The organism is Truepera radiovictrix DSM 17093, assembly GCF_000092425.1.
Classification (GTDB): Bacteria; Deinococcota; Deinococci; order Deinococcales; family Trueperaceae; genus Truepera; species Truepera radiovictrix.
Window position 1 is genome coordinate 539764 of record NC_014221.1, and the last position, 55415, is coordinate 595178.

The 55415-nt window shown below is 68.6% G+C and carries 57 protein-coding genes (2 of these 57 only partly in view); 31 read left to right on the forward strand and 26 right to left on the reverse strand.

Annotated elements, in window-relative coordinates; genetic code table 11:
- Nucleotides 1-911, reverse strand: the beginning of a protein-coding gene (gene carB / locus TRAD_RS02455; protein ID WP_013177002.1) for a carbamoyl-phosphate synthase large subunit. 2173 nt of this gene lie to the left of the window's left edge; only the first 911 of its 3084 coding nucleotides appear in the window; the start codon lies at nucleotides 909-911; its stop codon lies beyond the left edge, outside the window.
- A gap of 124 nt (nucleotides 912-1035) precedes the next feature.
- Between carB and TRAD_RS02460 the strand changes: the two genes are divergently transcribed.
- Nucleotides 1036-1575 carry a Uma2 family endonuclease gene (locus TRAD_RS02460; protein ID WP_013177003.1) on the forward strand — a complete coding sequence of 180 codons (540 nt, stop codon included), beginning with the start codon at nucleotides 1036-1038 and terminating at the stop codon, nucleotides 1573-1575.
- Here the strand turns inward: TRAD_RS02460 and TRAD_RS02465 are convergent.
- The 5 genes from TRAD_RS02465 to TRAD_RS02480 form a co-directional block, all read right to left on the reverse strand.
- Nucleotides 1558-1809 carry an RNA-binding S4 domain-containing protein gene (locus tag TRAD_RS02465; protein ID WP_013177004.1) on the reverse strand — a complete coding sequence of 84 codons (252 nt, stop codon included), beginning with the start codon at nucleotides 1807-1809 and terminating at the stop codon, nucleotides 1558-1560. The two genes, TRAD_RS02460 and TRAD_RS02465, sit on opposite strands and share 18 nt — an antisense overlap.
- Nucleotides 1806-2663, reverse strand: coding sequence for a prephenate dehydratase (gene pheA, locus TRAD_RS02470; protein WP_013177005.1), 858 nt, complete (start codon nucleotides 2661-2663; stop codon nucleotides 1806-1808). The genes TRAD_RS02465 and pheA overlap by 4 nt, the downstream gene beginning before the upstream one ends.
- 27 nt (nucleotides 2664-2690) lie before the next feature.
- A complete protein-coding gene (locus tag TRAD_RS02475; protein ID WP_013177006.1) occupies nucleotides 2691-3329 on the reverse strand; it encodes an NAD(P)-dependent oxidoreductase in 639 nt (212 codons plus the stop codon).
- Nucleotides 3326-3472, reverse strand: coding sequence for a hypothetical protein (locus tag TRAD_RS16200; protein ID WP_185095189.1), 147 nt, complete (start codon nucleotides 3470-3472; stop codon nucleotides 3326-3328). The genes TRAD_RS02475 and TRAD_RS16200 overlap by 4 nt, the downstream gene beginning before the upstream one ends.
- Before the next feature lie 108 nt (nucleotides 3473-3580).
- Nucleotides 3581-3964: a Fur family transcriptional regulator gene (locus TRAD_RS02480; protein WP_013177007.1), complete on the reverse strand. Its 384-nt coding sequence runs from the start codon at nucleotides 3962-3964 to the stop codon at nucleotides 3581-3583.
- 183 nt (nucleotides 3965-4147) lie between these two features.
- Here TRAD_RS02480 and rpmG point away from each other — a divergent pair, with 183 nt between their 5' ends.
- On the forward strand, nucleotides 4148-4315 hold the full coding sequence (gene rpmG, locus TRAD_RS02485; protein ID WP_013177008.1) for a 50S ribosomal protein L33: 168 nt from the start codon (nucleotides 4148-4150) through the stop codon (nucleotides 4313-4315).
- Nucleotides 4316-4320: 5 nt separating this feature from the next.
- Here rpmG and TRAD_RS14985 read toward each other — a convergent pair whose 3' ends face one another.
- A complete protein-coding gene (locus TRAD_RS14985; protein ID WP_013177009.1) occupies nucleotides 4321-4659 on the reverse strand; it encodes a hypothetical protein in 339 nt (112 codons plus the stop codon).
- Between the two features lie 12 nt (nucleotides 4660-4671).
- Between TRAD_RS14985 and TRAD_RS02490 the strand changes: the two genes are divergently transcribed.
- The 3 genes from TRAD_RS02490 to rpsN are packed head-to-tail and all read left to right on the forward strand — an operon-like array spanning nucleotide 4672 to nucleotide 7329.
- Nucleotides 4672-5736 carry a YncE family protein gene (locus tag TRAD_RS02490; protein WP_013177010.1) on the forward strand — a complete coding sequence of 355 codons (1065 nt, stop codon included), beginning with the start codon at nucleotides 4672-4674 and terminating at the stop codon, nucleotides 5734-5736.
- Between the two features lie 19 nt (nucleotides 5737-5755).
- Nucleotides 5756-7048: an FAD/NAD(P)-binding protein gene (locus TRAD_RS02495; protein WP_013177011.1), complete on the forward strand. Its 1293-nt coding sequence runs from the start codon at nucleotides 5756-5758 to the stop codon at nucleotides 7046-7048.
- 11 nt (nucleotides 7049-7059) lie between these two features.
- Complete coding sequence (gene rpsN / locus TRAD_RS02500; RefSeq protein WP_013177012.1) at nucleotides 7060-7329, forward strand: 30S ribosomal protein S14; 270 nt, start codon at nucleotides 7060-7062, stop codon at nucleotides 7327-7329.
- Between the two features lie 44 nt (nucleotides 7330-7373).
- On the opposite strand, the gene TRAD_RS02505 is transcribed toward rpsN, so the two are convergent.
- Nucleotides 7374-7712 carry a hypothetical protein gene (locus TRAD_RS02505; protein ID WP_013177013.1) on the reverse strand — a complete coding sequence of 113 codons (339 nt, stop codon included), beginning with the start codon at nucleotides 7710-7712 and terminating at the stop codon, nucleotides 7374-7376.
- Between the two features lie 271 nt (nucleotides 7713-7983).
- Between TRAD_RS02505 and TRAD_RS02510 the strand changes: the two genes are divergently transcribed.
- Both TRAD_RS02510 and TRAD_RS02515 read left to right on the forward strand, forming a co-directional pair.
- Nucleotides 7984-9252, forward strand: a complete 1269-nt coding sequence (locus tag TRAD_RS02510; RefSeq protein WP_013177014.1) for a Kelch repeat-containing protein — start codon at nucleotides 7984-7986, stop codon at nucleotides 9250-9252.
- Between the two features lie 65 nt (nucleotides 9253-9317).
- Nucleotides 9318-10322 (forward strand): PQQ-dependent sugar dehydrogenase, encoded by a 1005-nt coding sequence (locus TRAD_RS02515; protein ID WP_013177015.1) that lies wholly within the window; start codon nucleotides 9318-9320, stop codon nucleotides 10320-10322.
- On the opposite strand, the gene TRAD_RS16770 is transcribed toward TRAD_RS02515, so the two are convergent.
- The 4 genes from TRAD_RS16770 to TRAD_RS02535 are packed head-to-tail and all read right to left on the reverse strand — an operon-like array spanning nucleotide 10273 to nucleotide 12707.
- Complete coding sequence (locus tag TRAD_RS16770; RefSeq protein ID WP_425358643.1) at nucleotides 10273-10692, reverse strand: glutaredoxin family protein; 420 nt, start codon at nucleotides 10690-10692, stop codon at nucleotides 10273-10275. The two genes, TRAD_RS02515 and TRAD_RS16770, sit on opposite strands and share 50 nt — an antisense overlap.
- The gene (locus TRAD_RS02525) at nucleotides 10596-11516 is read right to left on the reverse strand and encodes a 1-phosphofructokinase family hexose kinase (RefSeq protein ID WP_013177017.1); all 921 of its coding nucleotides are present in this window, start codon (nucleotides 11514-11516) and stop codon (nucleotides 10596-10598) included. The genes TRAD_RS16770 and TRAD_RS02525 overlap by 97 nt, the downstream gene beginning before the upstream one ends.
- A 4-nt stretch (nucleotides 11517-11520) precedes the next feature.
- A complete protein-coding gene (locus TRAD_RS02530; protein WP_148221168.1) occupies nucleotides 11521-11802 on the reverse strand; it encodes a hypothetical protein in 282 nt (93 codons plus the stop codon).
- Between the two features lie 2 nt (nucleotides 11803-11804).
- Nucleotides 11805-12707, reverse strand: coding sequence for an isoaspartyl peptidase/L-asparaginase family protein (locus TRAD_RS02535; protein ID WP_041947106.1), 903 nt, complete (start codon nucleotides 12705-12707; stop codon nucleotides 11805-11807).
- 145 nt (nucleotides 12708-12852) lie between these two features.
- Between TRAD_RS02535 and TRAD_RS02540 the strand changes: the two genes are divergently transcribed.
- Nucleotides 12853-13413, forward strand: coding sequence for a septum site-determining protein MinC (locus TRAD_RS02540; protein ID WP_013177020.1), 561 nt, complete (start codon nucleotides 12853-12855; stop codon nucleotides 13411-13413).
- Between the two features lie 259 nt (nucleotides 13414-13672).
- Here TRAD_RS02540 and TRAD_RS02545 read toward each other — a convergent pair whose 3' ends face one another.
- On the reverse strand, nucleotides 13673-14446 hold the full coding sequence (locus tag TRAD_RS02545) for a class I SAM-dependent methyltransferase (RefSeq protein WP_013177021.1): 774 nt from the start codon (nucleotides 14444-14446) through the stop codon (nucleotides 13673-13675).
- A 554-nt stretch (nucleotides 14447-15000) separates the two neighbouring features.
- Here TRAD_RS02545 and TRAD_RS02550 point away from each other — a divergent pair.
- Together TRAD_RS02550 and TRAD_RS02555 are read left to right on the forward strand one after the other, a co-directional pair.
- Nucleotides 15001-16872 (forward strand): ABC transporter ATP-binding protein, encoded by a 1872-nt coding sequence (locus TRAD_RS02550; RefSeq protein WP_013177022.1) that lies wholly within the window; start codon nucleotides 15001-15003, stop codon nucleotides 16870-16872.
- Complete coding sequence (locus tag TRAD_RS02555; protein WP_013177023.1) at nucleotides 16869-18692, forward strand: ABC transporter ATP-binding protein; 1824 nt, start codon at nucleotides 16869-16871, stop codon at nucleotides 18690-18692. Before TRAD_RS02550 ends, TRAD_RS02555 begins: the two co-directional genes overlap by 4 nt.
- A 77-nt stretch (nucleotides 18693-18769) precedes the next feature.
- Here the strand turns inward: TRAD_RS02555 and pabB are convergent, their stop codons facing one another.
- Nucleotides 18770-20536: an aminodeoxychorismate synthase component I gene (pabB, locus tag TRAD_RS02560; RefSeq protein WP_013177024.1), complete on the reverse strand. Its 1767-nt coding sequence runs from the start codon at nucleotides 20534-20536 to the stop codon at nucleotides 18770-18772.
- Between the two features lie 16 nt (nucleotides 20537-20552).
- On the opposite strand from pabB, the gene TRAD_RS02565 reads away from it, so the two are divergent.
- From TRAD_RS02565 to TRAD_RS16470, 3 genes are all read left to right on the forward strand, one after another.
- Nucleotides 20553-21626: a threonine aldolase family protein gene (locus tag TRAD_RS02565; RefSeq protein ID WP_013177025.1), complete on the forward strand. Its 1074-nt coding sequence runs from the start codon at nucleotides 20553-20555 to the stop codon at nucleotides 21624-21626.
- Entirely contained in the window at nucleotides 21623-22453 is an 831-nt protein-coding gene (locus tag TRAD_RS02570) for a shikimate dehydrogenase (protein ID WP_013177026.1), read from the forward strand. The genes TRAD_RS02565 and TRAD_RS02570 overlap by 4 nt, the downstream gene beginning before the upstream one ends.
- A gap of 740 nt (nucleotides 22454-23193) precedes the next feature.
- A complete protein-coding gene (locus TRAD_RS16470) occupies nucleotides 23194-24174 on the forward strand; it encodes a hypothetical protein (RefSeq protein ID WP_013177027.1) in 981 nt (326 codons plus the stop codon).
- 353 nt (nucleotides 24175-24527) lie between these two features.
- On the opposite strand, the gene TRAD_RS02580 is transcribed toward TRAD_RS16470, so the two are convergent.
- Nucleotides 24528-25397 (reverse strand): metallophosphoesterase, encoded by an 870-nt coding sequence (locus TRAD_RS02580; protein WP_013177028.1) that lies wholly within the window; start codon nucleotides 25395-25397, stop codon nucleotides 24528-24530.
- A 1058-nt stretch (nucleotides 25398-26455) separates the two neighbouring features.
- Nucleotides 26456-26626, reverse strand: coding sequence for a hypothetical protein (locus TRAD_RS16205; protein ID WP_185095190.1), 171 nt, complete (start codon nucleotides 26624-26626; stop codon nucleotides 26456-26458).
- 35 nt (nucleotides 26627-26661) lie between these two features.
- On the opposite strand from TRAD_RS16205, the gene TRAD_RS16210 reads away from it, so the two are divergent.
- Together TRAD_RS16210 and TRAD_RS02590 are read left to right on the forward strand one after the other, a co-directional pair.
- Nucleotides 26662-27693, forward strand: a complete 1032-nt coding sequence (locus TRAD_RS16210) for an InlB B-repeat-containing protein (protein WP_221401641.1) — start codon at nucleotides 26662-26664, stop codon at nucleotides 27691-27693.
- A gap of 151 nt (nucleotides 27694-27844) precedes the next feature.
- On the forward strand, nucleotides 27845-29377 hold the full coding sequence (locus tag TRAD_RS02590) for an acyl-CoA mutase large subunit family protein (protein ID WP_013177030.1): 1533 nt from the start codon (nucleotides 27845-27847) through the stop codon (nucleotides 29375-29377).
- On the opposite strand, the gene TRAD_RS02595 is transcribed toward TRAD_RS02590, so the two are convergent.
- Nucleotides 29374-30411, reverse strand: coding sequence for a hypothetical protein (locus tag TRAD_RS02595; RefSeq protein WP_013177031.1), 1038 nt, complete (start codon nucleotides 30409-30411; stop codon nucleotides 29374-29376). The genes TRAD_RS02590 and TRAD_RS02595 overlap by 4 nt on opposite strands.
- A complete protein-coding gene (locus TRAD_RS02600) occupies nucleotides 30408-31109 on the reverse strand; it encodes a hypothetical protein (RefSeq protein ID WP_013177032.1) in 702 nt (233 codons plus the stop codon). The genes TRAD_RS02595 and TRAD_RS02600 overlap by 4 nt, the downstream gene beginning before the upstream one ends.
- Nucleotides 31110-31412: 303 nt before the next feature.
- Between TRAD_RS02600 and TRAD_RS02605 the strand changes: the two genes are divergently transcribed.
- From TRAD_RS02605 to TRAD_RS02655, 10 genes are all read left to right on the forward strand, one after another.
- The gene (locus tag TRAD_RS02605) at nucleotides 31413-32459 is read left to right on the forward strand and encodes an AfsR/SARP family transcriptional regulator (RefSeq protein WP_041947108.1); all 1047 of its coding nucleotides are present in this window, start codon (nucleotides 31413-31415) and stop codon (nucleotides 32457-32459) included.
- Between the two features lie 274 nt (nucleotides 32460-32733).
- The gene (locus TRAD_RS02610) at nucleotides 32734-32940 is read left to right on the forward strand and encodes a hypothetical protein (protein WP_013177034.1); all 207 of its coding nucleotides are present in this window, start codon (nucleotides 32734-32736) and stop codon (nucleotides 32938-32940) included.
- Nucleotides 32941-33272: 332 nt separating this feature from the next.
- A complete protein-coding gene (locus tag TRAD_RS02615; protein ID WP_013177035.1) occupies nucleotides 33273-34136 on the forward strand; it encodes a glycosyltransferase family 2 protein in 864 nt (287 codons plus the stop codon).
- A gap of 62 nt (nucleotides 34137-34198) precedes the next feature.
- Entirely contained in the window at nucleotides 34199-36547 is a 2349-nt protein-coding gene (locus TRAD_RS16215; RefSeq protein WP_013177036.1) for a glycosyltransferase, read from the forward strand.
- Nucleotides 36544-37380 (forward strand): polysaccharide deacetylase family protein, encoded by an 837-nt coding sequence (locus TRAD_RS02630; protein WP_013177037.1) that lies wholly within the window; start codon nucleotides 36544-36546, stop codon nucleotides 37378-37380. The genes TRAD_RS16215 and TRAD_RS02630 overlap by 4 nt, the downstream gene beginning before the upstream one ends.
- Nucleotides 37373-38482, forward strand: coding sequence for a GNAT family N-acetyltransferase (locus TRAD_RS02635; protein WP_013177038.1), 1110 nt, complete (start codon nucleotides 37373-37375; stop codon nucleotides 38480-38482). The genes TRAD_RS02630 and TRAD_RS02635 overlap by 8 nt, the downstream gene beginning before the upstream one ends.
- Before the next feature lie 122 nt (nucleotides 38483-38604).
- On the forward strand, nucleotides 38605-39909 hold the full coding sequence (locus TRAD_RS02640) for a lipopolysaccharide biosynthesis protein (protein WP_013177039.1): 1305 nt from the start codon (nucleotides 38605-38607) through the stop codon (nucleotides 39907-39909).
- Between the two features lie 130 nt (nucleotides 39910-40039).
- A complete protein-coding gene (locus tag TRAD_RS02645) occupies nucleotides 40040-41893 on the forward strand; it encodes a hypothetical protein (RefSeq protein ID WP_013177040.1) in 1854 nt (617 codons plus the stop codon).
- Nucleotides 41890-43398 (forward strand): ISAs1 family transposase, encoded by a 1509-nt coding sequence (locus TRAD_RS02650; protein WP_013177041.1) that lies wholly within the window; start codon nucleotides 41890-41892, stop codon nucleotides 43396-43398. Before TRAD_RS02645 ends, TRAD_RS02650 begins: the two co-directional genes overlap by 4 nt.
- Nucleotides 43399-43493: 95 nt before the next feature.
- Nucleotides 43494-43697 carry a hypothetical protein gene (locus TRAD_RS02655; RefSeq protein WP_041947110.1) on the forward strand — a complete coding sequence of 68 codons (204 nt, stop codon included), beginning with the start codon at nucleotides 43494-43496 and terminating at the stop codon, nucleotides 43695-43697.
- Nucleotides 43698-43708: 11 nt separating this feature from the next.
- Here TRAD_RS02655 and TRAD_RS02660 read toward each other — a convergent pair whose 3' ends face one another.
- From TRAD_RS02660 to TRAD_RS16220, 3 genes are all read right to left on the reverse strand, one after another.
- Complete coding sequence (locus TRAD_RS02660) at nucleotides 43709-45088, reverse strand: polysaccharide lyase domain-containing protein (protein ID WP_013177043.1); 1380 nt, start codon at nucleotides 45086-45088, stop codon at nucleotides 43709-43711.
- Nucleotides 45089-45172: 84 nt separating this feature from the next.
- Entirely contained in the window at nucleotides 45173-45895 is a 723-nt protein-coding gene (locus tag TRAD_RS02665; RefSeq protein ID WP_013177044.1) for a CDP-alcohol phosphatidyltransferase family protein, read from the reverse strand.
- Between the two features lie 56 nt (nucleotides 45896-45951).
- Nucleotides 45952-46128, reverse strand: a complete 177-nt coding sequence (locus TRAD_RS16220) for a hypothetical protein (protein WP_013177045.1) — start codon at nucleotides 46126-46128, stop codon at nucleotides 45952-45954.
- A 65-nt stretch (nucleotides 46129-46193) separates the two neighbouring features.
- Here TRAD_RS16220 and TRAD_RS02670 point away from each other — a divergent pair, with 65 nt between their 5' ends.
- Nucleotides 46194-47063 (forward strand): metallophosphoesterase family protein, encoded by an 870-nt coding sequence (locus TRAD_RS02670; RefSeq protein WP_013177046.1) that lies wholly within the window; start codon nucleotides 46194-46196, stop codon nucleotides 47061-47063.
- Between the two features lie 450 nt (nucleotides 47064-47513).
- Here the strand turns inward: TRAD_RS02670 and TRAD_RS02675 are convergent, their stop codons facing one another.
- From TRAD_RS02675 to TRAD_RS02685, 3 genes are all read right to left on the reverse strand, one after another.
- Nucleotides 47514-47981, reverse strand: a complete 468-nt coding sequence (locus TRAD_RS02675; protein WP_013177047.1) for a disulfide oxidoreductase — start codon at nucleotides 47979-47981, stop codon at nucleotides 47514-47516.
- 109 nt (nucleotides 47982-48090) lie between these two features.
- On the reverse strand, nucleotides 48091-48762 hold the full coding sequence (locus tag TRAD_RS02680) for a DsbA family protein (protein ID WP_013177048.1): 672 nt from the start codon (nucleotides 48760-48762) through the stop codon (nucleotides 48091-48093).
- A gap of 74 nt (nucleotides 48763-48836) precedes the next feature.
- Nucleotides 48837-49061 carry a CopZ family metallochaperone gene (locus tag TRAD_RS02685; protein ID WP_013177049.1) on the reverse strand — a complete coding sequence of 75 codons (225 nt, stop codon included), beginning with the start codon at nucleotides 49059-49061 and terminating at the stop codon, nucleotides 48837-48839.
- Between the two features lie 266 nt (nucleotides 49062-49327).
- Between TRAD_RS02685 and TRAD_RS02690 the strand changes: the two genes are divergently transcribed.
- Both TRAD_RS02690 and TRAD_RS02695 read left to right on the forward strand, forming a co-directional pair.
- On the forward strand, nucleotides 49328-49717 hold the full coding sequence (locus TRAD_RS02690) for a four-helix bundle copper-binding protein (RefSeq protein ID WP_013177050.1): 390 nt from the start codon (nucleotides 49328-49330) through the stop codon (nucleotides 49715-49717).
- 67 nt (nucleotides 49718-49784) lie between these two features.
- Complete coding sequence (locus TRAD_RS02695; protein ID WP_013177051.1) at nucleotides 49785-50144, forward strand: DUF1622 domain-containing protein; 360 nt, start codon at nucleotides 49785-49787, stop codon at nucleotides 50142-50144.
- A gap of 38 nt (nucleotides 50145-50182) precedes the next feature.
- On the opposite strand, the gene TRAD_RS14990 is transcribed toward TRAD_RS02695, so the two are convergent.
- Nucleotides 50183-50743, reverse strand: a complete 561-nt coding sequence (locus TRAD_RS14990) for a thioredoxin-like domain-containing protein (protein WP_013177052.1) — start codon at nucleotides 50741-50743, stop codon at nucleotides 50183-50185.
- A gap of 281 nt (nucleotides 50744-51024) precedes the next feature.
- Here TRAD_RS14990 and TRAD_RS02705 point away from each other — a divergent pair, with 281 nt between their 5' ends.
- Complete coding sequence (locus TRAD_RS02705; protein ID WP_013177053.1) at nucleotides 51025-52014, forward strand: YhdH/YhfP family quinone oxidoreductase; 990 nt, start codon at nucleotides 51025-51027, stop codon at nucleotides 52012-52014.
- Nucleotides 52015-52021: 7 nt separating this feature from the next.
- On the opposite strand, the gene TRAD_RS02710 is transcribed toward TRAD_RS02705, so the two are convergent.
- Nucleotides 52022-52579 (reverse strand): MOSC domain-containing protein, encoded by a 558-nt coding sequence (locus tag TRAD_RS02710; protein ID WP_013177054.1) that lies wholly within the window; start codon nucleotides 52577-52579, stop codon nucleotides 52022-52024.
- 117 nt (nucleotides 52580-52696) lie between these two features.
- Between TRAD_RS02710 and TRAD_RS02715 the strand changes: the two genes are divergently transcribed.
- Nucleotides 52697-53206, forward strand: a complete 510-nt coding sequence (locus TRAD_RS02715; RefSeq protein WP_013177055.1) for an O-acetyl-ADP-ribose deacetylase — start codon at nucleotides 52697-52699, stop codon at nucleotides 53204-53206.
- A gap of 135 nt (nucleotides 53207-53341) precedes the next feature.
- Nucleotides 53342-55415: the 5' portion of a S8 family serine peptidase gene (locus TRAD_RS02720; RefSeq protein WP_013177056.1), read on the forward strand. Its footprint extends 293 nt past the window's final position; only the first 2074 of its 2367 coding nucleotides appear in the window; the start codon lies at nucleotides 53342-53344; its stop codon lies off the right edge, out of view.

The window sequence follows — 55415 nt, forward strand, 5'->3', positions numbered from 1 at the left end:
ACCCGCGGGTTCATCTCGATCACCATCACCTCGCCGTTACGCGGGTTGACCGCGAACTGGATGTTCGACCCGCCGGTGTCGACCCCGATCTCGCGGATGATGGCGATGGCGTCGTCGCGCAGCCGCTGGTACTCCTTGTCGGACAGGGTCTGCGCGGGCGCCACCGTGATCGAGTCGCCGGTGTGCACCCCCATGGGGTCGACGTTCTCGATCGAGCAGATGATGACCACGGTGTCGTTGTGGTCGCGCATGACCTCGAGCTCGTACTCTTTCCAACCGAGCACCGACTGCTCGACCAGCACCGTGTGTACCGGCGAGTCGTGCAGCCCCCGGCGGACGATCTGCCGGAACTCGGCCTCGTCGTAGGCGACGCCCCCCCCGGTCCCGCCGAGGGTAAATGACGGCCGGATGATGGCCGGGTAGCCGATGGTGGCGACGAAGTCCAGGGCCTCCTCGAGGCTGCCGACCATCTTGCCCGCGGGCGTCTTGATGCCGATCTTGCGCATCGCCGCCTGAAAGAGCTCGCGGTCTTCTCCCTTGTTGATGGCCTCGTAGTTGGCGCCGATGAGTTCGACCCCGTAGCGCTCCAAGACCCCCGTCTCGTAGAGCGCCTTGGCGAGGTTTAAAGCCGTCTGCCCGCCCAGGGTCGGCAAGAGCGCGTCGGGCCGCTCCTGGGCGATGACCCGCTCGGCGACCTCCGGGGTCAGGGGTTCGATGTACGTCCGGTCGGCGACCTCGGGGTCGGTCATGATGGTCGCGGGGTTGGCGTTGATGAGCACGACCTCGAACCCGGCGGCGCGCAGCGCTTTACACGCCTGCGTACCCGAATAGTCGAACTCGGCGGCCTGGCCGATGACGATGGGGCCAGAACCGAGGATGAGGATCTTGTGAATATCGTCGCGCTTGGGCATACCAACTGAAGACCATAACACGCGGCTTTAGGGCATAAAGATGCGCGCGCAAGCATATCCAAAGCGTCCGTCGACCCTGCGCGCACCGACGCCAAGCCCGTGAGCGCGGCTGCTAAACTAGCCTATGATCACCAAGCGCAAGCTCACGGTCGCCGACTTTCTGGCGATGGGGGAGGCGGGGCTCTTCGCGCCCGATGAGCGCGTGGAGCTGCTGGAGGGAGAGATCTACACGATGTCGCCGCCGAGTAGCAAGCACGCCGCCTGGGTCGACCGGATGATGAAGGCGCTCGAGCGTGCCTGCGGCGACCGCGCAATCGTGCGCGTTCAGAGTCCGGTGGCTCTCTCCGAGGAGGACGCCCCCGAACCCGACGTGACCGTCCTCGTTCCCCGCGCGGACTTTTACGAAGCGGAGCTGCCCAGGGCTACCGATGTGTACCTCGTCGTCGAGGTAAGCGTGTCCACGCTCCTGCACGACCGCAAGGTCAAGCTACCCATCTACGCCCGCACGGGGGTGCCGGAATACTGGCTCGTCAACCTTGAAAAGGGGCGGCTCGAGGTCTACCGGGAGCCGCAGGGCGACCACTACCGGGTACGGTTGCTTTTGGGCCTTCACGAACCGCTGACGCTCGCCGCGCTCCCGACACCCTCACCGGTCGCCCTCTAGCTCCCCCGCGAGCCCGAGCACGAACGTCTCGTCGCCGACCGTGACGGTGTCCCCCTCGCGGAGCTTGCGTTTGCGGCGCGTCTCGACCTCGCCGTTGACCCGCACCCTCCCCGACTGGATCATCAGCTTGGCCTGCCCGCCCGTCTGGGCGAGCCCCGAGAGCTTGAGCGCGTCGTTTAGGGTGATGGTGGGCTCAGGGTCGTCGAAGCGGTCGGTGTCGGGGGGGCGGTTCATGAGGCGACCTCGCTCACGCTCGGGGCGGCGGGATAAGAACCCAAAAACTTGACGAAGGCCGCGCGGCGCATGAGGCCGGTCACGGCGGCCTGCACGTTGGCGTCGTCGAGGTGCCCCTCGATGTCGATATAAAAGAGGTAGCTCCAGGGTTTGTCGCGGCGGGGGCGCGACTCGAGCTTGGTCATGTTGATGCCGTGCCGCGGAAAGAGCTCCAAGCAGCGCACGAGGTCGCCGGGGCGGTGGCGGGTGGCGATGACCAAACTCGTCTTGTGCTCCCCTTCGCCCCGCGGCACCTCGTCGGCGCCCAGGATGAAAAAGCGCGTGTAGTTAAAGTCGGTGTCCTCGATGTTGGCGGCTAGGATCTCGAGGCCGTAGATCTCGGCCGCCCGCTTGGAGGCGATCGCCGCGTGCCCGTGCGCCCCCCCGTTCTCCTGCCGTTCGGCGAGGAGTTTGGCGGCCCCCGCCGTGTCGAAGTCGGTCACCGCCTCGAAGCCGTGGCGGGTCAGGAAGCCGCGGCACTGCTCTAGAGCCTGCGGGTGCGAGTAGACCCGCCGAACGTCCGCGAGCTTGGTGCCGGGGACCACGAGCAGGTTGTGTTCGACCCGCACCACCTGCTCCCCGACGACGTGCAGCACCGAGTCGGTCAAGAGGTCGTAGGTCTGGTTGATCGAACCCGCCAGGGAGTTCTCCACGGGTAAGCAGGCGTAGTCGCACGCACCCGAAACCGCCGCCGCGAAACCCTCTTGGAACGTGCTGTAGCCAACAGCCTCGGCGTGGGGGCAAAACTGGAGCGCTGCTTGCTCGCTGAACGCGCCGGCGACCCCTTGAAAGGCGATACGAGGGGGGGTGTGCATCGTAGGCAGTGTAGCACCCTAGCCGCCTCAGCTCGTCACCACGGGCATCTGCTGCACGAAGCGCGAGCTTGCCACCTCCTGAAGCATAAAGTCGGCCACGTCCGCCCGCGAGACCTGCACCCCAGAATCCTTGCCGACAAAGCCCACGCGGTAGCTTCCGGTGTGCGGACCGTTTGTGAGGCGCGGTGCGCGCACGACCGTCCACGCAAGCCCGCTCGCTTTAAGCCGCGCGGCGTGCTGCTCGCCGTCCTCCAACACCGCCCCCGAGAGGCGCTTTAAGAGAAAGGTGAAGACGCGGTCGATGAGTTTGGGCCTGTCTCGCGGGTCGGGGACGCCCGCGCCGGTAAGCGTCACGATCCGCCGGACGCCGTGCGCATGCATCGCGGCGAGGATGTTCTCGGTCGCGCGGGTGACGAGGTCGGGCGGCGAACCCTTCGTCTGACCGAGCACGCTGAGCACCGCGTCCACCCCCTTCACCGTGCGCGCGACGGCCTCCGGGTCGAGCGCGTCGCCCTGAATAAGCTCGAGCCGCTCGTGCCCGCTTAGACTTAGCGGCAGTTTGCCGGGGTCGCGTACGAGCGCCCTGACCTCGTGGCCCGCCGCGAGCGCCTGCTCTAAAAGGGGACGCCCCGTCTTCCCCGTACCACCAAACACCGCGAGCTTCACGCGTACACCTCCAGATGACGCCCCAAGCTGTTGGGGCCGCTAGGTATGGCTTGGCTGATCGTAAACCTGAGCACGGCCTCGGGCGTGGCGTTTTGCTCCACGTCCGGCGCTCTAGCGAGGGTCGGCGCTCGTAGCGCACCCATGTTGACCGGGAGTGTTGGCAGCCTAAGGCGATGTGGGGCTGACCCTGCACGCTCACCCCGCGCCGGTGTGCTGCGTCAAGGGGCGTCTCTCGCCGGGACAAGCCGTGATCAGTTGCTCTGGCACTGCGGGCAGACGCCGTAGAGCGTGAGCTCGTGGTGCTTGACGGTGAAACCGCCCGGCAGGGTGAGCCCCTCTAACACCACGACCGGGCAGGTGGTGGTGAGTTCAAACACGCCGCCGCAGCTCTGGCAGCGGAAGTGGTGGTGGTGCCCGCGCCCGGCGATCTCGAAGCGGGCGCTCTCGCCGGGGAGGTGGACGGGGACGACCTCCCCCTCGGCTTCCATAGTGCTCAGGTTGCGGTAGACGGTCGCTAGGCCGAGGCTCGCGTGCGTCTCGCGGGCGGCGTGGAGGACCTCCTGGGGCGTTAAGGGACCGGGGGCACGCTCGAGCGCGCGCAAGATGGCGCGGCGCTGCGCAGTCTGGCGTTTCATCAGCCCAGTGTAGCAAACCAAGAGGTGAGAGCGCGTTCTTCTCCACGTCTCGTGTCCCGACTGTTGAAGGTAAACGCAGGTTCGGTCAGCGGGACGTTTCTAAAGGCGTCTATACCTTGACGCCCTTGCGAAAAGCCGCTACGATGGCTCTTGCTGATAATCAATTATCAGTAAGGGAGGATCATGGCGAAAGACGGACCGCGCATCAAGATCCTGCTCCGCTCGACGGCGGGGACGGGGTCGGTGTACGCAACGACGAAAAACCGCCGCACGACGACGCACAAGCTCGAGCTCAAAAAGTACGACCCGAGACTCCGCAGGCACGTGCTCTTTCGCGAGGAGAAAGTATGAACCGTCTAGGCTACCTGACGCTGGCCGCGCTGCTGACCCTCGGCGGCGCCTTGGCCCAAGAGGGGGAGGCAACGCACGCCGAGCAGGCGCACGGTGACCACGCGCACGATGGGCACGGCGATCACGAAGGTCACGACCACGATCATGACCACGCGCATGACCATCACGAGCACGGCGGTCACCCCCAGGGTGCTCACGACCACGCCGAGCACGACCATGAGCATGGCGAGCACGACCACCATGACCACGAGCACCACGACCATCACGACCATGACCACGCCGAGCACGCCCACCACGGCGACCACGACGAGGTTGCGGGGACGCGGCTCTTGGTCGCCGACCACGAAGACGCCACCGTGGCGGTGCTCGACCTGCTGAGCGAAGAGGTGCTCGCGAGCTTTAGCGTGCCGGGACCGGGGGGGAACGTGTACCGCTCGCCGAGCGGGCAGTACGGCCTCGTCGTGCACCGCGACGAAAACCGCGTCACGGTGGTGCACTCGGGGTTGCGCCTAGAGGACCACGGCGACCACGCCGACCTCGTGCAGGGCGCGCCGTACATCCTCCAGACCCTCAACGTCGGGCGCCAACCCACCCACGTGTGGACGGGCGAGCACGAGATCGCCATCTTTAACGACGCCGACGGGACCGTGGCGGTGCTCGACGAACGCCTTTTCGGGCTCTCGCTCGAGTACCTCGGTCTCGAGTCCGCGGGGCCCGACCACGGGGCGGCGGTCGTGCTCGGCGACCACGTGCTCGTCGGCTACTTGGAGTTGGGGCGCGTCGACGCGTTTACCCGGGGCGGCGAGCTTGAAACGAGCTTCGAGGGGTGCCCGCGGCTGCACGGTGAGGCCTCGGCGGGCGACGTGGCGGCTTTCGGCTGCGCCGACGGCGTGCTGCTCGTCACCTACGAGGAGGGCGCGCTGAGCGCGGTGAAGCTGGACAATCCCGCCGGGACGCCCGAAGACGCGCGGGTCGGTACGGTCGTCGCCCACGAGGCTAGCCCCGTGATGGTCGGCAACTTGGGTGACGGCGTGGTGCTCATCGACGCGGCGGCGCAGACGCTCGAGCCCGTCTCTCTGCCGAGCGCGCCGCTGCGCTTTGCCTTCGACCACACGGGCGAGCACCTCTTGGTGCTGACGCGCGACGGCGAGCTGCACCGCCTCGAGGCGCAATCAGGGGAGCTCCAGGGCAGCGTGTCGGTCATGGAAGCGTTCGACCCGGGCCCGGGCGGCGGGCACGGTGCGGCGCGCCCTGGGCTGGCGGTCGGCGAACACGCCGTCTACGTCAGCGTGCCGAGCGCGGGCGAGGTCGCCGAGGTGCGCTTTGAGGGCGACGCGCTCAGCGTGACGCGCCGCCTAGAGGTCGGGGGGACCCCGAGCGGCGTGGCGCTGCTCGCGTTAGAGGGCGGTGTGATCCACTAGTGACGCCTCTACGGCTCCCGTGCGTCCGCTAAGCGACGTTCCGCTCACCGTCGTCGGCGGGCGAGGCCCGCACGGCCTCGCCCTGCACCTCCTCTTGCAAGACCGCGGGGTGAGCGGCTACCGGCTGCTCGACAAGGCTGCCGACTGGCTCCCGCTCTACGGCCCGGGTGGCCCCATGCAGGCGGTCGGGCACCTGCGCAGCCCCGCCGAGCTCGACTTTGCGCTGGGCGTCCCCGAGCGGGGGATGGGCGCTTTCGAGGACGACGACGGCAGCTTCCCGCTTCGGGGCGTCTACCGCCTCGAGGACGCGGCCGCGAGCGCCTTCAACCTGAGCACCACGCCAGCACACCGCGCCCCGCGCCTCGCGTTCTGGCGCTACGCGAACTGCGTCGCGCGGCGTAGCGGCGCCGACGCCCACGTGCTGCAGGCCAGCGCCGCGCGCCTCGAGCCCGTGTGGGAAGGCGCCGAGGGGCACTGGCGCGTACACCTAGAGGACGGCCGCAGCTTCGCGACGGCGGCCGTGGTGCTCGCGACGGGGCTTGGGCCGCACCTGCGCGTCCCGCGGCCGTGGCGCCCCTGGTGGGCGCGCCTGCCGGAGGCGACGCGGGCGCACGTGCTCGGTTTCCGCTACGAGGGGCTCGCGGGTAAGCGCGTCGTGGTGGCCGGTTCGTCCAACCTCTCGAGCTGGGAGGCCGCCATCCGCGCCGCCGAAGCGGGCGCCAAGGTGACGCTGCTCTCGCGCGCGCTCAACCCCATCGAGTGGCAGCTGCCCTTCGCGCCGCACTGGTTCCAGGCGGACTTTATGGCGCGCTTTATGGCGCTGTCTCCCGAAAAGCGCCTCCGCACGCTGCGCAAAACGCACGTGCCCAACACCTCGCTGCCGGGGCTAGCGGCGCGGGCGCGCGCGCTCGGGGTGCGCGTCACGTTCTACGCCCGCGTGCAGGCCGCCGCGCCGCTCTGGGGTGGGGTGCAGCTGCAGTACCGCACGCCGGAGGGCGACCACGCCGAGTACGCCGACCTCCTGCTCGCGGCGACGGGCGCCGCGCCGCGGCTGCGGGAGCTGCCGCTTATCGCCGAGACCGCGCGCGAGCACCGCGCCCCCGTGGTGGTGGGCGGCCCCGCCAAACACCGCCCGATCCTGGACGACACCGGGCGCTGGAAGAACCTGCCGCCGCTGTACCCGATGGGGGCGCACGCGCTGACGCGCGGCGGGCTCGGCGTCAACACCCTCGCGAGCGCCACGGCCTACTTGCCGCTGACGCTGCCGCACATCGCGCGCGCCGCGGGGTTAGCGCTGCCGAAAAGCGCCTGAAAGGAGCCAGCGTGGCCCGAAAGAGCCTCATCGCCAAAAACCGACAACGCCAACGCTTAGCAGCGAAGTACGCCGACAAGCGCCGCGCGCTTAGAGCCGCCGGCGACTACCGGGGGCTTGGGCGCCTGCCCCGCGACGCTTCAAAGGTGCGCGTAAAAAACCGCTGCGCGCTCACGGGGCGCAGCCGCGGCTACCTGCGCGCTTTCGGGGTGTCGCGCATCGCGCTGCGCGAGCTGGCGCACGCGGGCCTCTTGCCGGGGGTCAAAAAGGCGAGCTGGTAGCGCTCGCGGTAAGAGAGAGGCGCTCGAGGTTCTCGAGCGCTTTTTTACGCCACGACCTCGACCGGACCGTGGTCGTCGCAGTGATCCCCGTGCGGGTGGTGCAGGCGGCCGTTCACCAGGTAGTCGACGTGGTCGCCGTGCGGCACCGCTTCGTGGCCACAGCCGGGGCCGTGGACGTGCGCGGCGTCGTGACCGTCCACGGTGGGGTTGTGCTCGGCGGGGTTGGTGCTCGAGACCTCTAGCGCGTGCTCCTCGACGGCGCCATCGTCGCGCTGATGGTGCAGATGCCCGTCGTGCAGGTAGTCGGTGTGACCGTCGTGCCGAACCGCGGTGTGGCCGCAGCCGGGGCCGTGGGTGTGCGGGTGGTCGTCGTGCGTGGCCATGAAACGCCTCCTTAGTCGCCAGCTGCCTGGCGGGCACGTGCGTCGCGTAGCCGTGCGGAGCGGTACAGGGTTTAGTATACAGGTTTTCGCGTTCGGCCTTTGGGCGTTGCGACCAGGTTGGCGTAGCGGGGTGTGGGACGCACGTGCGGCTGCGCGCCGTGAGCGCGTCAGGAGGCGTGACGGGGGGCGCGCGTGTCGGCGCCCTACCTCGAGCCGCGCAGCCTTTAAGCTAAGGGTAGGTCCCTGGCAGAAGAGGCTCTAGAGGAGGACCATGAACCGTTTCGCGACCCGCCCCCACCGCTCGTGGCGCGCCCTGCTGTGGGCGCCCTTGGGGTTGCTCTCGGCCTGCTACGCGCCGGGCGGCCCCACGCCGGACAACCGTCCCCCTACCGTCTCGGCCGGGGGCGACCGAACCGTCACGCTGCCCGCCGACGGGGTGCTCCTGGCGGGCCGCGCCGCGGACCCCGACGGCGACCCCCTCACGGCGCTCTGGGCGCAGCTCGCGGGTCCCGCCGAGGTGACGTTTGCCGACGCGAGCGCTCTAGAGACCAGCGCGCGCTTTCCGGAAGCGGGGGCGTACACGCTCGAGCTCTCCGTCACCGACGGCCAAGCCAGCGCCCGTGATCAGGCCGTCATCACCGTAGAACCGGGCGCTGGTGGCGCTGGCGCGTGGAGGGCGCTTCCCGAAAGCGCGGCGCCGCGCCAGGAGGTCTCGTACGTGCAGCTCGGCGGGCGCTTCTACCTCGCCGGCGGCAGCACGCTGCACGAGGTCTACGACCCCGTGGCGCGGACCTGGACGGAGGTCGCGCCGCTCCCCAGAAACCTCGACCACATCCAAGGGGTCGCGGTCGGCGGGAAGATCCTCTACATCGGCGGCAATGTGGGCGGCGACCTGCGCGTAGAGACCGACACCGTCTACATCTACGACCCCGAAACCGACACCTTTACCGAGGGTTCGCCGATGCCGCGCGGGCGCGGTGCGGGGGGCGTGGCGGTCCACGACGGCCTCATCTACTACGCCGGGGGCTTAAACGGCTTCGTGGCGCGGACCTGGTTCGACGTCTACGACCCCGTAGCGGACACCTGGACCGCGCTGCCCGACATGCCCAACCCCCGCGACCACTTCCACGCGGTGGTGTTGGACGGGGTGTTCTACGCCATCGGCGGGCGCGAGGCGCGCATCAACGCCACGACCCCCGCCGTGGACGCCTTCGACATCGCCAGCGGCACCTGGACGACCCTGGACACCGAGCTGCCGACCGAGCGCGGCGGTTTCGCCGCGGCGGTGCTGGGGGATGAGATCTTGGTCATCGGCGGCGAGGGGGGCGGCAACACCTACGAGGAGGTCGAGGCGTACAACCCGCGCACGAACACCTGGCGGCGCCTCGCCCCCATGCCGACGCCCCGCCACGGCGTCCAGGCGGCGGTCTGTAACGGCGGGGTCTACCTCGCGGCGGGCGGGGTGGTGCAGGGCATCGGGCCCTCGAGCGCCCACGAGGTGTTTTTCGTGGGCGAGCCCCGGCCCTGCGAGGCGCCCTGACGTCGCAACCGGCTTGGCGTAAGCGCGCGCTTTTTCGGGGAGGGGAGACCGCCCTAGACTGCGCTATGCGCTCCTCGCTCCCTGGTCTAGGCGCCCTCGTCCTCAGCGCGCTGCTCACGCTCGGGTGGGCGCAGCCCTTGGCGCTCCCAGACGGCTACGCGGCCGACCCCCTCGTAACGGGCCTGCGCGGCCCCACCCAGATGACCTTCGGCCCGGACGGGCGGCTGTGGGTGGCGCAGCTCGCGGGCGGCGAGAACAGCGGCGCGGGGCAGGTCGTGGCGGTGGACCTCCGGACGGGGGAGCGGGAGGTGCTGCTGAAGGAGCTCTTCAAACCGACGGGGTTGGCCGTCACCGAGGCCGACCTGTGGGTGATGGCGGGGGACCGCCTGCTGCGCGCGCCGCTAGCAGGGGGGGCGGTGGGCGAACTCGAGGTCGTCCTGCGCGACCTGCCCAGCAACGGGCGCTCTCAAGGCACGCTGACGCTGACCCCGGCGGGCGAGCTGCTCTTCGAGACGAGCGGCGCGCTCACGGCGACCGGCGTGCGGGAGGGCTCCGGCGCGCTGTGGCGCTTGGACCCAGCGAACCCTGCGGCGCCGCGCCCGCTGGCGACGGGGCTCAAGGGCGCCTACGCCCACGCTTTCGACGCCTCGGGCACGCTCTACAGCACCGAAGTCGGCGACGACTGGGTGGACGGCCGCCCACCGCCGGACGAACTTAACATCATCCGCGAAGGCGCCGACTACGGCTGGCCGTCCTGTTACGGCGACCGGCAACCCGCCCACAACTTTGGGGGCACGCGGGCGCGCTGCGCGGCGACCGAAGCGCCCCTCGCCCTGTTCGCCCGCGGCGCGACGCCGACGAGCGTGGTGGGGTCACCGTTTGAGGAGGGGGCGCTCTTGGTCGCGCTGTGGGCGGCCTCGAGGGTTGTGCGCGTGGACGCCCGCACGGGTGCGGTGACGCCCTTTATCACCGGCATCAGGCTGCCCCAGCACCTGCTGGCGCACGAGGGGGCGCTGCTCGTCAGCTCCTTTGCCGACGGGACGGTGTACCGCGTCGAGGCCAGGGAGTAAACCCGTGCCGCTCCCGGTAAGCCGACAGCCAACGCGACAGGACCGCCACCGAAACGCCCTGCATGACCTCTAGCGTGTCGCCGTCCTCGAGGATGACCCCCCGCGCCGGCGACCCGAGGCGCGCCTCTAACAGGTTGCGCCGCTCCGGTTCCCGGGCGACGTCGACGAACGTAAACGGCACGCCCCTCGAGCTCAAGAAGCGTTTCGCCACTTCGCAAGGGCCGCACCCCGCCAGGCCGTAGAGCCGCACCGGCGGGGCGCTCTCGGGGGCGTTCACAGCGCCGTCACCACCACCTGCGGCAGCAGCGCCTCGACGGTGGGCTTGTGGCACAAGTCGGTGCCGGGGGTCGTGGCGGTCGCCGCGCCGCACGCGACGCCGAGCCGCAGCGCCGCCTCCCACCCCTCGCCCTCGGCGAGCGCTACCAAGGCCCCACCCAGGAGCGAGTCGCCCGCGCCGACCGCCGAGTCGGCTTTGACCTTCGGCGGCACCCCCTGCCACGCCCCCCCCTCGGTCACGAGCACCGCCCCCTGGGCGCCCAAGCTCGCGAGCACCGCTTTGGCCCCCTGCGCCAGGGCGCGCTCGGCCGCCGCGACGGCGCTCCCGATGTCCGTGACCCGCAGCCCCGTGAGCCGCTCCAACTCGTACTGGTTCGGTTTGATAAGCTCGACCCCGGCCGCGACGACCTGCGCGAGCTCCTTGTCGATGTCGGCGGCCACCTTTACCCCCTGCCGTTTGGCTTCGGCGATGACGTCGGTGTAAAAGTCCTCCGGCATACCCCGCTGCAGGCTGCCCGAGAGCACCAGAAAGTCGGGTGCGCGCAGCTCGAAGATGCTCGAGCGCAGCATCGCCGTCTCCTCGGGGGACGCTTCGGGGCCGGGTCCGGAGACGCGCAGCTGCTGCGCGTGGTCGTCTTGGATAATGGCGTTCGTGCGGGTCGTGCCCGACTGCTGCGTGAACCAGGTGCGCACATGCTCCTCTTTGAGGAGCTCTTTAAACTCGTCGCCCGCGCGGCCCCCGACCAGGCCCATCGCCACCGTGGGGTGCCCCAAGCGCGCCGCGACCCGGCTGACGTTGACGCCGTTGCCGCCGGGGGCGCGAAAGACGGCCGTGGCGCGCAGCTTGTCGTCGAGCTTAAGTTCGGTGACGCGGTAGGTGAGGTCGAGCGCCGGGTTGGCCGTGACAGTATGGATCATAGGGTTATCTTAGGCCTTTGAGGAGCCTCTCCGCCTCGGCGGGTTCAAAGAGCCGCAGCAGCCTCACGTGGGGCAGTAGGGTCGCGAAGTGCGCCTCATAGCGGCGGCGCCCGCGCCAGTGCGTCTTGCATAACAAGAGGGACTTCCGGCGCAAAAACGCCTGGCGGAACGTTTCCTCGTTCGTCCCCCACAGCACGTCGCGGGTCGCTATGCGGCGCAATGTCCGCTTAAAGAGCCGCCAGAGCTTGGTGCCGACGACGGCGACGCGCCGCATAGGGGGGTGCACGGCTAGAGGAGAAAGACGCCGGCCTCGAGCCCGACCACCGCCCCCTCGCGGTCCTCGGCTCTCCAGGCGTACGCCATGGTGGCGCTGTTAAAGCCCACGCAGAGCTCCCCGGCCTTTGTCACGCTAATGAGCCCGCCCGAGCCGCCAAAACCCCTGACCTCCTCCAAAGCCCGCTGGACGCTCTCCTCAAGCGCCGCACCCGCCGCGAGGCGTTCGGCGAGCGCTTTGGCGGTGACGGCGCGGATGAACGCCTCCCCCTTGCCCGTGCAGGAGACGGCGACGCGGCTGTCGGCGTAGGTGCCCGCGCCGATAATTGGGGAGTCGCCGACGCGGCCCGGCCACTTGCCGAGCATCCCGCCGGTGCTGGTGGCCGCCGCGAGGTCGCCGCGCGCGTCGCGCACGACCGCCCCGACGGTCGCCGAGGTGGCCGGTTTGCCCGCGCCCTGCTGCCACGCCCTAAACGCGCGCCGCGTGCGCTCCGTGAGGAGGCTTTCGTTATCGATGGGGTCGTCGACGAGCGCCTCGGCCCCCGCCCCGACGAAAAAGGCGTGCGGGGTCTCCAACCGCACCTTGTTCGCCAGCAGAACCGGGTTGCGCGCCGTCTTCACGGCCCCGACCGCCCCGGCGGAGCCGTCGGCGCCCGACATCACCGCCGCGTCGCACTCGACCTCGCCGCGCGCGTTCGGCGAACCGCCCGTGCCGGCGTTAAAGGCGTCCGGATTGTCTTCCATGACCTTAACGGCGGCCAGCGCCGCAGCCAGGGCGTCGCCGCCGCCCGCGAGCACGGCGAACCCGGCGTCTCTGGCGGCGATCAGGCCGAGGGTGTAGGCTTCGCGGTCCTCGTCGCGGATGGTACCGGCGCCGCCGTGGATGACCAGGAGGGGGGAGCTAAGGGGGCGGGTCATAGGCGTATCTAACCACATCGCGCCGGGCAGTTCCTGCTGCGCGGGTGAGCGCTCGGCTAGGCGCGGCCGGGTGGGGCGGGTACACTAAGAGGAGCATGTGCATCCTCCACCGCCCCTCTAGACCATCCTGCGCCGCGCGGTCACGATGAAAACGCGCGGCACGCGAAGCGGCATCCTGCTCAGCCTCGAGCCCCATGACACGCCCGAGACGCTGCGCGCGCGCCTCGGGGCGCAGCGGGAGCTGCTCACCGGCAAGGTTTTCGTCGAACTCGCCGAGCGCACCCCGTGGGAGACCTTGAGGACGCTTGACGACATCGTCACCGAAGCGGGCGGGCGCCTCGCCGAGGTGCGGCCGCCGACGGCGGTGACGCAAGCGCGCGGCGAAACGCTCATCGTCGGCCGCACCGTGCGCAGCGGCGCGCGCCTCGAGGCGCGCGGCTCGGCGATCATCATCGGCGACGTCAACGCGGGCGCCGAGGTCATCGCCGAGGACGACATCATCGTCCTCGGCACCCTGCGCGGCGTTGCCCACGCGGGCGCGGGCGGTAACGAACGGGCGATCATCTGGGCGCAGCAGGTGCAGTCCAAGCAGCTCCGCATCGCCGGCGCGCTCGCGCAGGCGGGCGGCGACGCCAAGACCGTCTCCGGCCCGGAGGTCGCGCAGCTGCATAACGGGCAGATCATCCTGCGCCCGTGGGACCCCTAGGGGGTTCCGGGAGCCCTTGCAGGGCGTTGCAACGCGCTTGCAACACAGCTTGGTTTAAGCTATGAACGGCCACCGGGGGCCAGAGGGAGACCTCAAACGAGCCTTACTACGCAGTAAGGCTCAATTTTTTGGTGGTCGTTTTTGGTGGTCGACCGTGGCGTGCGGGGCGCGCTCGGCGTCGCCTCTAAGTGTTGCCTGGCAGCCGCAACAACCCCGTGACGCTGCAGGCCGCTCCCCCAGGGTCCAAGCCCGGCGCGCGCTACAGCTTGCGCGCCCGCAGCGCCGCGAAGAGCGGGATCTCGGGCGCGCGCTCGTCGTGCGGGTCCGGCAGCTCCTCGAGCCGGTCGACGAGTAGGCCCAACGCGGCGAGGGTGTTGACGTAGGCCTTGAGGGGGCGGTGAAAGCTCAGGGTCGTCCCCGTGCTCTTGACGCCCGCCTCGGCGTAGGCTTTCATCGGCACGCGGCGCCCTGTCAGGTACTGCTCGACACGCCGATAGGTGAGTTTGCGCGCCGCGTCGTAGCCCCACCCGCTGCCGCGCGGGCTCCGGAAGCAGGGGTGAACCATAAAGATCACCAGCCGTCCGCCCCGGGAGAGCGCCCACGCCGCCTGTTGCAAAACCTCCTCCAAGGGGTTCATGTCCTGGATGGAGAGCATAAAGACCGCGACCTCGAAGCTCTCGGCGCTCACCTCGGCGAGCGCCTCGAGACGCCGCGCGTCGCCGTGGACGAAGCGGGCCTCGGGGTGGTTCTGGCGCGCAAAGCGGACGAGCGTGCGCGAGGCGTCGACGCCTAAGTACGCCGCGCCGCGCTGCAAGACGGCGGGGGCGAGCACCCCTTGGCCGCAGCCGATGTCGAGCACCCGTTCGCCCTTTTGCGGGTCGCTGAGCGCCAGTACGGTCGGCAGGGCGCTCTTGCGATGATAGTGCGAGCCCCGCTTCCCGACCCAGCCGTTGTACCACTTCGCCACCGGGTCCCACGAGGAGTGGGCCGGGACTTTCGGGGTGGGGCGGGTGGTGGGTTTGCGTTTGACCATAGAGAAGACTCTACCCCTGGTTGGGTCGGCGCGGGGCTCGGCAGATGCCCGTGGGGCTTGACAAACCCCGCGCGCCCCGCTAGGCTCAAGGGGCCTAAGACAGGCAGATCTCGAGAGGAGCGGTGCAGATGGCAGACAACGTAGCTTTGACCATCCCCGTACCCTCCACCCTCCGCGCGCGTGCTGGCGGCGCCGTCATCCCGGCCGCCGGTGCTCGGTTGCAGAGGAGGTCTGCCCCGTCGTAGCCCTTTAGCGTCAGCGCTCTAAGGCCGTGGGAGACCCCAACCCCACGGCCTTTTTTCGTGCTCTTTCGCCTCGGAGCCGGCCGCCTGGGACGAGAGGCCCACCGAGGAGACGCGATGAACACGCTGCACGCCCACCCAACCCCCTTTTTCATCTTGCCCCTTAACCGACGCACCTCGCGTGCTGGCGCCGAAACCTCTGCAGTGTCGGCGGGTGCCACCTCCCCCGAAAGGCCGAGGCGTTTGCTGCCGGTGCTGGCTACCCTCGAGCGACAACCTCCGACCCGAACGCGTACTGAATGAGGTTCTAAAATGCTCCCCTCCGCTCCAACCCCCAAAGCGCCGCCGCTAAAGCGCTACGGCGCGCTCCTCGGGCGCTACCTCCGCCCGCAGGGCCGCAAGGTCGCCCTCATGGCGACGCTCTTGCTGGCCAGCATCGGCTTGCAGCTCGTCGTGCCGCAGATTTTACGGTTTTTCATCGATACCGCCGAAGCGGGTGGCGCGCTAGACGCCCTCGTGCGCGCAGCGCTCCTCTTTTTGGGCGCAGCTTTGGTCAACCAACTCTTGAGCGCCGCCGCCACCTACTACGCCGCCGACGTCGGTTGGAGCGCGACCAACGCCATGCGCGCCGACCTCGCGCGTCACGCGCTGGGGCTCGACCTGAGCTTTCATACCGCGCGCACCCCCGGCGAGATGATCGAGCGCATCGACGGCGACGTCACGGCCCTGGCGAACTTCTTCTCGCAGTTTTCGGTGCGGGTGTTGGGTGGGGCGCTCATGCTGCTAGGCATCCTCGTCATCTTGTGGCTCGAGCACGCCGGGGTCGGCCTCGCGCTGACGCTCTTCGTGGGGTGCGTCTTCGGCGCGCTCTACTTCACCCGCAACGTGGCGGTTGCTGCCACCCGCGACGAGCGCGAAGCCAGCGCGCAGCTCTTCGGCTTCGTCGAGGAGCGGCTCTCGGGTTTGGACGACCTACGCGCCAATGGCGGCGGGGCGTACACCATGCACGCCTTTAACCGCGTCGCGCGAGAGTTCTTCTATAAGGGCCGCCGCGCCTGGATGAAGCGCTCGACCATCTGGATGCTCTCGTACGGCATGTTCACCCTGGGCGACCTGATTACTTTGGGTGCGGCTATCTACCTCTACAGCACGGGCGCGGTGACGCTCGGCACGGCCTACTTGTTCTTCCAGTACATGCTGATGTTAGAGGCCCCGGTCGAGGAGATCACCCAGCAGATGCAGGAGCTCCAGAAAGCCGGGGCGGGAGTCGCCCGCATCGACGAGCTGTTTGCGTTAAGGAGCGAGCTGCCGAGAGGGCGCGCGTTGCCGCTCCCCGAGGGGGCGCTCGGCGTGAGCTTCGAGCGCCTGAGCTTCGCCTACGGCGACGCGCGCATCTTGGACGAGGTGAGTTTCCGCCTCGAGCCGGGTAAGGTGCTCGGGCTCCTCGGCCGTACCGGCAGCGGCAAGACCACCCTGACGCGCCTTCTCCTCCGGCACTACGACGCGAGTGCTGGGTCGCTCCGCCTGGGACCTCTCGGGGGCGGGGTCGAGGTGCGCGACATAGACCCCGACGTGCTCCGCCGCCGTATCGGGCTGGTCACCCAAGAGGTGCAGCTCTTTCACGCCTCGGTGCGCGACAACCTGACGTTTTTCGATCCGACCGTGCCGGACGAACGCATCACCGCCGTGCTGCACGACCTGGGTTTAGGGTCTTGGCTGGCGGGGTTGGAAAACGGTCTGGATACCCTCCTCGCCGCAGGCGGTAGCGGCCTCTCAGCGGGGCAGGCGCAGCTGTTGGCGTTCGCGCGCGTCTTTCTCACAGATCCCGGTTTGGTCATCCTGGACGAGCCCTCGTCGCGCCTCGACCCGGCGACCGAAGCGCTTTTAGAGCGCGCCGTGGACAGGTTGCTGGCGGGCCGAACGGCCATCATCATCGCCCACCGCCTAAAGACCGTGCGCCGCGCCGACGACATCTTGGTGTTGGAGGGCGGCCGGGTGCTCGAGCACGGCCCGCGCGCGCGGTTGGCCCGCGACCCCCGTTCGCGCTTCTATCGGCTGTTGCGCGCGGGTGGGGAGGGCTCAGGGGCGACGTTGCAGGCGTCCCTCACGGCGCGAGACGACCCGAACGAGCTAGACGACCCTTTCGGCGCCGAGTTCGAGGGCGCGACCAAGGAGCTGGCATGAGTACGCAGACCGCTTCACGAGCCCCGTCCCAGACGGCAGGGCATCCCTCATGGACCACCGCCCGCTTGATGCGGCGGCTCCTGGGCTACCGCACGGGCTACTTCGGGCTCAACATCATTCTCTGGATCCTCATCCACCTGACGCCCGCGGCGTTTCCGGTGCTTATCCAGGGCCTTTTCGACGCGCTCGCCGGCGCATCCCCCTTCGGTCTAAACGCCTGGAGCTTTCTGGCGCTGCTGACCGCTCTAAACCTCGGGCGCATCGGGCTCTTTTTCGCCGGCATCTGGACCTGGGCGACCTACTGGCACGAGCTGAGCTTGCTCTTACGCCGCAACCTCATCGACCACCTCGTGCGCGCACCGGGGTCGCGGGTCCTGCCCGACTCGCCCTCGGAGGCGGTGAGCCGCTTTCGCGACGACGTCGATGAGGTGACGCTCTACGTCGAAAGCTGGGTGGACTTCGGCGGGCTGGCCCTCTACGCCGTCGCCGCCGCCGCCCTGATGGCGAGCGTAAACCCGTCCATCACGCTCCTCGTCTTCGCTCCGCTCATCGGGATGGTGCTCCTCACGCGCGCCTTTACGGAGCGCATCCGCCACTACCGCCGCCGCAGCCGCGCGGCGACGGGGCGCGTCACCGACTTTATCGGCGAGACCTTCGCGGCGGTGCAGGCGGTCAAGATCGCGGGGGCCGAGGACCGAGTGGTGCGGCACTTCGAGGGGCTCAACCGCACGCGCCGCGCCGCGGCCCTTAAAGACGTCCTCTTGACCGAGGTCTTGCGCGGCGTCAACGTCAACATGATGACGATCACTACCGGCATCATCTTGCTCGTCGCCGCTGGACCGATGCTGCGGGGGAGCTTTTCGGTCGGCGACTTCGCGCTCTTCGTGGCCTTCTTGCCGCGCCTGACGAACGTCATGGCCTTTATGGGCGACCTGCTGGCGCAGCACAAGCGCACGGGAGTGTCGTTCGAGCGGATGCAGTGGCTTTTGCAGGACGCGCCGCCCGAAAAGCTCGTGGCGCGCGACCCGCTCGATCTGCGGGGTGAGGTGCCAGAGGTGCCGCAGCCGCACCCCGAGCCGGGTGAGCAGCTGGCGAGGCTCGAGGTGCGGGGCCTCACCTGCCACCACCCCGGCACTGCAAACGGCGTGACGGACGTTACTTTCGCTCTGGAGCGCGGTTCGTTCACGGTTATCACCGGGCGCGTCGGCAGCGGCAAGACGACCCTGCTGCGCGCGCTCATGGGCCTCCTGCCCAAGGCGTCGGGGGAGATCCTCTGGAACGGCCAGCCGGTTCAGGACCCCGCGTCGTGGTTCGTGCCGCCCAGAAGCGCCTACACCGCGCAGGTGCCGCGCCTGTTCTCCGACACCCTGCGCCACAACATCCTGATGGGGCGCACCGGCGACGGGAGCGCGCAAGTCCTGCAAGACGCGCTCGAGCTCGCGGTGATGACGCCGGACGTGCGGCGTTTGGAGCACGGCCTAGACACCCCGGTGGGCACGCGCGGCGTCAAGCTCTCGGGCGGGCAGGTGCAGCGCGCGTCGGCGGCGCGGATGTTTTTGCGCGGCGCGGAGCTGCTCGTCTTCGACGACCTCTCCTCGGCGCTCGACGTCGAGACCGAGCAGCGCCTCTGGGCGCAGCTCTTCGCCCGCCGAGCGACCTGCTTGGTCGTCTCGCACCGCCGCGCCGCCTTGGAGCGCGCCGACCACATCGTCGTCTTGGAGGGCGGGCGCGTCGCGGCACAGGGGACGCTAGCGGCGCTGCTCGAGGCGTCGCCGGAGATGCGGCGGCTCTGGGCGGAGGAGGGCGTGGGCGAGGGCTAAGGTTGCCACTAGGGGTCGGAAGCCTCGCGTTCCTCGGTTACGGCCGGACGCTCACCGGGTCGCGCGGTGGGGATGGCTCAAGGCGGTGCGCCCGCCTCCGCTGCGCCGAAAGACCGTCTAAAGGCGTTTTGAAGCTGCACCTCGACCCAACCGTGCACGCTGTTGACTAGCCAGACGCGGGAGGCGTCTAAGAGGTCGTGCTTAAACAGAGGGCGCTCGGTGATCTCACCCGCCTCGAGCAGCTCGGCGCGAAAAGTCCCGGCGAGCAGGCCGGCCTCGCGCGGCGGGGTGAGGCGCTCGCCACGGCGTTCGACGACGAGGTTGCCGATGGTGAACTCGGTGAGCTCGCCGCGCCCGTTCCACAAGAGCACGTCGAAGGCGTCCGGAAAGGCGCGGCGGTGACGTGCGTAGACCTCCCGGTGGGTGGTCTTGTGGTAGAGGAAGGGGTCGCGGGGGTCGATGGGGGTGCGGGCGAGGGCGACGGGTGGTCGTTCCGGCGGGGGCGCGTAGGGGGTGCTCTCGACCGCGACGCCGCTGTGCGAGAGGCGCGCCCGCACGCGCCGCCGCTCACCGCGAAAGGCCTCGGCGTGCGCCATGAGGGCGCGCTGCAGGGCACGCGCGTCGAACGCGACGCCGAAAAAGCGCGCCGAGGTCTCCATGCGCCGTAGGTGCCGCGCCAGCAGGGTGTAGCGCGCCCCGTCCCAGAGGAGGGTCTCGAGCAGCTCGACCTCGGGGCGCGGGCGGGTGATGGCGGCGGCTTTGGTTGCCAGCTCCTCGTACTCGGCCTCCGCCCGCGCGTCGTAGGTGACGCCGCTCCCGACGCCGTACTCGGCGCGCCCGTCGGGGGTAACGACGAGCGTGCGGATGGGGACGCTAAAGCGCATCTCGCCGTGGGGGGTGACGAAACCGATCGCGCCGCAGTAGACGCCGCGAGGGGTAGTTTCAAGGCGGCGCAGGAGCTGCATGGTGCTGACTTTGGGCGCGCCCGTGACCGACCCGCAGGGGAAGAGCGCCCGGAAGAGCGCCCACAGCGTCGGCCGCTCCGGGAGGTCGGCGGTAACCGTCGAGGTCAGGGTGTGAAACGTCGGGTAGGTCTCGAGGCTTAAAAGCGCTGGCACCCGCACCCCGCCGGGGCGCGCGAGCTTGCCGAGGTCGTTGCGCAAAAGGTCGACGATCATCACGTTTTCGGCGCGCTCTTTGGGGCTCGCCAGAAGCGCCCGCTGCTGCGCCTCGTCCTCCTCCAACCAGCGCCCGCGCGCCGCAGTGCCCTTCATCGGCCGCGCCGTGACGCGCGTTCCGCGCACGCTAAAAAACAGCTCGGGGGAGAGCGAGAGGAGGTGCGCCTCGCCGAGCTCGAGGTAGCTCGCGTAGGGTGGTGCGTGCACCCGCCGGAGCGCTTCGTAGAGCGCGAAGAGGTTCTCGGAGGAAGGCTCGCGCACCCGCCCGCGCAGCCGCACCGTGTAGTTGGCCTGGTAGGTCACGCCGTCGGCGATCGCCCCTTGGATGGCGGCGACCGCGCGGGCGTACGCTTCGGGCGAGGTGTCGAGCGCCCAACCGCCCATTCGGCTCGGCGGGCGCGCTGTCAAGGGGGCGCTCCCCGTCGGCGCCTCGTAGAGGCCGAACCAGACGAGCGGCAGCGGGCCGGGGGGGTGCGTCCTGAGCGCCTCGTCGAAAGCGGGCGCCGCTTCGTAGGCCACGAACCCTGCCGCGTAGAGTCCCCCGCTCACGGCCCGCTGCACGGCCGCGAACGCCCCCGCGACCTCGCCGAGGCGGTCCGCACGGATGACCTCCAGGGGGCGCCCAAAGACCCGCCGCGGTCCAGGGGAGAAGTCGAACACCAGCACGGGTGTATCGTAGCCTATGCCGAGGCGACCGAATGACGCCCCCACTGACGCACGCCCTATCGACCGCCGCCCCATCGACCTACGCTCCGACACCGTCACCCGCCCGACCCCCGCCATGCGCCGCGCGATGGCCGAAGCGGAGGTCGGCGACGACGTCTACGGCGAAGACCCGACGGTCAACCGCCTGCAGGAGGTGCTCGCTGAGCGCGCGGGCTTCGAGGCAGGGCTCCTCATGCCCACGGGGACGATGAGCAACCAGGTGGCCATCGCCGTGCACACGCGCCGCGGCGAGGAGGTCATCGTGCCGGAGGGGGCGCACGTCTACGAGTACGAGTTGGGCAGCATGGCGGTCGTCAGCGGCGCGCTGCCGCGCACCATTCCGGCGCCCTTGGGCGTCCCCGAAGCGGCGGCGGTGCGCGCGGCGGTGCACCGCAGCGTCCACCAGGCGCCGACGGGGCTGATTGTCCTCGAGAACACCCACAACCGAGCCGGCGGGACGGTCGTGCCGCTCGGGCGCTGCGCCGAGATCGCCACTGTTGCCCGCGAGGAGGGGCTGCCGCTCCACCTCGACGGCGCGCGCGCCTTTAACGCGGCGGCGGCCCTCGGCGTCTCGCTCGCCGAGGTCTGCCGCGGTTTCGATTCGGCCTCGCTCTGCCTCTCCAAGGGGCTCGCCGCCCCCGTCGGGACGGTGCTGCTGGGTTCGACGGCTTTTATCCGCGAGGCGCACCGCTACCGCAAGCTCCTAGGCGGCGGGATGCGGCAGGCCGGTGTGGTCGCGGCGGCGGGGCTGGTCGCCCTAGACGAGATGAGCGCGCGGCTCGCCGAGGACCACGCGCGCGCCCGCGCGCTCGCCGAGGGGCTCGTGCGCCTAGGCGTCTCGGTCGACCTCGCGGCGGTGCAGACGAACATGGTCTACCTCACGGTGCCGGACGCGCCCGCCTTGGCGGCGCGCCTCGCGCGCAAAGGGGTGCTCTGCGGGGCGCTAGGGCCGCAGAGCGTCCGCATGGTCACGCACTACGAGATCGGCGATGACGACGTCGCGCGCACCCTCGAGGCGGTCGAGGCGTGCCTCGAGGAGGCGCGGGTGTGAAGCGGGCCTTTTTGCTGGCGGGGTCGGCGAGCTACACGCTGAGCCCGGCGATGCACAACGCCGCCTTTCGGGCCCTCGGCGCCAGGGCGCACTACGAGGCGCTGGCGCTCGCGGCCGCCGAGCTGCCCGAGGCCGTGGCGCGTCTGCGCGACCCCGGGTGTCTCGGCGCCAACGTCACCATCCCTCACAAGCTGGCCGTTGTGCCCCTGCTCGACACCCTCAGCGAGGCGGCGCGGGCGACCGGGGCGGTCAACACCATCGTGAACCGCGGCGGCGCGCTCGAGGGCCACAACACCGACGCCGCGGGGTTTATGCGGGCGCTCAAAGAGGACGGCGGCTACGACCCGGCGGGCCAGGAGGTCGTGCTGCTGGGCGCGGGCGGTTCGGCGCGGGCGGTGGCGTACGCCCTGTTGCGCTCGGGCGTGGCGCGCCTAGCCGTCTACAACCGCACGCTAGAGCGGGCGCACGCCTTGGCAAGGGCGCTTGGGCCCTACGGCGAGCTCGAGGTGCTCTCTCCAGCACAGCTGAAGGGGCGCGTGCGCAGCGCGGCGCTGCTCGTCAACACTACCTCCGTGGGGCTCTCTGGGGTGCAGGAGGGGGCGTCGCCGCTCCCGGAGGACGCGCTGCCCCGCGCCATGGTGTGCGACATCATCTACCGGCCGCCGCAGACGACGCTCCTTAAACGCGCCTCGGCGGCCGGGCTCGCGGTGCAAAACGGGTTGCCGATGCTCGTCTACCAGGGCGCCGAAGCGCTGACCCTGTGGACTGGTCTGCCAGCGCCCGTCGCGGTCATGCGGGCGGCGGCCGAGGCGGCGCTGGCCGCTTAGTGGCGGCCGTTCGGCGCCCGTCGGGTATCGCTGGTGTGGTTGGTGCGACATCTGCCGGTTGGGTGTGAACTACCAATACCTCTTAGTGCAACACCCCTCGAGGGGTGTAGGTGTCATTGGGAGCGCTTGGCGACGTGTGCGCGCCGCCGGTCAGCTGGTGCTCGCTCAACTACCGCCGTGGTGCTTTCTGCTCGTCATGCACTCTTTCTGCATCATACTCATCTTGTGTGACCGCTCACCTTTGCGCCCTGCACCTTGGAAAGCGCCTCTATGCTCCACGCTTGTATGAGAGATGGGTGGCCGACCCAGGAAGTTCTCTACGCCCGTGCAGGTAAAGAAAAGTTTCGCCTCGCCTCATAAAACTCACATATGGCCTTAACAATTTTAATTGTAGCGCAGGATAAGTTTGCCTCCGCTGAGCGGGTGGCCTCCCCTCGAGCAACCCACGGTGCCCTTAAAGCCTGTGGTGCGCGCACCTTGACCGCGTAGGTCCTCAAAGGGTGCTTAGGCCTGACCGGGGCGGTTTCTGGTCACACTTCCTGAAGCTGAGCAGCGGAGAGGACAAACACTTGAAACGTACGGCGAACCCCAAGGTGGCGCGCAGTAGCTGGGCAGGCGTCCTGACCCTCATTAGTCTTCTTTTTTTAGCGGCCTGTAGCAGCGGTTTAGAGCGCGAGCTTCCAGTTGAGTTGGCGCCGACAAATAGCAGGAGCGAGTGGCACAGCCGACTTTTAGCCAGCATGGAAAGGACGGGTATCGCGCCCGAGCTCGACCCCGTGCGGATGGCTGACTCCGGCGATCTCTACGTCTACGGCCGGAACATGAACCACTACCTAACGAGCCTGATCCTGGCGTACCGGACGACGGGGGACCGGCGTTTGGTGCAGCAGATCGACACGGTGATGAACCGGATGCAGGGGACGCTGCGCGACACCACCGGCGACGGCTTTCGCAACTGGCGCTATCTCAGGAGCGGTTCGGGTAGCTTTTACGGACGCGACACCCACGAGATGGACGAGATGATGACGCACTCAGTGGTGGCGGCGGCGGCCTACACGCTGCGGCAGGCGGGCTTTAACAGCAGCGCGGACTTCTGGACGAACTACCTGCGCAACGACTTCGAGGCCAAGTGGCGTCGGCGCAAGGGGGTGCGTTCGGGCTTTCCGTTTTTGACGCGCAACCTGATGCACCCGTACGTGCAGTGGATCCGCTACCACCACTACATGGGGAAGCTGACGGGCGACAGCGGCTACACGGCCGAGGCGCGGCGGATGGCGCGGATCGTGGAGAACAACATGCGCAGCGTCAACACGCCGTCGGGGACGGGGTACGTGTGGGACCACCGGGTACAGCTCTCAGGGCGAGCGAGCAACGGTTGCCAGCCGATGGTGTACGTGCGGCTGACGACGCAGGGGCTAGCGGACCTGGCGACGCAGGGGGTGTTCAGCAACACCTTTATGCAGCGCGTGGCCAACGGTATGGCCCATGTCGGCCTCAAGAGCACCGACGGGCAGCTCGCGGGCAACATCTGCGGGAGCGGAACCTATAGCAACCGCAGCGCTGTACGAAACTTCCCCTACGCTCAGATCGCCTCGTGGGATCGCTCAGGCCGTCTGCGTACCGCGGCTGAACGCGTCTACAACGCTACCGAGCGTCATAACCTCTCCCAGCCTCGGCTGTACAATCTCCCAGCAACGATGGTCTTTACCTTGGGTCGGTAAGACGCCCCAGTCAACGCCACGAGAAAAGCTGATGGGCCCCGCAAGGGGTCCTTTTCGTTGCACCTTCAGAAACAGGGCAGTCCGGCGTGGGCTGACGGTGCTTGAGGAGGAGCGCCCTGGAGGTCTTCGGGGCGATCTCACTCAAAAAATTTAGATTTGACTAGCGGGTAAACGTAAAAACCCAGAGCACCAGCACTGAGGCGGGGCTTGTAGGGTGCAGCAAGAGAAACCGGCATGGCGATCTGTTTGGGGCACCGGTTGGAGCCTCATGCACGTTCGGGATGTTTCGCATTTAAGCCGTACCGAACTTCGGTTCTAATTCGGCACAGCGGCTCCGAGGACCCGAGAGGTCCTCAAACCTTTTGGGCGGTCAGCGTAAACAACGTCAGTTCCGGCAAGCAGTTGAGCCTCACCGGCGCGACGCTGCACCCGAGCCCGCGCGTCACGTAGAGCCGGTTGCCCACCTTGCCGTGCCCCCGCACCCAGTCGTCGGTGTAGACCTCTCCGTCGCGCAACCAGGTGAGCAGAGACCAACCGGGGCCGAGGGGGAGCCTGACTTGTCCCCCGTGGGTGTGCCCCGCGACGGCGAAGGGCGCTGCGCACGCCGGCACGTTCGCAAACGAGCTCGGATGATGCATCATGACGATGCGTGGCGCCCCCTCGGGAACCGCCGCGAGGGCTTTCTCGGGGTCGTCGTGCCCCGGGGTGTGGGTGCCGATACCCACCAGATAGAGCGCTTCACCCGCTTCATTTTCGAGGCGCACCGCTTCGTTTTCGAGCACCTGCACGTCTATCTCCTCCAAAGCCGAGGTGAGGCGCCTAGCGAGCTCGAGGTCAGGTGTATCTTTCTCGGTCGGCATGGCGTAGTCGTGGTTGCCCAAAACGGCGTAGCAGGGTAGTCCAGCATCCGTAAGAGGGCACAGCAGTTCGGTGACGGGTTCGATGGCCCGCGCGGTGTCATGGATGAAGTCGCCGGCAATGAGCACGAGTGCGGGGCGCTCCTCTAGGACGCGCTCGACAGCTCGGCCCACGGTCGAGCGGTTGTCGCCGAAAAGTCCCACCTGAAAGTCCGCAAGGAGTGCGACCGTTGCCCCCTCCCAACTCGCGGGAAGCCCCGGCACGTGCGCCTTGTGCCGCTCCGTGACGAGCATGCGGGGCTCGATAAGGGCTTGGATGACGCCGATCACGAACAGTCCGACGACCAAAAACACCCAGGGTGTCATAGCACCGCTCGCTTACGCTCTAGACTCATCATTCTCGGTCAACCCCCATAGGCGCTTTTTCGGCCGAAGCTCCTCTACCTTAATACGCCGCCGTCAGGGCTTTTCAAGAGGGGTGCGGTAGGTTAAGCTACCCATTAAGGTTTTCTTAAGCTTGGGTTGGTTAGATGAGATGCCATGCAGAACAGTCCTCGGTACGGCGCACGCTGCGGGGTGGGCTGATGGCAAAAGCTATAGGGTCTTAGGAGGAAAGATGAAAAAGCGGCTTTGGTCCTTGCCCCTACTGTTGTTGGTAGGGCTCATGGGTTGCGGTGGTCCAGGGGGCCCTGATCCCAATGTTACCCCGCCACAGATCACCAGCTTTACCGCGAACCCTTCAGCTATCAGTGCCCCTGGTCAAGCCGTCACGCTGAGTTGGACGGTATCGGGTGCGGTGACGAGCCTCAATCTCTCTGCGGACAACGGTACGAGCCCCGGCGCCGTTAGCGGCAGCAGTACGGTTGTCTATCCGACCCAGAACACGACCTACACGCTCACCGCGAGCAACAGTGCCGGCTCCGCTTCCTCGTCGACCAATGTCACAATCGGGGGCAACGTCTCTCCGCCAGGTGGCGAAAACGGCTTACCTCCAACGGGTACCTTTGGCGTTTCACTCACGCAAAGCGACTTTCAAAACGACGCGGGTAGCAACATCTCGAGTCCAGATGACCCCCGCATCGTCCGCGTACAGCCCGGCGGCACCTTCTACGCACTCGTCTCCTATAGCGACCCCGGCGGGATTTCGGGCGTAAGCATCCGCATAGCCAACAGCAGCCCACCCGGCCTCGCCGCGCCCCTCGTTCAAGGCCAAGAGGTCGGTGGCTTTACGTTGGTCGGTGAGGTGGCCGGATGCGACCTCTCGGGTACGCAGACGTCCGTTAACTGCATCTACGAGATTCGCGTCGGCAACATTCAAAACATCGACCAGCTCCAGGGCTCAGGTAGCGAGTTCGCCTACGTCTTCCGCACGAACGTCACGGACAACGCAGGCAACACCTCTGATGAGGCCATTCGCGGCTACGTCATCGTAGGTAGCAACACCTCGAACCCGCCCTCGCAGCCTTCGCCCCCTTCACCTCCGTCTCCGCCTTCGCCTCCATCCCCGCCTTCACCCCCTTCGCCTCCATCTCCGCCTTCGCCGCCCTCACCCCCGTCTCCGCCTTCGCCCCCTTCGCCTCCGTCTCCGCCTTCACCCCCCTCACCTCCGCCTTCGCCCACGACCTACACGTTGACGGTCAACAAAACGGGTAACGGCAGCGGCACGGTCAAGAGCAACCCCAGTGGCATCGACTGCGGGAGTGACTGCACGGAGAACTACCAGAGCGGTACACAAGTGACCTTGACCGCCACGGCAGCAAACGGCTCGACCTTTGCGGGTTGGAGCGGTGCGTGTAGTGGTACGGGTACCTGTCAGGTCACGATGAGCCAGGCTAGAAACGTGACGGCAAAATTTGATGCAGCGTCGCCAACGCCGATGACTTACACACTGACCGTTAACAAGCCCCAAAACGGTACGGTAACCAGCACACCCCAAGGCATCAACTGCGGGGTTAACGGCAACGATTGTACAGAAGATTATACCAGCGGTACGAAAGTCACGCTGTCAGCCAACCCTGCTACAGGCTACAAGTTCGACTCTTGGGGCGGCGCTTGCAGTGGATCAACTTGTGAAGTCACGATGAATGCTGCGACAACCGTCTCTGCCACTTTCAGTGCGGTTCCTCAAGAGCTGAACGCCGAAGCTGGCCCGGCTCGTAGATCAGCTACCGTGGGTGAAACCGTTCAGTTAGACGGAAGTGCGTCGACAGGGGCCACCACTTACCTGTGGACCATGGAGAAGCCAACGGGAAGCAACGCAACCATCAGCGGTGTAACACGCGTCAGGGCAAGCTTCGTACCGGATGTACCTGGTCAATACAAAGTCACTCTAACCGTAGGTAACGGCACCGACACTGACACGGATGAACAAGTTGTGGATGTTACCCTTCCCGCACCTGTAGCGGATGCTGGCGACGATAGAGAGGTGAAGGTCAACCAGTCAACCCCGCTTGACGCGACAGATTCCAAAAACGCTGCGAGCTTTAAGTGGGAAGTGACTACAAAGGCGCCAGGTAGTAGCCCTCAAATTGCCGAGCCAACGAAAGCCAGTACGACCTTTACTGCTGATGTTGTGGGTGAGTACGTGGTGACTCTAACTGTCTTTGACAGCGAAGGGAAACAGTCCGACAAAGACACAGTAAAAATTACCGTCATCCCGTAGCGTGTTAATACCTGCATCCTCGAGCCCCGTCACCGCGCGGGGCTCGAGCCCTTTGCCGCTTCCCAAGGCCTCGAGCCCGCGGCTGGTAGCGCGCCTTCGTACACTCGAGTAACCGTGCGGGGGCCTCTGCAGGGGCGCCTATAATGGCCCCATGACCGTCACCAAAGACACGACGGGGGGGGCCACGGAGGACAAGCTCGGCCGCCCCGGCGCCTATCCCTATACCCGCGGCATCTACCCGGAGATGTACGCCAAGGGCCGCCTCTGGACGATGCGTCAGTACGCGGGCTTCGGCTCCGCCGAGGAGTCGAACGCGCGCTACCGCTACCTCTTGAGCCAGGGCACCACGGGCCTGTCGGTCGCGTTCGATCTGCCCACGCAGCTCGGCCTCGACCCCGACCACCCGCTCGCGCGCGGTGAGGTCGGTAAGGTGGGCGTCTCGATCGCCACTTTGGACGATATGCGGACGCTCTTTCGGGACATCCCCTTGGGCGAGGTCACCACCTCGATGACCATCAACGCCCCCGCGATGATGCTCCTAGCGCTCTATATCCTGGTGGCCGAGGAGCAGGGCGTGGCCAGCGAGCGCCTCGGCGGCACCGTGCAAAACGACATCTTAAAGGAGTACATCGCGCGCGGCACCTATATCTACCCGCCGGAGCCCTCGATGCGGCTGATTACCGACACCTTCGCCTTTTGCGCTAAGAGGGTGCCGAGTTGGAACACCATCTCCATCTCGGGTTACCACATCCGCGAGGCGGGCGCTACGGCGGCGCAGGAGATCGCCTTTACCCTCGCCAACGCCAAGGCGTACGTGCGCGCGGCGCTGGAGCGGGGTTTGGCGCTCGATACCTTCGCCCCACGCCTGTCGTTCTTTTTCGCCTGCCACAACGACATCTTCGAGGAAGTTGCCAAGTTCCGCGCGGCGCGGCGGCTCTGGGCGCGCGTGATGAAAGGCGAGTTCGGGGCGCAAAACCCCAAGTCGCAGATGCTCCGCTTTCACACCCAAACGGGGGGCAGCACGCTCACCGCGCAGCAGCCCGAAAACAACATCGTGCGCACCGCCTACCAGGCGCTCGCGGCGGTGCTGGGCGGGACGCAGTCGCTGCACACGAACGCGCTCGACGAGGCGCTCGGGCTGCCGACTGACCGTTCGGCGCGCATCGCGCTGCGCACCCAGCAGATTCTCGCGTATGAGTCGGGGGTGACGCGTGAACCCGACCCCTTGGGGGGGAGCTTCTTGGTCGAGCGGCTGACCGACGAGCTCGAGGCCGAAGCCGAGGCGCTTATAGCGCGCGTTGAAGACCTAGGCGGTTCGGTGCGGGCGATCGAGGCGGGGTTTATCCAGGAGGAGATCGAGGAGGCCGCCTTTCGCTTTCAGCGCGAGGTCGAGACCGGCGAGCGCGTCGTCGTGGGCGTCAACCGTTTCCGCTTGGAGCAGGAGGAGGGGGTGCCCATCCAGCAGCTCTCCGCCGAGACCGAGGGGCGGCGCGTCGAGGAGGTGCGCCGCTACCGCGAGGGGCGCGATGACGCGCGGCTCGAGGCGGCCCTGCGCGCGCTAGCGGGGGCCGCCGCGGGTGACGAGAACCTCTTTCCCTTCGTGCTCGACGCCTTTCGCGCCAAAGCGACGCTCGGCGAGGTGTGCGGCGTGCTCCGCCGGGTGTGGGGCGAGTATCGGGGTTAGGCGTTCGCGCTGGGCTCGGGGACCTGAGGCGCCGGATAGACCCGCACGGGGCGCCGCTCGCTGGCGCGCACGAGCTTGACGATGGTTTCGGTAGTGGCCTCTAGGTAGGAGCGGCCGTCGGGCAGGTAGCTCTGAAGGTCGAGGTAGCCCCCCGGCCCGGTGTGGTCCATGGGGCCCATCGGGATGAGCTCGATGATCCCCCGCGCTTTGGCGCTGTTCCACGGCGAGGGGATAAAGGGCCAGCGCCCCGGGAAGAAGATGTTGCCGAGGCGTTGCACGTTGTCGCGCGTCCCGTAGAGGTGATAGAGCCGCTCCAGGCTCAGCAGGCCGGGGTCGGCGCTCATCACGCCGCCCAGCGAGATGACCGACACGGGCGCCCCCGTGATTTTCTTGAGGTGCGGCGCGGCGCCGACGGCGATCTGACCACCCCCCGAGTAGCCGATGAGGATCACCGGCGTGTCGGTGCCGTGAGCGCCGGCGCGGTAGCCGTGCCGCCGAAGGCCCCCCAGGATCATCTGCGCCGAACCCTGGTTGTACATGGGGCCGTAGCGGCTGTCGGCGGAGACGGCGACCTGCCAGAGGTTGCGGAGGTTGATGAGAAACCCCGCCAACCCGGGGCCGCTCAGTTTGCGCCGCAGCGCCCAGCGCCAGAAGCGGGCGAAGACCCTCGAGCCGGTCAGCGGTTGCGCGGTGACCGAGTAGGGGAAGAGGTCGTCGACCAGCGCCACTTCCGGCAGCGCCCGTTTGAGCCGCGCCAAAAAGGCGATCTCGCGCTCGGCGAAAGCTTCGCCGGAGACGCTGTTGATCCCCGACAAGAAGACGACGTAGTGCGAGCGGGGGGCGCCGTCGGGCGTCGGGGGGAGGTCGGGAGCGTGCGCCGCGGCGTCGCTGACGTTGAGCCCCACCTCCGTTTCGTCCGCTTCGCGGCCGTACCACCCCGCCCACCAGCCGAGCGCCTCGAAGGGGGAGAGCACGCCGGCGAAGAGAAAGACCACCGCGGCGAGCGCCAGGAAAAGGAGCAGCTCGGGGATCACAGCCGCCTCTTGCGGCGCCGCGGCGCGCGAGCAGCCCGCGAGCGGGTGCTGTAGGGGTTTTGCGGCAGCTCGAAGAGCTCCCGAAGCTCGCGCTTGGAGGTCGCTAACGGCGCCCCCGCGATGCGCCGCCGCAAGAGGCGCGCCCCCGCGATGATGGGGCGACCGACGGTGCGCTGCACGACCTGCAGCAGCAGCCAGCCGAGGGCCGTGCACGCAAACGCCTGCGCGAGGGTGAGATCCAGCGCCCCCCGCACCGCCTCGAGGATGGCCAGCAGGCTCCACACCCCTAGCGACAACCCGATGGGGTTGCCGAAGTAGGGGGTGAGGACGAAAAACGAGAAGAGGTAGGGGGCGTAGCCCAAACCGACGGTGCGCAGGATCGTTTCGAAGGCCACGCTGCGCCCGAAGACCTGCGTACCGACGAGCCAGATGCTCGCGCTCAGGAAGAGAAACGAAAACCCGTAGAGGCTGGCTGACAGGAGGAGCGAAGCGACGAAGCGGCGGGGTTTGACCCGCGCGGCAAAGAGCACCACGCACTGCCCGAGCGCCTCGGAGAGCCCCGCGAGGAGCACGACGGTCAGCGCCACGCGCAGCCCATGGGGCGAGGTTTGAACGGCGACGAAGATGCGTTCGTCCAAACTCAGGGCGCGCCCGACGGTGTCCCAAAAGGTGGGGGCGTCGGCTAGGGTGAGCCTCACCCCTCTACTCTAAACCAACCGCCTCGTGCCTAGCCTGGTCGCTGCAGGTTGGGGGCGCTCGCAGCAACGCTCCGCGTGGTGAAGCTTCTTACACAGCTCTACGGGGCCTTTCTTTTACGCTGGTACGGCACGCCCAGGATGAGCGGGTGTGAGGGTGGGTGGCGCGCCCTTGGGGGGCGCTTGGCCCACCCCACCCGCAGCGAGGGGCGGTGAGAGCGGACGTAAGGGGGGTGTAGCGCGGTGGAGGTGCGGGTAGAGCGGAATGCGTGGGATGCGCACGGGGGCACGGTAAGGCTGTGCCTGTTGGGGGCGCCCAGGTTGCGCTGCGGCGCCGAGACGTGCGATCTCGACGCCTCTCGGCCCTCGTTGCTGCTCTTTTACCTCGCGCTGCAGCCTGGTTGGCTCCGCCGCGACGAGCTTGCCTTTTTTCTGCGCCCCGACGTCGACCGCGAGACGGGGTTGCAGTACCTGCGCAAGCTGCTAAGTAGCGCGCGCCGCCTGCCTTGGGCGGTGGGGCTCGACGTCGAGGCCGAACGGGTGCGGTGGCGCGTCGACACGGACGTCGCGCGCTTTTGGCGGGCGCACGGTGAGGGGCGCTGGTTCGAGGCGCTCGAGCTCTACCGCGGCCCGCTGCTGCAGGGGATCGAGACCCCCTTCTCCCCCGGTTTGGAGACCTGGTTGGAGAGCGAGCGCGAGGCGCTCGAACACGCTTGGGCGGGGGCGACCTTGCACTACGCCGCCGATCAGGAGGCCTCGGGGCACTACCGCGAGGCGGCGGCGGCGGCGCGCAGGCTCCTCGAGCGCGACCCCTTTAACGAGGACGCGCTCGGGAGCTTTGTGCGTAACGCCTACCTGATGGGGCAGCGCGAGGTGGCGTTAAGGGCGGCGCAAGCATTTGAGGAGCGCTTGACGCGCGAGTTCGGCCTCGCTTTGACGCCGACGCTCAGGACGCTCGTCGACGACGTCCGCGCGGGCCGACCCCTGCAGCAGCGGGCAGCGGCGCCGCGCTACGGGCGCCGCCGCAGCGACCGCACCGGCGTGGAGCGCTCGAAGCAGGCGCTCCTCGGTGAGCTCGTGCAGCTGCTCGCGACGCCCGATTCGCGCCTTTTGTCGATCAGTAGCCCCGAGCGCGGGGGGGTCACGCTGCTCCTGGCCAAGCGGGTGCCGGACACGCAGGTGGCGCTGCTGGCGGTGCTCGACCTGGCGGCCAAGCTGCTCGCCGAGGGGCGCCGCGCGCGCGCGCTAGGGCTCCTGCTGATCGTCCTAGACCATCCGTCGTGCAGCGCTGCTCTGCGCGAGCAGGTGCAGGCGCTCTGGCCGGGGCTCGAGGCGCAGCTGCGACCCAACTAGGCCATCCCGGTCGATAGCTCAACCCGAGCGGCTTGCGCAGCGCGAGGGCGCGCAAAGCGGGGGTGTCTTTCGGCCATCGTGAACAGGGTCGGCGCTGTTTGTTAACCCCAGAGTCAACCCTCGGCGGGTGTTTCGCGCCGAGGGTTTTGCGAGCTGGGCGCGTCAACGACAACGTTCCCCATCCGGAAAGCCGTTGTTGAGAGGGTCCTAGCGTGCCTTTAAGCGCGTGGGGGCGCGTCACGCCACCGTCACACCCACCCCCTAGGCTAGAAGCATGCCCCACGCCGACCCCCTCGCGAGCTTTCTCGTCCGCGTCGTGCACGGTCCCAACGAGCTGCGCATCACCGTCCAAAATCTGCAGACCAAAAAACTGTTCGAGCTCTCCTCCTGGCACGACCTCGTGTGGGTGCTGCAGCAGCCACCCCTCGACGCGCCCGCAGCAGACACACCCGCCGACGCACCCGCGCGGAAGCGGAGGTGACGCGGTGTCGGCGCTTCGGGCGGGCTCCGTGTTGGGCGGCCTCCGTGCGGGCGACGTTGGCGCCACCGGGGTCACGGGTGGCGCTCCGCCCCTGACGGCGTCACGGCGGCGTCACGCTGCGCTGCCACAATACCCGCAGATAGGGCCGGAACGGACACGTAAGGCCGGGGGTGTCGGTCGCCCGTCCTATCGTCTTCACCGTAGCCCAACACCCGTGGTGCAACACCCGGGGCGAGCCTACCGGCGACTGATGGCGTAAGGTTCCCCTCAGGCACCTTCGCGCTGCTGGTTCCGGACACGTCTCGCACTCACTCCCGTTTAGGAGACCTCCTGTGAACGCTGCCTCCTCGAGCCGCCCCCAACGTCCCCGCGTTAGCGTCATCGTCCCCACGCTGAACGAGGCCCAGAACTTGCCGCTCGTGCTCCCCCGCATCCCCGGTTGGGTCGATGAGATCATCGTGGTCGACGGTCGCTCGACCGACGACACGGTCGCCGTCGCCCAGGCGCTCGCGGCTTCGCTCAAACCGGCGCTGCGGGTGGTGCTAGAGTCCCGGCGCGGCAAAGGGGCGGCGCTCCGCGCGGGGTTCGCGGCCGCCAAGGGCGACATCCTCGTGATGATGGACGCCGACGGTTCGACCGAACCCGAGGAGATCGGCCTCTTCGTCCGCTACCTCATCGACGGGGCCGACTTCGTCAAAGGCTCGCGCTTTATGCAAGGGGCCGGCACCGCCGACATCTCGCCCCTGCGCTCGCTCGGCAACGGCGTCTTTACGCTCATGGTGAGGGCGCTTTTCGGGGGGCGCTTTACCGACCTCTGCTACGGTTTCGCCGCCTTCTGGGCCGACGTGGTGCCGCTGTTGGCGCTCGACGGCGACGGGTTCGAGATCGAGACGATGCTCAACATCCGGGCGCTGCGGGTCGGGTGCCGCATCGTCGAGCTGCCGAGCTTCGAGGCCGAACGCATCCACGGGGTGAGCAACCTGCGCACTTTTCCCGACGGGTTTCGCGTGCTGCGTACGATTTTGCGGGAGCGCCTGAGGGGCAAACCGCTTCAGCGCTTGCGCACCGACCCCGCCGGAGCGACCTACCGCGGCCGCGGCGTGGTCCTCGAGGCTCATCCCGAAACGGCCGGGGCGAACGGCGAGCCGCGTCACCCGGTCGAGGCGCCCTTGGTGCGGGCCGCGAAGAGCTCGTAAACCGCGGCTCGCGTACCGCTGCCCTCTTCCCTACGCGTCTTCATCCCTGGACGGTGCACAGCATGCTCCCCCCCTACCCAAACCAGCCCACCGCCTCATCCTCTCAGCCCACCCTCTCGGTGGTGATCGCGGCCTTTACGGACGCGCGCTGGCCGCAGCTCCTGGCGGCCGTCGCCTCCGTCGCGGCGCAGCGCACGCCGGCGGAGCTCGTCGTCGTGGTCGACCATAACGACGCCCTGCTCGCCCGAGCGCGGGCCGCGTTGCCCGCGCACTACGCGGCGCACGCCACGCGAGAGGGCGCACCTGGCGCGCTTGTCATCATCCCCAACACCCGAGCGCGCGGCCTTTCGGGGGCGCGCAACAGCGGCGTCGCCGCCGCAACGGGCGAGATCATCGCCTTTTTAGACGACGACGCGGTCGCCGAGCCCGATTGGCTCACGCACCTCACCGCGCCCTATGGCGACCCGCAGGTGCTCGGGGTCGGCGGCGCCGTCTTGCCCGCGTGGCCAGGCGCGGCGCCGAACTGGTTCCCCGAAGAGTTCGGGTGGGTCGTGGGCTGTTCGTACCGCGGTGGGCCGCGCGCGCGGGCGGAGGTGCGCAACTTCATCGGCTGCAACATGTCGTTTCGCCGAAGCGCCCTGGCGGCGGTCGGCGAGTTTCGCGTCGGCCTCGGTCGCCTCGGCGCCCTGCCCGAGGGGGGTGAGGAGACCGAGCTCTGCATCCGCCTCCGGCAGCGCTTCCCAGAGGGGAGGCTGCTGCACGTGCCGGAAGCGCGCGTGGTTCACCGAATCGCGGCGCGGCGGCTCTCGCTCCGCTACTTCGCCGCGCGCTGCTACGCCGAAGGGGTGTCCAAAGCGCGCCTTACGGAGACCGTGGGCCGCACCGACGCGCTCGAGGCCGAGCGTGCCTACACCCGCACGGCGCTCCCCCGGGGGGTGCTGCGGGGCCTTGGCGCGGCCTTTGGTGGGGAGCTCGCGGGGTTCGCTCGGGCCGCCGCCATCGCGCTAGGACTCGGGCTCACGGCGCTCGGCTACTTCGTGGGGCTTGCTAAAGGCTATGGCCGCGCTCGAGGCACTCCCCGAGCGGCGCTCCCCGCCTCCGCTGCGGCGTTTGAACCGGTGCAGCTCGTCGACATCGACCTCAAGGGTGGCGTGCCCGACCTGCAACCCGCGCTCAGCGCGGCGGGGCGACCCTACCGGCGCGCGCTCGCCCTCGTGCGTTTTGCGGGGCGGCCTCTGGGTCTGGTGAAGCTCGAGCCCGGTCGCGCTGGCGTGAGCGCGCGGGCGTTCGGGGAGGCGATCGCCGCGCAGCTCGGCGTGCAAACCACGAGCGCGAAGCGCGTTTCGCAGGGCCTTCCCGGGTGCGCCGCAGGGGATAAGCGGTGGCCCTTTGTCAGCGTGGTGATCGCGACGCGCGAGCGCGCGCAGAGCCTCGAGCGCTGTCTGGCGTCGGTGGCCGAGCTCGAGTATCCCGACTTCGAGGTGATCGTGGTCGACAACAACCCCGCTACCTCGGCGACGCGCGAGCTCGTGGCGGCCTTTTCGGCGCAGCGTCCGGCGCTTAGGCTACGCTACGTCCGCGAGGACTTCCCCGGCGGTGCGGCGGCGCACAACCGCGGGGTGCTCGCCGCGCGCGCCGAGATCATCGCCTTTACCGACGACGACGTGGTGGTCGACAAGGGGTGGCTGAGGGCGCTCGTCGCCGGCTTCGGGGCGGCCGAGCGGGTCGGTTGCGTCACCGGTATGATCCTCCCGGCGGAGCTGGAGACGGCGCCGCAGGGCTGGCTCGAGCAGTACGGCGGGTTCAACAAGGGTTTCGAGCTGCGCGCCTTTAACCTGACCGATAGGCGCCCGCCGAGTCCCCTCTACCCCTACGCCGCCGGGATCTTCGGTTCGGGGGCGAACATGGCCTTTACCCGCGAGGCGCTCTTTGCCTTCGGCGGTTTCGACCCCGCCCTGGGGCCAGGGAGCCAGGGGGTGGGCGGGGAGGACCTGGCCGCCTTTTTCGACGTCGTCACCCACGGTTACACGCTCGTCTATCAGCCGGCGGCACTTTTGTGGCACTACCACCGCCGCGACTACGAGGGGTTGCGGCGCCAGATCTACGGCTACGGGGTCGGGTTCACCGCCTTTTTGACCAAAACGGTCGTCGAGCGCCCCGCGCGCGTCTTTGCGCTGTTGCCTTTGGGGTGGTGGGCGCTCACCCACCTCCTAAGCCCCACCTCGCCCAAAAACGCCAACAAGCGCGCGGACTACCCGCCGGAGCTGAGTCGCCTCGAGCTCCGCGGTCTGCTCTACGGCCCCCTCGCCTACTTGCGTAGCCGCTGGCGTTTGCGCGGCGTCCGGGGGCGCGGGCGGCTCGTACGGGAGGCGCCACACCCGTCACTCCCTGCGGAGCGCCTCGCCGCATGAACGTTCCCATCTTGCTCTACCATAGCGTCGCCGCCGAGGTCGCGCCCGCTTACGAGCCTTGGGCCGTGCTGCCAGAGCGCTTCGCCGAACAGCTCGCCTACGTGCGCGCGCAGCGCTACACCCCGCTGACCGTGTCGCAGTGGCGGCGCCTGCTCGAAGAGCGCGCGCCGCTGCCGCCCAGACCGCTGCTGCTGACCTTCGACGACGGGCTGCGCGACTTTTACACGACGGCCTGGCCGCTGCTGCGCGCCCACGGTTTTGCGGCGACGCTCTACGTCACGGCCGGGTACGTCGGTGGCGTGAGCCGTTGGCTCACCGCCGACGGGGAGGGGCAGCGCCCGATGATGGGTTGGTCAGAGCTCCTCGAGGTGAGCCGCAGCGGGATCGAGTGCGGCGCGCACAGCCTGACGCACCCCCAGCTCGACACGCTCAGCCGACGCGCGGCGCAGCGCGAGATCGGCGGCTCCAAGGCGCTGCTCGAAGCGCACCTCGGCTGTGCGGTGCGCAGCTTCGCCTACCCTCACGGCTACCACAGCCGAGCCGTCAAGCGCCTCGTCCAGGAAGCGGGATTTGGCTCGGCGTGTGCGGTCAAGCACGCGCTGAGCTCCCCCGAAGACGACCCCTTCGCTTTAGCCCGCATCGTCATCTACCGCGACACCGACCTCCTGACGTTCAAGCGGCTGCTCGCCGGCCACGAGCTGCGCCGCGCCCCCTTCCCCGAAAGTTGGAAGACCCGAGGGTGGCGCCTTGCAAGACGTTCGGCGCGCCTACTTAGAGGCGTTCGTGGCACCCTCGCGAAGGGCCCTCACGCGCAAGGAGGGTGGTATGGTTAACCCCACGGCGCTGCGCGTCTCCGAGCGCCCCACGCGGACGCGGCAGCTGTGCGTCGCGGGGCTCGCGGTGCAGGTGACGAGCCCCGCGCCCAGGGCGCTCTGGCTCGAGCTGCTGCAGCGCGATCCCGAGGCGTTACCCTCGCAGACACCCCTGTGGCTCGACGGCCTCTGTGCGCACAAGGGCTACCGCGACGCGAGCCGCTGCTACCGGTTTTCAGATGGGCAGCAGCTGGTGCTGCCGCTGGTGCAGCGTCAAAGCCTAGGGGCGTGGTCGCCTCAGGCCTCGCTGCCGTACGCGTGGGGGATGGGGGGGGTCGTCGCCGCGCAGGCGCTCGCTGCGCCGCACCTTCGAGCGGTGTTCGAAGACCTCAGGACGAGCCCGGCGCTGAGCACCAGCGTGCTGCCCAACCCGCGGCAGGGACCCTTGTGGGCGGCGGCCAAACCCGCGTACGTGCGGAGCCTGCCGCGCCGCGCCCACGTGCTCGACCTCGAGGGAGGGTTTGAGCGCGTGTGGCGCGAGCGCTTCTCGAAGACGACGCGCCGCATGGTGCGCAAAGCCGAAAGGCTCGGGGTCACGGTGACGTGTGACACCACGGGCCGCCTCGCTCCGGTGGTCTATCGGCTGCGCCGCGCCGCCGTCGCCCGCTGGGCGGCGCGGCAGCACGAACCCCGTTGGCTCGCGCATCTGCGCGCCGAGCTGCGCGACCCGCAGAGCAAACTCCAACACCTCGCGCGCGTGATGGGGAGCGCGCTGCGCATCTGGGTGGCGTGGCGCTGCGGGGAGCCGATCGCCGCCTCGCTCGTCCTCGTGGGCAGCAACGCCGACGACATCCTGGCGGTGATGGACGCCTCGAAAGCCGCCGCTACCGGCGCCAATGATCTCCTGCTGCGGTTGTCTATCGAGGACGCGTGCAACGCGGGGTGCCGCTACTACCACCTGGGCGAGTCGGGGGCGTCGGTCGGCCTCGCGCGGTTTAAAGAGCGTTTTGGCGCCCACGCCTACCCTTACGAGGAGTTTTACGTGGAGCGTCTGCCGCTCAACCAGCTCGACCGTGGCCTAAGGGGCGCCGTAAAACGCGTGATTGGATTTCGGGATGTCTAACGTTGCTCGGCGGTTACGCGGCTGGCGCCGCGCAAAAGGCGTAGGCGTCGTGGGGGGGGCGCTCGGCGCCGCTCGTCTAGAGGCGCGCTCTTGGGCGTGGCGCGGCCCGCGCTGGAGGCGCCGTGCAAGCGTCTAAGGTGCCCGTGGTAGCGAAGTTTTGTGCGCAGCTCAAGTCGCATCTGGTGCTAAACGGTTACGCGCTCGTCTTTAGCTCGGGCGCGACCTCGGCGCTAGGGGTGGTCTACTGGATTCTAGCCGCGCGCCTCTACCCGGAGGCGACCGTCGGCCTCAACTCCGCCGCGCTAGCGGCCATGTTTTTCCTCACCAACCTCTCGCAGCTCAACTTGGTCCACGCGCTTAACCGCTTCGTCCCGTCGGCGGGGCGGAGCACGGCCAAGCTCATCGCGACGGCTTACCTTGTCAGCGTCGCGCTCGCTCTGCTGACGAGTGGGGTGTTTCTGCTCGGCATCGACCTCTGGGCGCCGAGCTTGCGGGCGCTGCGCGCCGACCCCGCTTCGGCCGCCTGGTTCATGTTTGCCACCGCCAGCTGGTGCATCTTTACGATCCAAGACGGGGTGCTCGCGGGGTTGCGGCAGGCCAAATGGGTGCCCCTGTCGACGACCTCCTACGCGCTGATCAAACTGGCCGTTATCGCCTTGGCCGCTACGCGCTTGCCTCGAGGGGGCATCTTCTTCTCCTGGACGGCGCCGGTGCTGCTCCTGGTGGTGCCCGTCAGCGCGCTTATCTTTCTGCGGTTGGTGCCGCGGCACGTCGCCGCTGCGGAAACGCGCGGCGACGGCCTGAGGGGGCGGAGCGTGGTGCGCTTTGTCGCCGGCGACTACCTCGCGTCGCTCGTCTGGATGGCGACGGTCAACTTGCTGCCGGTGCTGATCGTCGAGCGCGCGGGTGCGTCGGCGGGGGCGTACTTCTACCTGGCGTGGACGATCGCCTACACGCTCTACTTCGTCAGCGTCAACATGTGTATGTCGCTGGTCACCGAAGGAGCGCGCGACGAAGCGCGGCTCAACCTCTACAGCTTTGAGACGCTGAAGCAGACCCTGCGTCTGGTGGTGCCGATCGTCGCGGTGGTGGTCGTCGGCGCCCCCCAGATCCTGCAGCTCTACGGCAGCGCGTACGCTGCGGAGGGGGCGACGCTGTTGCGGCTCCTCTGCCTCTCGGCCGTTCCGTACGTCTTCGTCGCGGTCCGCATCAGCATGGCCCGCGTGCAGCGCAAGATCCTCACCATCTTCTGCGTCTACGGCGCGCTATGCGCCTTGGCGCTCGGTCTCACCCACGTGCTGCTCGACCGCTACGGCGTCGTCGGGGTCGGCTGGGCTTGGCTGGTTGCACAGACGCTGACGATGGGGGTGCTGCTCCTAACCGACTTGCGTAGGGCGTGGGGACCGCTGCTCGGGCGCGCCGCGTAAAGCGTTCCGGTCGTCTGGGCGGGGGGTGCGGTTCGGGTGCCGGGAGTGAGGGCGCTGTGACGTTTTATCTAGCGTGCGGCGCGGCGACCTGGTGAAGTTGGTCAACGTGGCCGCGATGAGGTGAAGCTTTGTGAAGGTATCCAACCAGAGGCCTAAAGTCGGGGTGTTCGTGGGGCGCCGCGCTGCGCCAGCCGCTCGCGTCGGGCGCGGCGCCGGCGACCTCACCCGCTTTGTCGTAGCGCTGCTCCTCAGTTTGGGCTTCGGCGCTTGGCTGCTGTCGCTCGCGCGTCTTTCCCCCGCTGACATCGACGCTTTCGGGCTCGTCGGCGCGCTCCCCGTAACCTACTGGCTCGCGCTCGTGAGCACCCTCGCCGTCTTCGTAGCGTGCTTGGGCAAAACCGCCGCCGCGTACTACCTCGGTAGCGTCGTGCTCCTGATCGTCTACCTGCACGCGACGCCCGCGCTCGTCTACGACGGTCTGCGTTACCCGTGGGTCTACAAACACCTCGGGCTCGTCGAATACATCGGGGTGTACGGCGCGGTCGACCCGCTCATCGACGCCTATCACAACTGGCCCGGCTTCTTTGCGCTCTGGGCGCTGCTCACCGAGACCGCGCAGCTGCCGCTCGAGGCGTTAGCGGCGTGGGCGCAACCCTTTTACAACCTGCTCTACCTGCCCCCGCTGCTGCTGTTCTGTCGCGCCTTTAGCCAAGATGCCCGCGTGGTGTGGTTGGGGGTGTGGCTCTTCTACCTCACCAATTGGGTGGGGCAGGACTACTTCGCACCGCAAGCGCTCGCGTATGTTTTCTACCTCACCGTACTGGCCTTTTTGCTACACCTCTTTCCGCGGCGTGACAACCGCCTGACGAGAACCCTCGGTCCAGGGGCCGCGCGCCTCTTGCGGACGACCTACCGTCCCCCCGAGGAGCCCGAGCGTTACACCGGTCGGCGGGCGGTGCTAGCGTACACGCTCGCGCTGCTCGCCTTTGCCGCGATGGTCTACAGCCATCAGCTCACCCCGTTTGTCACCATCGTCTGCGTGATCGCGCTCGCGGCGGCGGGCGTTGACCGTCTGCGCGTGACCGCGCTTCTTTTCATGGCGCTCACCGCGCTCTGGCTCACCTTTATGGCGACGGGCTACTTAGGTGGGCACCTTACGGAGCTCCTCTCGGACCTCGGCGCGATCGGGCAGAACGTCGAGCGCAACGTCGGCGAGCGGCTTACCGGGGCGCCCCAACGCCAGCTCGTGCTCAGCGTGCAGCTCGGCTTGTCGGTGGCGCTGTGGCTGCTCGCGGGTGCGGGGCTCGTCAAGAGTTGGCGGCGAGGGCGCAGCGATCTGGCGCTCGCCGCCTTGGCGTTCGCGCCCTTTCCGCTCCTCGCGCTGCAGCCGTACGGCGGCGAGGCGCTGCTACGGCTCTACTTCTTCACCCAACCGGCGATGTGCCTGCTCGCCGCGCGCGCTTTGCTCCCCGATGGCGCCCCCAGGGTCGGGGCGAGGCGTCGGGTCGCGCTCGGAGCGCTTTCCGGGGTGCTGTTGGGGGGGCTTGTCATCGCTTACTACGGCAACGAAGCGGTCAACTACGTCTCCGCGACCGAAGCCGAGGTGTTTCGCGCCCTCTACGACACCGTGCCGGAGGGTTCGCTCCTCATGGCGGTCTCGCCCAACTACCCGCTGCGCAACTCGGCCTTTTACTACCGCGTGGTGAACACCTCGCTCGTACAGCAGCTTCGTCCGGAGCCCTTTGAAGCGGTGTTCGTCGACGAGGGGGTCGTCGACGTCAGCGCGCTCGTGGCGTACATGCGCGAGTTCCCCCACGCCTACCTGGTGTTTTCGGACGTGCAGCGCCGCAACCTCGAGGTGTTGCGCCCCGTGCCCGCCGCCTCGGTCGCGGCGCTCGCGCGTGCGCTCGCGACCGACCCGGCGCTCGAGGTGTTCTACCGAGCGGGTGACGTGGTGATCTATACCCTGAGGAGGGCGCCGTGACGCCTCTGCACCAGCGGATCGAGCTGCCACTTGTCAACCTCATCCTGAGCGGCGCAGCGCTCGCGGTCCTCGCCGCCGAGGCGCCCGCGGCGCTGCGCGCGCCCGTCGTGCTCGCCTTTGTCTTGTTCGGCCTCGGGCTCTCAGCGCTGCAGTTTCTCAGCTTCGGGGAGCTCGTCGCCGACCTGAGTTTCGTGCTCGCGGCGGGGCTCGCGCTGGTGACGGCGCTGACGGCTGCTATGCTCTACCTCGTGGCGTGGTCGCCGCAGACCGCCCTGCTGACGCTCGCGCTCCTCTGCATGGCGCTGGCGCTCACCCGCTTGGGGTGGCACCTCAAACCCCGCTGGCAGCGCCGCGGGCGCAGCGGCCAGGTCGCGAGCCGCCTCGAGGCGCCGCCCCGCCAGACGCTCCAGGGGGGCACGCCGCTCGGGGGGGGTGCCGGGCGCGTGGCTGAGCAGGGCGCGCTGCGGGACCTGCTCGAGGGGCATGTGCTCGCCGAGATGGTGTGCCTCGCGACCTTGGCGGTGCTGTGCGGGGCCAACAGCTACACGCAGATCCACCAGTACGGCCTAGCGCAAGAGGCGTGGCTGCGGAGCTTTCTGACGCTGCCGTCGGGGGTGCCGTCCCCGGAGGCCTTCGCGCGGCTTTTCGCGGTGCTGCGCCCCGACGCGTGGCGGCGGCAGCTGCTGGCGTGGACGCGGGCGCTCGTGTCGAGCGCGCCCGAAGCGCCGGGTAGCGCGTCGGTGGCTGACAGGGACGCCCCCGCCCCCGAGGGGCTCGGTGCGGTGCGCGTTGCTTTGGGCCAGAACGGGCTCGTCCTGGCGCAGCGCCCGGGCGACGAACGCGCTCACGTCGCGGCGATCCAGGAGCTTGCGACCCTCATCGAGCTTGGGGGCGCCGTCGTGACGACGGGCGCGCACCAGGGGCGAGACGTCGCCTGGACGCTGCGCGAGCACCGCGCCCACTACGTGCTAGCGCTCCAGGAGCACCCCGGGCTGCTCGCGAGCGTCCGGGACGTTTTCGGTTACGCCGACAAGCTCACCTGGAAGCTCGAGCACAGCTACCTCGAAACCTCCAAGCGGGAGGGGGAGCGCGAAGCGCGCCGTGAGTGCTGGGTCGTGCCGCCCCCCGAGTGGCTCCCCGAGCGCGAAGCTTGGCGCGACCTCGCGAGCCTCGTCAAATTGCGTTTAAGCCACACCGTCGGCGACGACACCTTGACCCGAACCCGCTACTTTCTGAGCAGCCTGCCCCTCGAGGCCGAACGCGCCCTTCACGCCACGCGTTCGTGTGCGGAGGGGGGCTGTGGTTGGCACTGGGTTTTGGAGGTGCCTTTTGAGGAGGATCAGCGCCCGGCCCGTCGCCAGAGTGCGCAGGCGAGCTGGCGCGCCCTCCGGCAGCTCGTCGCGGAGCTTTTAAACCGTGATGAAACGCTCGGGGGCGGCGACCTTCGGGCCAAGCGCCTGCGCGCCGGGTGGGACCGTGCCTACCTCTTTAAGCTCCTCTGCTAGCCGCCGGCCGTTGGTGTTCTCGACGAGGGTGCAACGGTGAGACGCCAGAAGAATCGGCCGAACGACACTTTTTCGGAGAGTTTTGGTGACTGGAGTTGACGACGTTTTTAACCACCCCGACGTTCTCTTGGCTCTCTAGCGTGGTGCTGTCGCTCGCGCTAGCGTTTTTCGTCGTCTTGGCCTACGCTGCGCTCAACCCGCGCGGCACCCTATACGAGAGGATGCGGCGGTTTGACCTCCTGGTCTTCGCCCTCTTTGCGCTCGTCATCAGCGCGCACCTCTGGCTGTTGGTCCGTTAAGTGCCGCGGAGCTACCGATTGCTGCGTTGTGTTAGCAGCTCACGGTAGCTAAACGCGCCGACGTCGAGCTGACCGTCGTCGGGTAGCGGTTGGCCGGCGAGGTCGACCGCGAGCGCGCTGTGGAGCGGCCACCGCGCCCCCGACGCCCGCGCTGGGCTGTCGGACGTCGGCGTAAAGTCCCCCCGCTGAGGGTCGCGCAAGCGGGGGTCGGCGACGCGCGACGAGCGGTCGAGCGCGAAACCGTGCAGCTCGAGGCGCGGCCTTGCGCCGCTGCTCCAGACGAGGTTGTGCGACTCGGCGAAGGGGGCGTCGGCGTAGATGGCCGTCCCCTCGACCCACAAGATGTTGTTGGTGAGCGTTAGGAGCGACGGGCTGCACGCCATGCAGACGACGCCGGAGCCGTAGCGGGGGGCCATGTAGACGGTGTTATTGAGCGCGCGCGTGTGGGGTGTGGGGCCAAAAGGCTCCCCGTGACCGCGAACGATCAGGAAGTCTCCTTCCCCGCGCTGCCGGTTGACGTAGAGGTTGTAAGCGAGGGTGTTGTGGCTGGCGACGCGGCCCTCTAAACTGCCGAGTTCGACGAACGCGGCGAGGTCGTAAGAGACGTTGTGGTGGATGAGGTTGTGGCTGCCGCCGAAGATCTCGACCGAGGCGCCGTCCTGGCCGTAGTCGAACGAACAGAAAGCGGCGTTGCCGGCGAAGAGGTTGTGCGACACGACGTTGTGATCGCCGTTGAGCAGCACCCCGAAAGCCCCCGAATCGTCGTCGCCGCCGGGGGTGTTGACGGACAAGTAGGTGTTGTCGACGAGCTCGCTATGGGTAACGCGGTTGTGCGACGAGCCCTCATCGACGAAGACGCCCGCGGTCAGCGCCGACGCCCTGACGTGACGCAGGGTGACGTGCGAGGCGTCCGTGAGGCTAAACCCGACGCGCCAACCCGTCGGGCAGTCCGGGCGGCTGTCGGGTGGGGGGTGCGCGGCGGCAGAGACCTCGAGGTGCTCGACGACGAGGTGCTGCCCCGTGATCTCGACGATCGCGCCGTTTGCAGCCGGTCGCGTCAGCCGCGGCCGCGCGCCCTCGCCGTAGCTGCCGATGAGCACGGGCGCCGCTTCGGTGCCCCGCCAAGCGGCGCGCAGAGGCTCGTCGAAGGTGCAACCGCGTCTAAGCAGGAGCTGGTCGCCGGGGTGGAGCTGAGCCTGGGCCGCGCGCGCCAGCGTCCGCCAGGGCTGCGCTTGGCTGCGGCCGCTAAAGGCGTCGTTCCCTACGGCGCAGTCGACGTAAAAGGTTGCGGGCGTCTCGCGGGCGCCCCTTAAGGCCGGGTTGCGTGAGCACGCTAGGGCGCTGGCGAGCAGGACGAGCGCGGTGAAAAGCAGAGCGTGCCAGCGCCTCATGGTAGGCAAGTATACGCCCGCGACGCGCGCGCAGCGGTCGCCGGTAAGCGTGTGGGCGTGGAGGCGTCGACGGAAGCCTCGGCGTCAGTCGGTCATCGCCTCGCGGCGCGCGCGCCGAGTGCCGAGGTCGCGTTGGAGCGAGTCGACGGTGTAAAACGCCGGGTAGACGAGCGACACCACGAGCACCAGGGTGCGCAGGGTGCTCGGCTCGAGAGCGAGGGCAACGAGGCAGAGCGCCGTCCAGAGGACGCCGAGGCCGACGTGGAGCGACCGCCCCCACGTCATGCGGCTGACGTAGAGAAAGCGCACCGGGACGAAGACGAGGAGCGAGAGCGCAAAGACCAGCAGGGTGTTAAAGAGCGGTGGGGTGCCTAGCAGATAGAGGTAGAAGACCACGATGCTCCAGTACGACGGGAAACCGACGAAAAAGCCCTCGTCGGCGAGTTTGGCGGTGGTGCGGGAGAAGCCGAACGCGCTCGAAAACATTGCGAAGGCGACCGTCAGGGCAACGGGCGGGGCGAGCAGCTCCGCTCTAAGGAGGAGCAGCATGGGCAGCACCACGTAGCTCGTAAAGTCGATGATGTTGTCCAGCGTGCTCCCGTCGATGGCAGCGGCGGTCTCTTTGACGCGGTAGCGGCGCGCCAAAGAGCCGTCGGTCGCGTCGATGACGATGGTGACAGCGAGGGCCGCGAGCGCCAACCGAAACGACCCCGCAAGGATCCACTGCGCGGCGAGCGCGACAAAGAGCAGCGTGGACGCGGTGTAGGCGTGAACCAGATAACCTTGCAAGTTGGCGCGACTCGGCATGCTGTAGCCTAGCACGTCGCGCCGCCGCTAAAGGCAGTCCCCTAAGCTACGACCTGCTACTTTTCGTCCCGGCGACCGCCGACGCGCTGCGAAGCCGCCATGATGCCGCTGCCCAACAAGATCACCACGCCAGCGACGATCCACGGCCGCGGCACCCCCAGAAGGTCCGCCGCGAGCGCTAGCCCGGCGATGAGCACCGCGTAGCCGACGAGGTAGAGGACAAGTCCCGCCACGCGTTTAGCCTACCCCGCTCAGCCGCCTTTTGCCGAGCTTTGAGGCTGGTAAAATACGCTTTACCGTGCTCGCTATTATCGCCGACATCCACGCCAACGTGCACGCCTTGGAGGCGGTTCTAGCGGACATCTACCAGGTGGGCGCCAAACGGATCATCGTCAACGGCGACCTGGTCAACCGCGGCCCCAACAACGCCGCCGTGATGGAGCGGGTGATGAATGAACCCCGCCTCGAGGCCATCACGCTCGGCAACCACGACGACCTCATGCGCATGTGGAGCGCGCGCGACGCGTCGCTGCCCGCGCTCTGGTTCGAGGACCCCTTCTGGTACGGCATGGCGTGGCCCGCCAGGCAGCTCGAGGCGGCGGGGTGGATCGGCGCGCTCGCCAATTTGCCGATGACCTACACCGTGGCGCCCCCGGGTCCCGACGGCGGCACCCTGCTGTTGTCGCACGGCTCCCCGCGCCACTACCGCGAGGGTTACGGGCCGTACCTCGCCGACGCGGCGTTTGCCGAGATCACCGCCGCATACCCCGCTGACATCTACATCGGTTCGCACACCCACCGCCCCGCAGAGCGCCGCTTGGGTCGGTACCTGATGCTCAACACGGGCGCGGTCGGTACCCCCTTTAACGGCGACCCGCGCGCGCAATATCTGCTCATGCACCCCACCCCCGAAGGTTGGCGACACGAGTTTCGCGCCGTCCCTTACGACCAGCGCTCGGCACTGCGCGCCTTTAAGACCTCGGGCTACCTCGAGGAGGGGGGGCTAAGCGCGCACATCTTCTACGAGGAGCTGCGGCTCTCCCGGCCCCTATACATGGGGTTTTGGACCTGGACGGAGGAGGAGGCTCGGCCCAAGGACTGGCCCAGTTGGGAGGCGTTTCGGGCGCGTTACGCGGAGAAGTTCGTGCCTCAGAGCATCAGCCGGTAGACGCGCTCGCCCACCCCCTCGTCGGCCACGTTAGCGATCACGCCGTTTGGGTGAAAACCCATGTGCAGGTGCCGCGCCTGCGCGGCCTCCTCGTCGGTCTGCGAGGAGCTGAGGAGGGCGATGAACCCCTCGGAGGTGGGGTGCGCGGTGAACTTCGAGCAGCTGCCGCGAGAGCCCCCGATCCGCGGTGCGCTTCGTCGACAACGATGAATTCTAGAAAGGGCACCGTCGTCCAGAGCACGGTGTAGCGCGCCACACCGACGCGTCGTCCGGCACCCTCGACGACGACGGCCTCGCGCGCCGCGACGCAGCAGCTCACGGAGGTCGCCCGGGCGGGCGAAGCGGACGTGATAGAGGGTCTCGTGGTAGGTCAGCCGTCACACCCTGCACGCCATGCCAACCGCCACGCCTGAGCCTCGCTCAGGAAGGCACGGTGACGGCGCCTGGCTATCAAACCCGCGCCTCGGCGGCCTCGGGACGGCCGAGGCTGACCGCAGCGGGGCGTGCGCTGCGCGCGACGCCGATGAGCAGGACGCTAATCAGCACAAACGCGACGAGCGCGAGAAAGGGGATGGTGATGAACCCCAACCAGTTGATGTACTCCTGGTTGCAGGGAACCCCGACGCGGCAGAGCGTCGGGGCGCTAAACCCGGGGACTTTTTGCTCGAGGTAGTGAAAGAGTGAAAACGCCCCGCCGATGACCGCGAGCGGCAGGGCGTAGGCGACGACCCTGCGGTCTTGCCGGTAGCTGGCGACGCCCAGGATGATCACGAGCGGGTACATCATGATGCGCTGGTACCAGCAGAGCGTGCAGGGGACGAAGAGGCGCACTTCGGAGAAGTAGAGGCTCCCTGCGGTCGCGACGATGGCGACGAGCCACGCCGCGTAAAGACCGAAGTCCCGAAAAAAACGCGTCATGTGGAGGTTTCCTTAACCGTGGGGCGTGGCGTTAACGGCATCTCGGGCGGCTTTCTGGTCGCGGGGCGTCGCCAGCGACCGACGGCGTGCTTACCGTGACCTTCGTGACCTAGTTGCTCTGGGCGTTTTGCACCGCGGCTTGGATCGCTTCGAAGCTAAAGCTGTCTAAAGCGACCCCGTCGACGAGCACCGTCGGGGTGCCGCGCACGCCGGCGCGGTTGCCGAGCTCGCGGTCGGCTCGGATGACCTCGGCGTAGCGCTCCTCTTCGGTGCACGCCCGTAGCTCGTCGGCGTCAAGGGCCGGCACGTTGTTGCGGGCGATGTCGGCGAGGCGTGCAGGGGTTGCCCACTCCTGGGTCTCGTTACCTTGGGAGCGGAAGACGTACGTCTTAAAGTCCCAGAAGGCGGCCTCGTTCTGGCGGTAGGCGCACTCGCTGGCAATAGCGGCGGTTGTAGAGTCGGGCCCCAAAAAGGGGTAGTGGATAAAGTACATCCGCGCCTGACCGGTCTCGATCAGCTCGCGTTCGACGCGCGGCAGGATGCTCTCGTCGAAGTAAGCGCACGCGGGGCACTTGAAGTCTTCAAAGACAGCGATCTCGACGGGCGCTGCGGGGTCGCCGAGCATCGGGCGTCCGTCGAAGCTGAGCTCGCCCGCTGCGGCGCCGGCTGCTCGCGGCGCGAGGCGCGCGTAGAGGACGATGCCGAGCACCACGAGGGCGAGCACGCCGAGGGTGACGAGGGTCAGGCGCTGTGCGGGTGCGGAGGTTCTGGGCTTAGCCATACGGGGTCAAGTATACGCGGCAGCGCCCCGCGCTTGCGTGTGCTGGCCTTAAAGAGGGTGAGAGCCCCTAGCCTTTAGAGGGCGGTCTGCGTGTCTAAACTCGCGCGGTAGCCCTCCTCTTCGACGGCGCGGAGCAGCACCTGGACGTCGGCGGCACCCTCGACGCTGGCGCGCTGCGCCTCCAAATCGACCTCGGCGCGTTCGACGCCGGGGACGCGCTCGAGCGCCCCTTTAACGGCTTTGACGCAGTGCTCGCAGGTCATCCCCTCGATGTTGAGTTCGGTTTTGTAGGTTGCCATAGCCTCTCCTTTGACGCCATCATATCCGGCGTCTAGGAGCACAACACGTACGAAGCGTTACGGGTGGTGTGTTACCGAGCGGACGCACCTCGCTGCGCCATCGTGAGCCCCGATACGGTTCCGTCGGTGCGTGCGGCGTTAGATGCAAGAGAAGACTGACGTCTGGGAGGTGCAGCCAGCTACAACGCTTGGCATGCGGTTTTGGCATGCGATTTGCCGTGAGCGCGAGTTGGCTGTAAGTACGAACCGACTGCTAGGGAGAAACGATGCTGCAAGAGATGCTCAAAACCCATCCGAACGCGACCGCGACGGACGCGCAGGTGGCCTGCTTGGAGGCCTGTTTGCAGTGCGCCGCCACCTGCACCTCGTGCGCGGACGCCTGTCTCGCCGAGGAGAGCGTCGCTCACTTAAGGGAGTGCATCCGCAGCGACCTCGACTGCGCGGACGTCTGCGCGGCGACCGCCCGCCTCGTGGCGCGCCAGACGCAGACGGACGCGGCGATCTTGCGCGCGCAGCTCGAGGCGTGCGCGGTGGCCTGCAAAGTCTGCGGCGACTCGTGCGCCGAGCACAAGGACATGCACGAGCACTGCCGCATCTGCATGGAGGCGTGCCGGACCTGCGAAGCGCGCTGCCGGGAGCTGCTCCAGAGCCTCTAAGTCTCGTCTGGACGAGTTGCAGACCGGATACGCAGGTTGAGCCGGGGGGCGCCGCCCAAGGAGGGATATGGAAGCCTTCTTCGAGGTGTTTGCACACACCGCGGGTGTCGTGATCGAGCTTGCGGGTATCGCCGTGATCCTCCTTGGCGTCCTCGTGTCGACGGGGGCGTTTCTGCTGCAACTTGCGCGCGGCTCGAGGGGCGCTTACAACCGCTACCGCAGCAACCTCGGTCGCGGTATCCTTTTGGGGCTCGAGTTTCTAGTGGCCGCCGACATCATCGGTACGGTGGCCTTAGAGCCCTCTTTTGAAAACTTGGGTGTGCTAGCGGGGATCGTCCTCATCCGCACCTTTTTGAGTTTTTCGCTCGAGGCCGAGATCCTCGGGCGCTGGCCGTGGCAAGCGCAGCATGAAAAAGGGGAGGGTTAACCCTCCCCGGCACTGCTCCTCAAGGGGTCGTCTAAAGCCTAGTAGGGGTGATGGTCGACGCCCTCGTACGCCTCCATAAAGGCATTGATCTCGTCCGGGTCGATCTCGTCAAACGTCTGCAACCGCTGCCAAGCGGTCATGGCGTACTGCGTCTCGAGTTCCTCGCGCGGGGCGATCACCACGCGGCGGTAACGGCGGGCGTCGTACGCGTTCTCAAGCGCCTCGACGTGCGCCCGGTTCTCTTCGGGCGTGCCCATGCGGTACCACAAGATGACCCCGGCGTCCTCCATGTTGTGCACCAAAAGCTCGTCGGGCTGCACCTCGGTGTAGGAGCCCCAGCCGGCGATGCTCGGATAGTGCGGCCCGGAGGTCGGCGGGTTCGAGTTGTACGCCGGGGTCGGCGCGCCGGGGCTGATGTGGGCGTTGCCGAGGCTTGCAAACCGTTCCCCCGGCAGCTGCGACTGCCGGTAGAGGTTGATCCCTGCGGGGACGAGCACCAGCAGCGCGAGCCCGAGGCCGATGAGGAGTCCCTTCCACGAGCGCTTTTGCTGATACTTGCTGACTTTGCCCTTGCGAACCGTTCTGCTCTTCGTAGCCATGGCTTCAATGTACCGTGCGTTGAGGTGGCGGCGCTGTCGGGTGCTTGACCCTGACCCCTGGCTCGAGGTCTTTAGGCGGTGACCCCAAGCAATGCCAAAAAATGGTTGCACCGGAAGATGCAGGTCTCACCCCGAAAGGGTGGCGGGAGAGCGCCTTCGGAAGGTGCGTGCTAGACAGCGCTGCGCCGATCTACGCGCCTCGAGGTGTGTCGCACGCGCCGGGCGGGTTGCCCTGGGTCCTCCCGACCTCCTGGGTATAGTGACCCCGAAGGGGTGAACGGATGAACACGTTTCGCGCGTTTCGCGTAACCAAAGAGGGGGAGACGTTCCGCCGCGGCGTCCAGGAGCTGTCGCCGGAGACGCTGCCGGAGCATCCGGTGACGGTCGAGGTGCACTACTCGTCGCTCAACTACAAAGACGCCCTGTCGGCGACCGGCAACCCGGGCGTCACGAAGCGTTACCCCCACACGCCCGGCATCGACGCGGCGGGGCGGGTGCTCTCCTCCGCGGACCCGCGGTTTCGTCCCGGCGACGAGGTGATCGTCACCTCGTACGACCTCGGGATGAACACACCGGGCGGGTTCGGGGAACGGATCCGGGTGCCCGCCGAGTGGGTCGTCCCGCTGCCGTCAGGGCTCAGCGTCCGCGACGCGATGGTGCTGGGCACCGCCGGGCTGACCGCCGGGCTCTGCCTCGAGGCGCTCTTGGAGCGGGGGCTCAAGCCCGAAGACGGCCCGGTCGTGGTGACGGGCGCCTCGGGCGGCGTCGGCAGCGTGGCGGTCGCGCTCCTCGCTCACCTGGGCTTCGAGACGCTGGCGAGCACCGGCACCGAAGCGGCCCACGCGTGGCTGAAGGCGCTGGGGGCGGCGGCGATCCTCCCCCGCGAGGAGCTCGCCGAACCCTCCGAGCGGCCGCTGCTCAAGGGCCGCTTTGCGGGGGCCGTGGACACGGTCGGGGGGGAGACGCTCAGCAACGTCGTCAAGTCGCTGCGCCCCCGCGCCGCGGCCGCCGCGTGCGGCCTCGTGGGCGGCCCCGAGCTCTCGCTCACGGTCTTCCCCTTTATCCTGCGCGGGGTCAGCCTCTTGGGGATCGATTCGGCCGAGTGCCCGATGCCGCTGCGCCGCCGCGTGTGGGAGAAGCTCGCTGGGCCGTGGAAGGTCGACCTCTCGAGCATTACCGACGAGATCACCCTGGAAGACCTAGACGCCAAGATCGACGCCATCTTGGCGGGGCGGACCCAAGGGCGGGTGCTCGTTCGGGTCGCGGCTTGAGGGGCGCTCAAGGTTGGCTGAGCGGCAAGCGCTCTAGCGGCACGACGGGGTCGCCGACGACGAGGCTGCCCCCCGTGAGGGCGCGCGCGAGCAGCCCGCCGTGCCCCCGCACGGCGTTGTAGCCGCCCGGCCCGAGCGCCGCTTCCATCCGCGAGCAGGGGTGGCAGAGGCCGCTGCTCTCGAGCACGACCTCACCCACGCGAAACCGCCACCCCTGCAGCGCGATGAGGTTGACCCCCGAGACCACCAGGTTGCGCCGCAGCCGCTCCGGCAGCTCCGAGGCGTCGGGCAGCCCCGCGAGCGCGGCGATGACCGGCAGGTGCTCGGCTTGGATGAGGCTCACTTGGCGGCCGCTCGGGCGGGGCTGCGCGCGGGCGCTGCGGTGGTCGCCGACGAGCCCGACGCCCGCGACCGCCTCGGCTCGCGCGACGCGTTCGGCGGCGCCGCGCCGCTCCTTGCGCAACACGATCGCCTCGAGGCGTCCCCGTTGGGGGAGCGTCGCTAGAAGCGCCGGCACGGTGCTCGGGCGCTCGGCGGGGGCGGCGTCAGAGGGTCGGGGGCTCATATTCGGCAGCGTACCCTACGCTATGCTGCTCGCATGTCGGACATCTCAGGCGAGGGGCGCTCAGGCGACCTACATCACCCTGACCTCGGGCATCACCCTGACCTCGGGGCGGACCGGTTGACGCTCATCCGGGGCGACATCACCGAGATGCGCGTCGACGCGATCGTCAACGCCGCGAATAGCTCGCTCTTAGGCGGCGGGGGGGTCGACGGGGCGATTCACCGCGCGGCGGGCCCCGAGCTGTTAGCGGCGTGCCGCACCCTCGGGGGGTGCCCTACCGGCGAGGCCAAGCTGACGCCGGGTTACAACCTGAGCGCGCGCTTTGTCATACACACCGTCGGCCCCGTCTGGCGGGGCGGCGCGCACCGTGAGGACGAGCTCTTGGCGCGCTGTTACCGGAGCTGCTTTGCGCTTGCGCGGGAGCACGCGCTGCGCTCGCTCGCCTTCCCATCGATCAGTACGGGCGCCTACGGCTTTCCCATCGAGCGGGCGGCGCCGATCGCGCTCCGCGAGATCCGCCAGGCGCTCGCGGCGAACGCGCCTTTACGGGTGACCGTCGTGCTCTTTGGCCAGCGCGACCTCGAGACCTACCAGGCCTGCCTCGAGGCGGCGGGGCGCCGCCGCTAGGCGCGCTGCTCGACCGACGCGTTCGCTTTAAGCCGCGCGCCGCCGGCGAGCGTTGGGCTGCTACGTCACCCGTAAGTCGCCGCTGCCCGCGAGGCGCGCACACCGAGGTGCTAAAACAAAGAGCGTGGAGGACCGATGAACGTACACAAGTTTGCGCCTGAAGGGCGCCGCGCCGCACCCCTGCACGCGCTCCGGGGGGGTGCTCGGGGGCTCGCCGCCCTGCTGGCGCTCCTGTTACTCACCGCGTGCGGGACGCGCGAGGACGCTCCGACGGGGGCGCTGCGGCTCGACATCTTCGGGTTGCCCGCGGGGCAAGCTGCTGCGGTGCAGGTCGCTGGGCCGGGGGGCTTTGCGAGGACGCTGACCCAAAGCCAAACGATCACCAACCTGGCGCCGGGGAGCTATACGGTGAGCGCCCAGAGCGTCGCGGGCTACGCGCCGCAGGTCTCCGGTTCACCCGCTCAGGTGCGCGCGAACGCGACCGCGCAGGTCTCCGTGACGTATCGCGCCGCTCCCGGTCCTGGCCCGGGTCCAGCGCCGGGGCCCGGGGGCGACATCTCCGGTACGGTGAGCGTCGTCGGAACGGTGCCGGTCGGGGCGGGGGCAAGCGCGACGGCGCCCTTTGTGCCGGGGGAGGTCATCGTCAAGTTTCGCGAGGCGCTGACGGCGCAGGGGACGCTCCAGGCCGCCGGGCGTTCGCTCGCGCCCGTGCGCCCCGTCGGGGGGGAGGGGGCGCAGCTCTACCGGGTCGCAGCGGCGGAGCTCGGTACCGCGAGCGCCGCGCGCGAGGCGACGTTGGCCGCCGTCTCGGCACTGAGGGCCCGGGAGGACGTGCTCTACGCGCACCCCAACTACCTGGTAGAGGCGTTCGCCGAACCCAACGACCCGCTCTACGCCGGTCAGTGGCACTACCGCGCGATCAACCTGCCCGAGGCGTGGGCGATCACCACGGGGGGGCCGGTGACCGTCGCCGTGCTCGACACGGGCGTCGCGACGGGGCACCCCGACCTCGCCAGCAAGCTGCTCCCCGGTTACAGCTTCGTGACGGTCGAGGGGCGCGGCGCCGACGCGACCGACCCCGGGGGGGGCTCGAGCTACCACGGCACGCACGTCGCGGGTACCGTGGCGGCAGCGACCGACAACGGCGTCGGCGTCGCCGGGGTGAGTTGGGGCGCGCGCCTGCTGCCGGTGCGGGTCCTCGGGCAGAGCGGCGGCAACCTCGCCGACGCCATCGACGGCATCTACTGGAGCGTGGGTCTGCCGGTTCCCGACGTCCCCGACAACCCCAACCCCGCCCGCGTCCTTAACCTGAGCCTCGGCGGCCCCTTTCTCTGCAGCGAGGTGCCCGCCCTGCAAGAGGCGTTCGACCGCGCGGTCGCGACCGGCGCGACGGTCGTCGTGGCGGCGGGGAACGACAACACCGACGCGAGCGGGGTGACCCCGGCGAGCTGCGGCAACGTCATCACGGTCGGGGCGACGGACGCCCGCGGGGTGCGCGCGGGGTACTCGAACTTCGGCGCGCGCATCGACGTGATGGCGCCGGGGGGCGACCTCGGCCGCGACGACACCGGTGACGGCGAGCCCGACGGCGTCCTGAGCACGCTGCGCGATCCCGCAAGCGGCCAGGACACCTACGGCTACCTCGACGGCACCTCGATGGCGGCGCCCCACGTCGCGGGGCTCGTCGCGTTGATGAAAACCCTCCGCCCGGGGCTGACGGGGCCGCAGGTGCGCGACCTCTTGGCCCGCACCGCGACGCCGATCTCCGGCTGCAGCGTCGGCTGCGGCGCTGGGCTTATCGATGCGGCGGCCGCGCTAAGGGCGCTCCAGGCGCCGGCTGCGCCCAACTTCGCGCTCGGCTTGAGCCCCGCGACGCTCTCCCTCACGGCGGGGGAGAGCGCCGACGTGGAGGTGAGCATCAGCCGTGCGAACTTTGACGGCGAGGTCGCCCTGAGCGTCCAGGGGGTGCCGAGCGGCCTCAGCGCGACCTTCTCGCCGCAGAGCACGGCGGGCGGGAGCAGCACCCTGACGCTGAGCGCCGACGCCGAGCTCTCGGGCACCTTTGAGCTCACCGTGCAGGCCGTCGGCGGCGGGCTCACCCGCACGGCTACCTTGAGCGTCTTTGTCGAACGCCCGGACGCCCCCCCCGTGACGCCGACACCGACCGTTGACGTGCAGGGCACCTACGTCTTCGCCTGCCCCGTCGTGG

Coding starts and splice junctions, on each gene's coding strand:
- TRAD_RS02460 (WP_013177003.1), top strand. CDS start 1,036: ATGATCACCAAGCGCAAGCTCACGGTCGCCGACTTTCTGGCGATGGGG.
- TRAD_RS02465 (WP_013177004.1), bottom strand. CDS start 1,809: ATGAACCGCCCCCCCGACACCGACCGCTTCGACGACCCTGAGCCCACC.
- pheA (WP_013177005.1), bottom strand. CDS start 2,663: ATGCACACCCCCCCTCGTATCGCCTTTCAAGGGGTCGCCGGCGCGTTC.
- TRAD_RS16200 (WP_185095189.1), bottom strand. CDS start 3,472: ATGGGTGCGCTACGAGCGCCGACCCTCGCTAGAGCGCCGGACGTGGAG.
- TRAD_RS02480 (WP_013177007.1), bottom strand. CDS start 3,964: ATGAAACGCCAGACTGCGCAGCGCCGCGCCATCTTGCGCGCGCTCGAG.
- rpmG (WP_013177008.1), top strand. CDS start 4,148: ATGGCGAAAGACGGACCGCGCATCAAGATCCTGCTCCGCTCGACGGCG.
- TRAD_RS02505 (WP_013177013.1), bottom strand. CDS start 7,712: ATGGCCACGCACGACGACCACCCGCACACCCACGGCCCCGGCTGCGGC.
- TRAD_RS02510 (WP_013177014.1), top strand. CDS start 7,984: ATGAACCGTTTCGCGACCCGCCCCCACCGCTCGTGGCGCGCCCTGCTG.
- TRAD_RS02515 (WP_013177015.1), top strand. CDS start 9,318: ATGCGCTCCTCGCTCCCTGGTCTAGGCGCCCTCGTCCTCAGCGCGCTG.
- TRAD_RS02525 (WP_013177017.1), bottom strand. CDS start 11,516: ATGATCCATACTGTCACGGCCAACCCGGCGCTCGACCTCACCTACCGC.
- TRAD_RS02535 (WP_041947106.1), bottom strand. CDS start 12,707: ATGACCCGCCCCCTTAGCTCCCCCCTCCTGGTCATCCACGGCGGCGCC.
- TRAD_RS02540 (WP_013177020.1), top strand. CDS start 12,853: ATGAAAACGCGCGGCACGCGAAGCGGCATCCTGCTCAGCCTCGAGCCC.
- TRAD_RS02545 (WP_013177021.1), bottom strand. CDS start 14,446: ATGGTCAAACGCAAACCCACCACCCGCCCCACCCCGAAAGTCCCGGCC.
- TRAD_RS02550 (WP_013177022.1), top strand. CDS start 15,001: ATGCTCCCCTCCGCTCCAACCCCCAAAGCGCCGCCGCTAAAGCGCTAC.
- TRAD_RS02555 (WP_013177023.1), top strand. CDS start 16,869: ATGAGTACGCAGACCGCTTCACGAGCCCCGTCCCAGACGGCAGGGCAT.
- TRAD_RS02565 (WP_013177025.1), top strand. CDS start 20,553: ATGCCGAGGCGACCGAATGACGCCCCCACTGACGCACGCCCTATCGAC.
- TRAD_RS16470 (WP_013177027.1), top strand. CDS start 23,194: ATGGAAAGGACGGGTATCGCGCCCGAGCTCGACCCCGTGCGGATGGCT.
- TRAD_RS02580 (WP_013177028.1), bottom strand. CDS start 25,397: ATGACACCCTGGGTGTTTTTGGTCGTCGGACTGTTCGTGATCGGCGTC.
- TRAD_RS02590 (WP_013177030.1), top strand. CDS start 27,845: ATGACCGTCACCAAAGACACGACGGGGGGGGCCACGGAGGACAAGCTC.
- TRAD_RS02610 (WP_013177034.1), top strand. CDS start 32,734: ATGCCCCACGCCGACCCCCTCGCGAGCTTTCTCGTCCGCGTCGTGCAC.
- TRAD_RS16215 (WP_013177036.1), top strand. CDS start 34,199: ATGCTCCCCCCCTACCCAAACCAGCCCACCGCCTCATCCTCTCAGCCC.
- TRAD_RS02630 (WP_013177037.1), top strand. CDS start 36,544: ATGAACGTTCCCATCTTGCTCTACCATAGCGTCGCCGCCGAGGTCGCG.
- TRAD_RS02635 (WP_013177038.1), top strand. CDS start 37,373: ATGGTTAACCCCACGGCGCTGCGCGTCTCCGAGCGCCCCACGCGGACG.
- TRAD_RS02660 (WP_013177043.1), bottom strand. CDS start 45,088: ATGAGGCGCTGGCACGCTCTGCTTTTCACCGCGCTCGTCCTGCTCGCC.
- TRAD_RS02665 (WP_013177044.1), bottom strand. CDS start 45,895: ATGCCGAGTCGCGCCAACTTGCAAGGTTATCTGGTTCACGCCTACACC.
- TRAD_RS02675 (WP_013177047.1), bottom strand. CDS start 47,981: ATGACGCGTTTTTTTCGGGACTTCGGTCTTTACGCGGCGTGGCTCGTC.
- TRAD_RS02680 (WP_013177048.1), bottom strand. CDS start 48,762: ATGGCTAAGCCCAGAACCTCCGCACCCGCACAGCGCCTGACCCTCGTC.
- TRAD_RS02685 (WP_013177049.1), bottom strand. CDS start 49,061: ATGGCAACCTACAAAACCGAACTCAACATCGAGGGGATGACCTGCGAG.
- TRAD_RS02690 (WP_013177050.1), top strand. CDS start 49,328: ATGCTGCAAGAGATGCTCAAAACCCATCCGAACGCGACCGCGACGGAC.
- TRAD_RS02695 (WP_013177051.1), top strand. CDS start 49,785: ATGGAAGCCTTCTTCGAGGTGTTTGCACACACCGCGGGTGTCGTGATC.
- TRAD_RS14990 (WP_013177052.1), bottom strand. CDS start 50,743: ATGGCTACGAAGAGCAGAACGGTTCGCAAGGGCAAAGTCAGCAAGTAT.
- TRAD_RS02705 (WP_013177053.1), top strand. CDS start 51,025: ATGAACACGTTTCGCGCGTTTCGCGTAACCAAAGAGGGGGAGACGTTC.
- TRAD_RS02710 (WP_013177054.1), bottom strand. CDS start 52,579: ATGAGCCCCCGACCCTCTGACGCCGCCCCCGCCGAGCGCCCGAGCACC.